This is a genomic window from Sandaracinobacter neustonicus (genome assembly GCF_006385875.1).
GTDB classification, from domain to species: Bacteria; Pseudomonadota; Alphaproteobacteria; order Sphingomonadales; family Sphingomonadaceae; genus Sandaracinobacteroides; species Sandaracinobacteroides neustonicus.
Window position 1 is genome coordinate 42,501 of sequence record NZ_VFSU01000026.1, and the last position, 56,155, is coordinate 98,655.

Genomic DNA, 56,155 nt, shown 5'->3' on the forward strand with positions numbered 1-56,155 from the left:
CTGTGGGTCGTCGCGATCCTGACCTTGCTGGTGCTGTTGGGGGCACTGATCTGGCGGCTGTTCGCGCCGCAGATGATGCAGATGGCCTTTGTGCCCGGCGACAGCTTTGCCGAAAGCGCGCCGCCGCCCGCCCCGGATTATGCGTTGCCCGCCAGCTGGCTGGCGCGGCCGGACCTGCCCGAGAATCCGGCGCTGTGGACTCCGGCAGGGTATTCGGCGGCCCCGAAACCGGCTGCTGCGGTGTTTTTCGTGAGCCCCACGGCCTTTCTGAGCCGCAAGGCGTGGAATGCGCCGCTGGATGATCTGGAAACCAATGATCGGCTGGATCTGTTCGCGCGCAAACAGGCCAGCGCCTTCAACGGCGTGGCTGAGGTGTGGATGCCGCGTTACCGGCAGGCGACCTTCGGCAGTTTCCTGAAGCCGGGGCCGGATTCCGTGCAGGCGCTGGCGCTGGCCTATTCCGATGTGGAGCGGGCGTTCGACGCCTTTCTGGCGGCCCAGCCTGCCGACCGGCCGATCTTCATTGCCGGGCACAGCCAGGGTTCGCTGCATATTCTGCATCTGTTGAAGTCCCGGGCGGCGCAGCTGAAGGGGCGGCTTGTGGCGGTGTATGCGGTGGGCTGGCCAGTGACCTTGCCGGACGATCTGGCTGCGATGGGGCTGCCCGGCTGCACTGCCGCGGAACAGGCCGGATGCGTGTTGAGCTGGCAGACATGGGCGGCCGACGGCGACATTCCGAAAGCGCTGGAGGGCTTTACCGCCATTCCCGATTTGAACGGCAAGCCCATTGGCGCGCGGCCTATGCTGTGCGTGAACCCGCTGACCGGCGGCCATGGCGAGGCCGGGGTGGAGCGCAATGCGGGGATGCTCGCCGGAGACGAGTTGAAGCCTCGCGCTGTGGGCGCGCGTTGCGATGCGCGCGGGCTGCTGCTGATCTCGCCGACGCCGACCGATGCCGGGCCGTTCGTGCTGCCCGGCGGCAATTTCCACGCGTATGATTATGGGCTGTTCTGGGCCAATGTGCGGTCCGACATCGAGGCGCGCCTGTCTGCCCATGCGGCGGAGAAGCTGGGCGGCACGGCGCTGCCTGCGGAGCCGGACGAACCGGCCGACGACGCGGCATGAGCCTGCTGACGACTGACGCGACGGATTTCGCCGCCGCGCTGCCCGCACTTGGCCGCCTGCTGGCGCTGGATATCGGCACGCGCACCATCGGGCTGGCCACCGCAAGCGCGGACTGGCGTTTTGCCACTGCGCGTGAGACGCTGAAGCGCACCAAGCCCTCTGCCGATATGGAGGCGTTGCGCGCGATGGCAGCCAAGGAGGATATTCGCGGGCTGGTGATCGGCCTGCCGCTGAACATGGACGGCAGCGACAGCGAGCGCACGCAATCGGTGCGGGCACAGGCGCGCAATTTGCTGAAGGGGATCGGCCTGCCGATCCTGCTGTGGGATGAGCGTTGGTCTACCGCTGCGGTGGAGCGGGCGCTGATCGCCGCCGACGTCAGCCGGGCGAAGCGCGCCGAACGGGTAGACGCGCTGGCGGCGGCACATATCCTGGATGGCGCGCTCGCGCGGCTTGCCGCGCTGGGAGATGCGGCTTAAGGCCATGGCCTGTGACGAGACCGGCCGAAGCTCACCCTTTTCCCCACCCCCATCTCCTCGCGATCGAGGGGATGCATCCGTGGGAAATCAGCTTCCTTCTGGATGAGGCGGAGCAATGGGCGCAGGCGGGCCGCCGCGCGCGCAAGCATGACGACCGGCTGAAGGGCCTGACCCAGATCAACGCCTTTTTCGAGAACAGCACACGCACGCTGCTGAGTTTCGAGATTGCGGGGAAGCGGCTGGGCGCGGATGTGGTGAACCTCGCCGCCGGGGCGTCCAGCCTGAAAAAGGGCGAGACGCTGCTGGATACCGCGCTGACGCTGAACGCGATGCAGCCCGACGTGATCGTGATCCGCCATGAAAGCTCCGGCGCGGTGGCGCTGATCGCCGAGAAGGTGGACTGCCCGGTGCTGAATGCAGGCGATGGGCGACATGAACATCCGACGCAGGCGCTGCTGGATGCGCTGACGATCCGTCGCCGGAAAGGGCGGCTGGAGGGGCTGACCGTGGCGATCTGCGGCGACATCCTGCACAGCCGGGTGGCGCGATCCAATTTCCACCTTCTGTCTGCCATGGGCGCGGAGGTGCGCGCGGTCGCGCCGCCGACGCTGATGCCCACCGATGTGGAACGGCTTGGCGCGCAGCCCTTCACAGATATGGAAAAGGGGCTGAAGGGCGCGGATGTGGTGATGATGCTGCGCCTGCAGCTGGAGCGGATGGACGGGGCCTATGTGCCTTCCACGCGGGAATATTTCCGCACCTTCGGGCTGACGCGGGAGCGGCTGGCGGCCGCCGGGGACGATGTGCTGGTGCTGCATCCGGGGCCGATGAACCGGGGGGTGGAGATTGAATCGGCGGTGGCCGATGACATCCAGCGCTCCGCCATTTCCGAACAGGTGGAGATGGGGGTGGCGGTGCGCATGGCCTGCCTTGACGTGTTGACGCGCAAGCGCCGGGGGGAATGGCAATGAAGCCGATCCTGATCCGGGGTGCGCGGCTGATCGATCCGGCGGCCGGAACCGAGGCGGCGGGCGATCTGCTGATTGTGGACCGGCAGATCGCGGCCGTTGGCCCCGGCCTTGCCGCGCCCGACGGAGCGGAGATCGTGGAGGCGGCCGGGCTGGTTCTGGCCCCCGGCCTGATCGACGCCGGGGTGTTCCGCACCGATGTGGAAGCCGCCGTGGCGGGAGGCATCACCAGCGTGCTGCTGATGCCGGATCAATCGCCGCCGCTCGATGATCCGGCGCTGATCGAGCGGGCCGAGCGGCTGGGCAAGCCCCGGCTGTGGGTGCGGCCGCTGGCGGCGGCCACGCGCGGGCTGAACGGGCGGGAACTGGCTGAACTTTCGCTGATGAAAGAGGCGGGCGCAGTGGCGGTGGCGACCGGGCGGCAGGCGATTGCCGATGCGCAGGTGATGCTGCGGCTGTTGCGCTATGCCGCCGGGCTGGGGCTGGTAGTGATCGCCCATGCCGAATGCCCGTTCCTGACGGCGGGCGCGGCCGCAACCGACACGGAAACCGCGACGCGGCTGGGTCTGCCCGCGGCTCCTGCAGCTGCCGAGGCGATCCAGATCGCGCGCGACCTGCGGCTGGCGCGGGAAGCGGGCGCGCCGCTGCACATCGCCTGTGTGAGCACGGCGGAAGGGGTTGAACTGATCCGCGCCGCGCGCGCAGAGGGGCAGGATGTGACGGCGGGCACCGCGCCCGCCTATGCGCTGCTGTCTGACACGGCGCTGGCGGGCTATCGCAGCTTTGCCCGGCTGTCGCCGCCGCTGCGCGGCGAGGCGGACCGGCTGGCGGTGCGCGAGGGGCTGGCGGATGGCAGCATTTCCATCCTTGCCTCCCGCCATGATCCGCGCACGCAGGAGGACAAGCGGCTGCCGTTCGCGGATGCTGCGCCCGGTGCCGCCGGGTCTGCCACGCTGTTGGCGCTGGGGCTGAACCTTGTGCACGACGGGCTGATTTCGCTGCCCCGGTTGCTGGCGCTGTTGTCTGCCAATCCGGCCGCGCGCTTCGGGCTGCCCGGTGGCGCGCTGCTGCCCGGCGCACCGGCTGATTTGTTGCTGTTCGATTCCGGCGCGCCGTGGCGCATCGATGCGGACCGGCTGCCGGGCCGGGCCGGAAACACCCCTTTTGACGGCCTGCCGGTGCAGGGCCGCGTTCGCCTGCTGCTGAAGGGAGGCGAGCGCCTCGCATGATCCGACGCCTGTTGTTCCCGTCCGCCATGTTCGTTGCCGCCTTGCTTGGCCCCGTTGCCCTTCATGCGAGTGTCGATTCCGGGATCGCCAAATGGCGCGCCGGGGATTGGGAGGCCGCCGTCGCCGATTGGGTGACGCCCGCCGCGCGCGGGGATGCGGAGGCATTGTTCAACATGGGGCAGGCCTATCGGCTGGGGCGCGGCGTGCCGCAGAATCGGGCAACGGCGTTGGATTACTACCGCCGCGCCGCCGAGAAGGGACATGTCGCGGCGACCGCCAATCTGGGCATTACCCTGTGGCAGGACGGCCGCAAGACCGAGGGGCTGATCCGCCTGCGCGAGGCCGCCGACAAGGGCGATCTGCGCGCATCCTATGTGCTGGGGGTGGCCACTTTCGAGGGCGACACCGCACCGCGCAATCCGGCGCTGGGCTATGCCTATGTGGTGCGCGCGCGCGAAGGCGGGCTGTCGCTCGCCTCCGGGCAGGCGGCGCGCATGGCCACGCGCATGTCGGCCGACGATCGCGCCAGAGGCGACGCCGCTGCACGGGCGCTGGCGGCCGGGCGGCCGGTCGCCGTGGTGCTGGCCGAAATGGCGGTGCCGCCGCCCGCGCCGAGCGTTGAGATCGCCGCCGCGCCGGACAGCGGCGAGGATGCCGCCGAGGAGAGCGCGGCCGACGATGGCGTGCCCGCCAAGGCCCCGCCCGCGAAACCCGCAGCCGCGAAACCGGCCCCGACCCGGCCTGCGCCTGCGAAGGAGGCCCCCGTGAAGGAAGTGGCTGCGAAAGACGCGGCGGCCGAATCGGCCGAGGGCTGGAAGGTGCAGCTGGGGGCCTATGCCAATGAACGGGCCGCGCGCACGGCGTGGGCGACTCTGGTGTCGCAATCGGCAGCGCTGCTGAAGGGCAAGACGCCGATCTATGCGCCGCGCGGCGGGCTGGTGCGGCTGCAGGTGGGGCCGTTCGACGCGCGCGACCCGGCGGCGGACCTGTGCGCGAAGCTGTCGGCAGCGGGGCGGCCCTGTTTCGTCACCAAATAGCGCGACTCGGGATCTGGCCTAAAAAAAGCCGCTGCGCCAGAAGGCGCAGCGGCCAGGGTTCAGGGAGGGAACGCCACGGCCCCGGAGGGCTGGCGGCGTTCATGTCGGCGACAAAAGGGGGATAACGCCGCCGACAAAACCCATTTGGGTGCGTTGAACCCGGAATTCAAGGGTTTTGGTGTGACGAATGCGGCATATCAGCCAAGCCGTTGGCGCAGACGAGCACGCGCGTAAAAATGGCCCGCCCCCGGGACGAGGGCGGGCCGCTTGATTTGTTGGCCGTGTCAGCCGCTCAGGGCTGGCGGAACAGCGATTCGGCGGTGTGTTCGCGCGGCGCGTCTGCTTCGGCACCGTGCGCGTCGCGCTCGGCACGCAGTTCGGCGATGATCGCCTCCCGGTCTGCGCCCAGACGGCCATCTTCCTGCGGCTGCACGCCCGCCTTTTTCGCGGCGGCGGCGACCAGCGCATCCAGTTCGCGCTGCGAGCAGAGGCCCAGCGTAACGGGATCCTTCGGTGTGATGTTGGCGATGTTCCAATGTTCACGCGTGCGGATCGCGGCGATCGTGGTTTTGGTGGTGCCGATCAGCTTGGAAATCTGCGCATCGGTGATTTCCGGGTGGTTGCGGATGATCCAGGCGATGCCGTCCGGCTTGTCCTGCCGCTTCGCCAGCGGGGTATAGCGCGGGCCGGAGGTGCGGCGAATCTGCGCCGGGCCGGGGGAAATCTTCAGCCGGTACGACGAATCGGCATGGCCCTTTTCGATTTCCGCCATCGCCAGTTCGCCGGCGCGGACGGGATCGCGCGGGGTGAGCTTGGACGCCGCCGTTTCATCGGCGATGGCCTGCACTTCCAGCACGTGAATCTGGCAGAAGGCGGCGATCTGCGCGAAGGTGAGGCCGGTGTTTTCCACCAGCCATGTGGCGGTGGCGTGCGGCATCAGCGGCTGCGCCTGCTTCACCGGCTTGGGGCTGTTGGCCATGAAACTCGTCCCTAATATCTGGGGGCGTGGGTAGCGCCCGATAATCAAACGGCCACCCCGCAAGGGATGGCCGACATCACAGCACAGACTAGGGCTGCCGCTGCCCGAGCGCAAGCCCCGCCGCAAAGCGGCGGGCGGGGCTTGCCAGCCTGTGCGCGTTGCGCTCTTGTCCGCGCCCATGAGCCTGGCAGATGCGCAGCCCGCAACCAAAGACGTTTCGGCCACGGCGTTGCATCCGCCGCGCCCGCGCTGCGTGTTGAACATCGGCATCACCGGCCATCGCGCCGACAGGCTGACCCCGGCGCTGGAAGCCGCCGCGACGCGGCGCGCGCACGAGGCGCTGGCGCTGGTGCAGCGGCTGGTGCGCGGCATTCATCTGAAGGGGGCCGGCTGGTTCGCCGGAGACGCGCCGGAGCTGCGGGTGATTTCCGCACTGGCGGAAGGGGCGGACCGGCTGTGCGCGCAGGAGGCGCTGGGGCTGGGATACCGGCTGGATTGCCCGCTGCCCTTCCCGGCCGACATGTATGAGGAGGATTTCACATCCGACGCCTCACGCGCGGCCTATGCCGGGCTGCGCGCGCGGGCGGACCGGATATTGGAACTGCCGGGCGAGCGCGGCTCTGCCGCGGCCGCCTATGCGCTGGCGGGCGGGGCGATCCTAGGCTCTGCCGATGTGCTGCTGGCCATCTGGGATGGCAAGGGCGGCAGCGGCCCCGGCGGCACGGCCGACGTGGTGGCGCATGCGCTTTCGATGGGCAAGCCGGTGATCCATGTGCCGCTGGAGCCGGACTTGCCGCTGAGCCTGTTGTGGCATGGCGAAGGCCCGGCGGGGGGCAGCTGGCGCAGCTCGCTGGAGCCGCCGGCCGAGCCGTTCGACGCAGAGCGGGTGGGTGAGGCGCTGGAAGCGGTGCTGCTGCCGCCGGACGAAGCAGGCGAGCGGCTGGCGCTGGACGCTTTTCTGGCCGAGCGGGAAGCCTTGCTGCTGCGGCGAATCGAATATCCGTTGCTGCTGGCGGTGACAGGGGCGCAGAAGCTGAAATCCTCCGCATGGCGTAAGGAGCCGTATCTGCCTGCTACGCGGCGGGACTGGGCCCGGTTCGACTCCTTCTGGGAAGGCCGCATCGCAACGGCGGGCTATCATCTGCTGGAGCATGGCTATTCCTGGGCGGATCATCTGGCCAACCGCTTCGCGCAATCCTTCCGATCCGGCCATGTGGTGAATTTCGCCTTTTCCGCGCTGGCCGTGGCGCTGGCGCTGTTCGGGTATCTGCTGGGCGGGCATGTGAAAGTGGTGTTCGTGGTGTGCGAACTGCTGCTGATCGCGGCGATCGTCGCCAACACCCGCGTGGGCCATGCGGAAAGCTGGCAGCAGCGCTGGCTGGATTACCGTCAGCTGGCCGAGCGGCTGCGGCCGATGCGGACGCTGCGGCTGCTGGCGGTGGCGCAGCCGCCCGCCGTCAGCGCTTCGTCCCGCACGGGGAACCGGCGCTGGATCGACTGGTATGCGGGCAGCATCTGGCGGCAGCTGGGGATGCCGGGCGGGCGGATCGATCAGGCCGAGCTGGCGCGCATGACGGACCTGCTGCTTCGCGAGGAGATCGAGCCGGAGGTCGCCTATCATCACCGCAATTCGCACCGCATGATCCATGTGAACCATCGGCTGCACCTGTTCGGCTCTTTCTGTTTCCTGATGACGGTGGCGCTGTGCCTTGGCTTCCTGTTTTCCGCCGCCCTGTTGGACGAGGAGACGGTGAAGAAAACCGCGATCTTCTTCACCGTGGCCACCGCGACGCTGCCGGCGTTCGGAACGGCTGCCTATGGCCTGCGCGTGCAGGGCGATTTTGCGGGCAGCGCGGCGCGGTCCGCCGCGACGGCCGATGCGCTGGCGGCGCTCGGCTCTGAACTGGAGCGGCACCCGACGCTGGCCCGCACGGCGGCGATCGGAAATGCAGCGGCGGCGATCATGCTGGTCGATCTGGCGGAATGGCGGCTGACCTATCAGCAGCGGGCGCTGGAGATTCCCGGATAACGCGCCCCTCTTGATTCGCAGGCGCGAAGGGCCATCTGCGCGCACCGGAAGGATCCATGCGATGACGCCGACGGCGGTTCAGGGTTTCGATCAGTTCGCGTCTGCGCGGCTGCCGTCGCGCGATCCGCGCGCGGTGCGGCAGCGGCTGATCCTGCTGGAGCGGGTGTTGGAAGGCGTGATCCGCCTGCCGTTCGGGCGGCAACTGGGGCGGTTGGTCGGGCAGCGCGTGGGGCTGGACGGCTTCATCGGGCTGGTGCCGGTGGCGGGTGACATCCTGTCTGCGGTAATCGGCACCTATCTGGTGTGGGAAGCGCGCAATCTGGGCCTGTCGCGCTGGGCCTGTGCGCGGATGATGGGGCGGGTCGGTGTGGACGCCGCCGTCGGTGCGATCCCCGTGGTGGGGGATGTGCTGGATTTCATCTATCGATCGAACACGCGCAATGTGAAGGCGTTGCTGGCGCATATCGAGCGCGGGCATCCCGGTGCCGGGGTGCGGCTGTAGCGCACACCCCGGCCCGGATTGCTCAGTTGGCGTAGGACGGGTCGATCCGGTCCATCCGGCGGCGCAGCGCCGGCCATGCCAGCATGTTGCCCACCATCTTCAGCCCGGTGGCGCCCTGTTCGCGGGTTTTTTCCGGCGCGCCCTGCGGCGGGTGGTTGAGCAGCTGGACGCCGCCCGACAGGGCGTGAATCTGCGCTTCGCAGGCGCGTTCCAGGAAATAGAGGCGGATGAAGGCTTCCCCCACGGTTTCGCCGACGGCCAGCGTGCCATGGTTGCGCAGGATCATCGCATTTTTCGTGCCCAGATCGGCGACCAGCCGCTCGCGCTCGTCCAGATCGACGGCGACGCCTTCATAATGGTGGTAGGCGATCTCGTCGCGGATCAGCATCGCCGTCTGCGTGAGCGGCATCAGCCCGTCTGACTGGGCGGAGACGGCCTGCCCCATCGGCGTGTGCAGGTGCATCACCGCATGCGCGTCTTCGCGGGCCATGTGCACGGCGGAGTGGATGGTGAAGCCCGCCGGATTGGTGATGTAAGGCGTTTCCATCACCGGGTTGCCATGCACGTCGATCTTGACCAGCGACGAAGCGGTGATTTCATCGAACATCAGATTATAGGGGTTGATGAGGAAATGATGTTCCGGCCCCGGCACCCGCACGGACAAATGGGTGAAGATCAGATCGTCCCAGCCATAATGGTTCACCAGCCGGTAGGCGCAGGCGAGATCGACTCGCCGTTCCCATTCTTCCGGCGAAACCTGCGCGCGAACGTCGCTGGGGGTTTTCAGTTGCGTTGCCAATTGTCGTCTCCCTCTGCGGGCCTGTGCGGCCCGTCTTCCACGCACAGACTTTAGCGCAGTTGGTGGCCGTTGCGCGACCCCCTGTTGCGCGAGCTTCGGGGAGAGTCCAAGGGGGCTGACACCGGCGCGTCATCATCTGTCGTTAGCGACTGGCGCGCGAGGAGACTGAGATGGCGTCACGGGATTTCGATCGGCGGACTTTGATGGCGGGTGCGGCGCTTGCAGGCGCGGGGCTGCTGCTGCCGGGCGCGGTGTTAGCGCAGCGGCGCAAACAGCCCGCCGCGATGCCGCTGGGCGGCTTCACCCATGGTGTGGCCTCCGGCGAGCCATCCGCCACCTCGATGCTGTTCTGGACCCGCTATGAGGGCACGGGCGATCAGCCGGTGCCGCTGGAGGTGGAGATTTCCGCCGATCCGCGCATGGCGCGCGCCAAGGTGATGGGCCATGCGCTGGCCGAGCCTGCGCGCGACTGGACTGCGCGGGTGGAGGTGAAGGGGCTGGCACCGGGCCGGACCTATTATTACCGCTTCATCGGGCCGGGGAAGAATGTGCGATCGGTGATCGGTCGCACGCGGACCTTGCCGGAGGGAACTCCGCAAAGCTTCCGCATGGGCGTGTTTTCCTGTTCCAACCTGCCCTATGGCTTCTTCAACGGCTATGCCCATGCCGTGGCGGCGGACGATATCGACCTGTTCGTCCACCTGGGCGATTACATCTATGAATATCCGCGCGGCACCTACCCCAGCGCGGCCGAGACGGTGGCCGGACGGGTGATCGAGCCGGCCGGAGAGATCATCCGCAAGCAGGATTACTGGGCGCGCTATCGCGGATACCGGCTGGACCCGGATTTGCAGGCGATGCACGCGCATGCCCCCGCCGTGACCATGTGGGACGATCATGAGATCGCCAACGACGCCTGGAAGGGCGGGGCGGAAAATCATCAGCCGAACGAAGGCGACTGGGCCGCGCGGGTGGCCGCCGCCAAGGCCGCCTATCAGGACTGGATGCCCGTTTCCGACGATCTGTGGGGCAAATATGAGATCGGGCGCTGGCGACGCTGTACAAGCTGGAAACGCGCGTGACGGGCCGGGAGAAACCGCTGGACATCGGCGCGGCCATCGCCCGCGGACCGGACACGATGACCGCGCTGAAGCGGCTGCGCGACGAGCAGTGGATGGCGGGCAACCGCCAGCTGCTGGGGGCCGAGCAGGAGCAATGGCTGTTCGGCGAGATGGAGGCGGCGGCCAAGCGCGGCGTGCGCTGGCAGGTGCTGGGGCAGCAGGTGGTGATGGGCAAGATCATGATGCCGCCGGGCGCCTCGCAGCTGGCGGGGCCGAACCCGTCCGGGCAGATCGCGGCCTATCTGGGCGCTGCGGAAATGGCCGCCAAAGTGGGCCTGCCGATGAACATGGATTCTTGGGACGGTTATCCGGCGGCGCGGGCGCGGGTGCTGGGGATGGCGCAGCGCAGCGGTATCGATCTGGTGGTGCTGGCGGGCGACAGCCATAACGCATGGGCCAGCGACCTGATGAACGACGGGCGGCCTGCCGGCGTGGAATTCGCCGGGCAATCGGTGAGTTCGCCGGGCTTCGAACATTATCTGCGCTCCACCCCGCCGTCTCAGGTGGCGGGCGCGCTGGTGGCCGCCAACCCGACGCTTCGCTGGGCCGATACCTCTCAGCGCGGTTATATGCAGGTGGTGATGACGCCTGCGGAGACGGTGTGCGAGTGGCGCTTTACCCAGCCGGTGGCCGTGCGATCGGACAGGCTGGCGCAGGTGCAGCGGGCGCGGGTGGGTGCAGGGCAGCGAAGGTTGCAGATGGGGTAAGGCTGGCGTAGGGGGCGCGGCCATGATCGCCCGTTATTCCCGCCCCGAGATGGTCTCTGTGTGGACCGCCGAAAGCCGCTTCCGGATCTGGTTCGAGATCGAAGCCCATGCCACCAGCGCGCTGGCGAAGCTGGGGGTGGTGCCGCAATCCGCCGCCGACGCGCTGTGGGCGTGGTGGGCGACGAACCCCGCGATCGACGTGGCCGCAATCGACGCCATCGAGGCGGTGACCAAGCATGACGTGATCGCCTTCCTGACCTGGGTGGCCGAGCAAGTGGGCGAGGAAGCCCGCTTCATGCACCAGGGGATGACCAGTTCCGACGTGCTGGACACCTGCCTGTCCGTGCAACTGGTGCGGGCGAGCGACATCCTGCTGGCGGATATGGACGCCTTGCTGGCTGCGCTGAAGACGCGGGCGCTGCAGCATAAATTCACGCCGACCATGGGGCGCAGCCACGGCATCCATGCCGAGCCGGTGACCTTCGGCTTCAAGCTGGCGCAGGCCTATGCCGAATTCGAGCGCTGCCGGGGCCGACTGTTGGCCGCGCGCGAGGAGATCGCCACCTGCGCGATTTCCGGTGCGGTGGGGACGTTTGCGAACATCGATCCGGCGGTTGAAGCCTATGTGGCGGAGAAGCTGGGGCTGAAGCCCGAAACCATCTCCACGCAGGTGATCCCGCGCGACCGGCATGCGATGTATTTCGCGACGCTGGGGGTGATCGCCAGTTCGGTGGAGCGGCTGGCGGTGGAAATCCGCCATTTGCAGCGCACCGAAGTGCTGGAAGCGGAAGAATATTTCGCGCCCGGGCAGAAGGGCAGTTCGGCGATGCCGCACAAGCGAAACCCGGTGCTGACGGAGAATCTGACGGGGCTGGCGCGGCTGGTGCGCTCTGCCGTGACCCCGGCCATGGAGAATGTGGCGCTGTGGCACGAGCGGGACATTTCCCACTCCTCGGTTGAGCGCGGGATCGCGCCGGATGCGACGATTACGCTGGACTTTGCGCTGGCGCGGCTGACGGGCGTGGTGGACAAGCTGCTGATCTATCCGGAGCGGATGCTGAAGAACCTGAACCGGATGGGCGGGCTGATCCATTCGCAAGGCGTGCTGCTGGCGCTGACGCAGGCGGGCGTGAGCCGCGAGGATGCCTATGCCATCGTGCAGCGCAACGCGATGAAGGTGTGGGAATCGGATGGTGCACTGCAACTGCGGGACCTGCTGGGTGCGGACACGGATGTGACAAATTGCCTAAGTGACTCTGAACTCGACTCTCTTTTCGTGCTGGACCACCATTTTGTCCGCATAGACGCCATATTCGACCGGGTGTTTGGTGCCGCTGATTAACGCGGCGGCCCTGTTTATGCTGCATTGCATCTAAATTTTTGGCGCGTGTAAATTTTGCTTACAATCTCCAGATTTGACTTCGGCTAACTTGTTGATTTGATTGATGTCGAAGTTTGGCATGTCGCTTGCATGCTCTGATGGTGGTTATTCGTTTCCAACAGAGGAGCAACGGCATGAACTTCAAGTTTGCACTTCCTGCACTGGCCCTTGCGGCCGCTGCTGGCTTTACCGCACCCGCCAGCGCGGCGGTGCCGATCTATTCGCCCAAGGGCACGGAGAACGCGGACAGCTACATCTTTTCTGCTAAGAAAAGTGGCGAAGTTGGCTTCTACTGGCTGGGCGGCATCTCGGTCGGTTACACCGCTGCGTTCTCCTACAGCGTGAACAGCAGCGCTTTCACCACTGTGTTCGCCAGCAATTTTGCGACGCCGAAGGGCACCTATTTCGATCTCGGGGATTTCGCCGCCGGTGACGTGTTCGTGTTCAAGCTGACGCTGTCGAAGCCGTTTGCCGTTGCCGGCAACACGATCTATTCGGATCCGGCCCTCAACGACGACAATGTGCAGTCCATCTATGTGGATAGCTATGGCGGTGGCGACTTCGGCGTGCCGCTGGGCAGCTACACCTACATCGGCTTCGAAGACATCATGGGCTTCAGTGATCAACTCCGCTCGAGCGATTTCGACTACAACGACGACCAGTTCGCCTTCGTGAACCTGTCGTCCGGCGCTGTGCCCGAGCCCGCGACCTGGGCGCTTCTGATCTCCGGTTTCGGCATGGTCGGCTTTGCGCTGCGTCGCCGCAAGAGCCTGCTGTCGGTCGTTTCGGCCTGATTGCAGCATTGAGCGAATGAATGGGGCGGGGCCGGAAACGGCTCCGCCCTTTTTTGTTGTGGGGCTGCCGGGTGCGCCAGCGGCGGGTGGCTTGCGCAACTTGACTTTTGGCGGGTGGAGCGGCATAGGGCCGCCCGCACTGCACCCGAAACCTGTTTTCGCGTGTCCAAGGATGCACGCCGGTCAGCGAAGGTTCGCCCACCGGCGCGTTTTGCGTTGTGCCCATTCGATTGGGCCGGCGGGGACATTCGCGATGGCCGGAGACGCTGTAACCGGAGACGTCGTGGGTGGAGAAGGGGCAACTGGAGAAGATGACGTCGTGACCCTGAAGGTGACTGTCCTGCTGGAAAGGAGAGGCTGATGTTCGAGAGCCTGTCCGAACGCCTGTCGGGCGTGTTCGACAAGCTGCGTGGGCGCGGCGCGTTGAACGAGCTGGAAGTGCGGGCGGCGATGCGCGAAGTGCGTGTGGCGCTGCTGGAAGCCGATGTCGCGTTGCCGGTGGTGAAGGATTTCGTCGACCGCGCGACAGAGCGCGCGGTTGGCGCGGACGTGCTGAAGTCGGTGACGCCCGGCCAGCAGGTCGTGAAGATCGTGAACGACTGCCTGGTGGACACGCTGGGCGGTGAAAATGCCGATATCGAGCTGAACGTCGCGCCGCCGGCGGTGGTGATGATGGTGGGGCTTCAGGGCTCCGGCAAGACGACGACGACGGCGAAGCTGGCGAAGCTGCTGAAAGACAAGCGGGCGAAGAAAGTGATGATGGCGTCTCTGGACGTCAATCGCCCGGCCGCGCAGGAGCAGCTGAAGGTGCTGGGCGAGCAGGTGGGCGTGGCGACGCTGCCGATCATCGCCGGGCAGCAGCCGGTGGATATCGCGAAGCGGGCGTTGCAGGCGGCGAAGCTGCAGGGCTTCGACGTGCTGATGCTGGATACGGCCGGGCGGCTGCATGTCGATCAGGCGTTGATGGCGGAGATGAAGGCGGTCAGCGAAGCCTCCCAGCCTGCGGAAACGCTGCTGGTTGTCGATGCGCTGACCGGTCAGGATGCCGTGAACGTCGCCGAGAATTTCGGCCGCGAAGTGCCGCTGACCGGCGTGGTGCTGACCCGGATGGACGGCGATGCGCGCGGCGGCGCGGCATTGTCCATGCGCTTCATCACCGGCAAGCCGATCAAGTTCGTCGGCACCGGCGAGAAGATCGACGCGCTGGAGCCGTTCCACCCAGAGCGGGCTGCGGGCCGCATATTGGGGATGGGCGATGTCGTCAGCCTTGTGGAGCGGGCGGCGGAGACGCTGGACGTCGCCGAGGCGGAGGCGATGGCGGCCAAGCTTGCCAAGGGCAAGTTCGACATGACCGACATGCTGGCGCAGTTCCGGCAGATGAAGAAGATGGGCGGGCTGGGCGCGCTGGCGAAGATGCTGCCCGGCATGGCCAAGGCGCAGGAGGCGATGGCCTCTGGCAAGGTGAATGACAAGTCCATCGCGCGGCTGGAGGCGATCATTCTTTCGATGACGCCGAAAGAGCGGGCGAAGCCCGACCTGCTGAACGCGCGGCGCAAGATCCGCATCGCCAATGGCTCCGGCGTGACGGTGCAGGAGGTGAACCGCCTGCTGAAGATGCACGCCGACATGGAAACCGCGATGAAGCGGCTGAAGAAGATGGGCGGGCTGGGCGCGCTGGCCGGAATGTTCGGCGGGGGCGGGATGCCGGGGATGCCCGGAGGCGCTCCGGGCGAGATGCCCGCGCTGCCGCCGGGGATGATGCCCAAGCTGCCCGGCGGGTTCAAATTCAAACGATAACCACTGAAAACATCGAATTAGAGAGCAAGGAAGAAGATTATGGCACTTTCCATTCGTCTGTCGCGCGGTGGCGCGAAGAAGCGCCCGGTGTATCGCATCGTGGTGGCCGACAGCCGCGCCCCGCGCGACGGCCGCTTCATCGAGAAGCTGGGCACCTATAACCCGCTGCTGCCGAAGGATTCGGATGCCCGCGTGACGCTGGACACCGAGCGTGCGAAGCACTGGCTTTCGGTTGGCGCGCAGCCGACCGACCGGGTCGAGCGGTTTCTGGACGCGGCTGGCCTGCTGACCCGCACGGCCAAGAACAACCCGAAGAAGGCCGAGCCGGGCGAAAAGGCCAAGGAACGGCTGGAATTGAAGGCGCAGAAGGAAGCCGAAGCAGCTGAAGCGGCTGCCGCTGCTGCTGCGGCCCCGGCTGAAGAAGCTGTGGCGGAAGATCCTGCCGCTGAAGCCCCTGCCGAAGAAGCTGCGGCCGAAGAAGCGGCTGAGGGCTGAGCCCGATGGGCGCCGGGCGGCCTGTCGTGATGGCGGCCGTCGCCGGCGCGCATGGGATTTCGGGCGAAGTGCGGCTGAAGCTGTTCACGCCCGATGCCGGAAACCTGAAACTGCAATCCCGCTTTGAAGCGGGGGGGCGGGTTCTGACGTTGAAATCCCTGCGGCCCGGGCCGCAGGGAGCCGTCGCGCGCTTTGCCGAAGTGGCGGACCGGACGGCGGCTGAAGCCCTGCGCGGCACCTTGCTGACGGTGCCGCGCGACAGCCTCCCGCCGCTGCCGGACGGCGAATATTACTGGCACGACCTTGTGGGCCTGAAGGTGGTTTCGCCTGCCGGAGAGCCGCTGGGCGAGGTGGTGGCGGTGGAGAATTTCGGCGCCTCCGATTTGCTGGAGGTGCGTCTGGCTGGCGGGCGCAGCGTGCTGGTGCCGCTGATTCCGGCGGCGGTGGCAGAGGTGGCCGACCCGCTGGTGATTGACGCCGGGTGGCTGGAATAGTATATACGTAATGTATATACGGAGACGGCCATGAATGCGCAGTCTGGCATCGGCAAAACCCGCAGCACCAAGGTCTTCAAGAGCGGCAACAGCAAGGCTGTGCGCCTGCCTGCCGATTATCCGCTGGAATTGGGGCAGGAAGTGATCGTGCGCGAGGAGCATGGGCGTTACGTGATCGAGCCAGTGCTGTCTGCCGAGGCGCGGCGTGAGGCGCTGATGGCCACCTTCGGCTCGGTTCCGGGACTGAAGCCGATTCCGCCTGAGGATCGCGAGTTCGAAGAGCGGGAACTGCCCTGGCATCTGCTGGGGATCAAGCTTGACTGAGCTGCCGAAGTTCCTGCTCGATTCCAATATCTGCATCTATTGGCTGGGCGGCGTGCAGTCGGTCTTGGAGCGGGTGATGGCGCGTGCCGATGAGATCGCTGTTTCCAGCATCAGCTATGGCGAGGTGGCCATGGGCCTGATCCCGGGATCGGCGCAGTGGGAGGCGGGGCAGCGGTTCTTCCGGCTGGTGCCCGTGCTTCCCTTTGATCGGGCAGCGGCTGATTCCTATGCGCGGTTACCGTTTCGCCGGGCGCGATTTGATCGGTTGATTGCGGCCCATGCGCTGGCGTTGGGGGCGCGGCTGGTGACGAATGACCGGCGCGGATTTGCCGATGTGCCGGGGCTGGATGTGGAAGAATGGCGGCCATGAGCTGGCGGGCGCAGGTGGTGACGCTGTATCCGGAGATGTTTCCGGGGCCGCTGGGGCATTCGCTGGCGGGGCGGGCGCTGGAAGAAGGGCGGTGGGCGCTTCAGACCCTGCAGTTGCGGGATTTCGCCGAGGGTCGGCATCGCAATGTGGATGACACGCCGTCTGGCGGCGGGCCGGGAATGGTGCTGAGGGTGGATGTGCTGGCGAAGGCCGTGGATGCTGCGCGGGCGGCTTCTCCGCTCGCGCCGGTGCTGGCTTTGACTCCGCGCGGGCCTCGGCTGACGCAGAAGCGGGTGCGCGAACTGGCGGCTGGGCCGGGGGTGACCCTGCTGTGCGGGCGATTCGAGGGGTTCGATGAGCGGATCTTCGCCGGGCGCGGCGTGGAACCCGTTGCTTTGGGGGACTTTATCCTTTCCGGCGGGGAGGTGGCGGCGATCGCCTTGCTGGACGCTTGTGTTCGGCTGCTGAACGGCGTAATGGGCGCGGCTTCCAGCGGAGACGAGGAAAGCTTCGAAAGCGGCCTTCTGGAATATCCGCACTACACCCGACCCGCCGTGTGGGAGGGGCATGGAATACCCGAGGTTCTGACCTCTGGTGACCATGGGAAGATCGAGGCCTGGCGCAAGCGGAAGGCCATCGAGGACACGAGGCTATGGCGGCCTGACCTGCTGACGGACGAGTCCTGAGAAGGACCGGCCCGATGCATCCGCCCTCTGGCGACATCAACCGGCCCACGCATAAGGGCATGGGGCGACGAAGGCGACACTTCGGACGCACCCGATGGAGAGACGAATGAACCTGCTTCAGACGATCGAAGCCGAAAATATCGCCAAGCTGAAGGCAGCCCGTGGCGTTCCCGAATTCCGCGCCGGCGACACGCTGCGCGTCGGCGTGAAGGTGAAGGAAGGCGAGCGCACCCGCGTGCAGCAGTTCGAAGGCGTGTGCATCGCGCGTTCCAACAAGGGCATGGGCTCCAGCTTCACCGTTCGCAAGATCAGCTTCGGCGAAGGCGTGGAACGGGTGTTCCCGCTCTATTCGCCGATCATCGAGACCATCGAAGTGGTTCGTCGCGGCGCGGTGCGTCGGGCGAAGCTCTATTATCTGCGTGGCCGCAGCGGCAAGTCCGCTCGGATCGCCGAGCGCCGCGATGCGCGCCCGGTTGCCGAGAAGGCCGAAGCGTAAGTGATGGCAGCCGGCGCGGCCATCGCGCCGGCTTCAGGTGTGATCGAGGCAGGCGTGCACCGGTTTCCGTTGCGCGTCTACTTCGAGGACACAGACCTTTCCGGCATCGTTTATCATGCCAATTACCTGCGCTTCATGGAACGGGCGCGCAGCGATTTGCTGCGCGTGGTGGGCATTGACCAGCGCGCGGCGTTTGAAAGCGGCGAGGGCGTTTATGCCGTGGCCGATGTGCAGCTGAAATATCTGCGCCCTGCAAAGCTGGACGATGATCTGCTGATCGAGACGCGTTGCCTGTCTTTGGGCGGGGCGAGTGTTGGCATGGGGCAGCGCATCCTACGGGGCCGCGAATTGCTGGTGGATGCCAGCGTGCGCGCCGGTTTCCTGACGCCTGCCGGACGGCCGCGGCGGCAGCCTGCCAGCTGGATGGACGCTTTTGCCCGGCTTCTGCCTGCGGACTCTTGAGCGGACCCGTTCATTTCCCGTAAAGCACCGGAACCTATTTCCGGGGTGACACGAAACACCCCCGGCCGGAGAATGACTTGGACCAGCTGATGGTGAAAACGGCGGAGACGATGTCTCCGTGGGCGCTGTTCATGCAGGCCGATCTCGTCGTGAAGGCGGTGATGATCGGGCTTCTGCTGGCTTCGATCTGGTCGTGGGCGATCATATTCGAACGGTCGCGCAGGCTGCGGCAGATCGACAAGGAAGCGGCCGGATTCGAGGAGCGCTTCTGGAAGGCGAAGACGCTGGACGAACTGCAGGCGACCAAGGGCAGCCACCCGACCGCCGACCTGTTCCGCGCCGGAATGGACGAGTGGCAGGCGAGCGTAGAAGGCCGCGCCAATGTGGACCGCGAGGGCGTGCGCGCGCGGCTGCACACGGTGATGGCGGCCTCTATCGACCGCAGCGTGTCCGACTTGTCTGACCGGTTGAGTGTGCTGGCGACCATTGGCTCCGTGGCACCCTTCGTGGGGCTGTTCGGCACGGTGTGGGGCATCATGCGGGCGTTCATCGCCATCGGCGCGACGCAGAACACCAGCCTTGCCGTGGTGGCACCGGGGATCGCGGAGGCGCTGTTCGCCACCGCCATCGGCCTGTTCGCAGCCATTCCGGCGGTGATCGGCTACAACCGGCTGCTGCACCGGATCAACCGGATGGAAGACCGGTTGCAGGGCTTTTCCTCTGCCTTTCATGCGCTGATGTCGCGTGAACTGGATGGGATTCATTAAGTGGCAATGGGCGTTAGCGGAGGCCGTAGGGGCCGTCGCCGCCAGCCCATGGCGGAGATCAACGTCACGCCCATGGTGGATGTGATGCTGGTGCTGCTGATCATCTTCATGGTGGCTGCGCCGCTGCTGGTGACGGGTGTGGCGGTGGACCTGCCCAAGACGGCGGCGAAGGCGCTGCCGAGTGACAATCAGCCGATTTCCATCACCATCGATGCGCGCGGGCAGCGCTCCATCGGCGACGAGGTGATGAGCGATGCGGCGTTCGCGGCGCGGCTGGCGGCCTTGCAAGAGGCGCGCGGGACGGATGCGCGCGTGGTGATCAGGGCGGATGCCGCGCTGCCCTATGGGCAGGTGGCGGCCTTGCTGGCGGATGTGACGGGCAGCGGCTTCACCCGCGTGGCGCTGGTGAACCAGCCGCGCAGTTCCGACGAGCCTGCCGGATGACGGAGGGGCGTGCCCTTCTGATCGCGGCGCTGCTGCATGTGGGGCTGTTGCTCGCGCTGTCTCTGGGGGTGGCGCACAGCATGCGGATGACGGCCGAGCCGGATGTGACGCCGGTGGAATTTGTCGACATTGCCGATATGGCGCAGGTGACGACCCCGCCCAAGCCCTCGATGGAAGCCGCGCCGCAGGACCCGGAGCCGCTGGCCGCGCCGGAACCGATGCCCGAAGCGCCGCCAGCGCCGAAGGTGCCGACGCCTCCGGTGCCGCAGCCAACGAAGGTGGCGAATGACACCGCCGCGCAGGATGCCATCGCTGAGGCAGTGGCGGCCGCGCAGCCGAAAAAGCAGCCGCCGGTGAAGGCCCCGGTGAAGCCGGTGGCGGGGCAATCCGCGCAACTGGTGGACAAATCGAAGCCAAATGCCGCGAAGCCGCGCGAGACGAGCGACCTTGCCAAGACCATCGAGGATGCGCTGCCGAAGCAATCGCGGCTGTCGCCCATTCAGGCGGCGACGCTGGAGCAGGCGATCCGCGCGCAGATCGCGCCGTGCTGGAACCCGCCCATCGGCGGCTCTGACGTGGCCGATATGACGGCGGTGCTGCGCATCCGGCTGAACAAGGACGGCAGCGTGGCGGCACCTCCCGAATTTGTGAGCCAGACCGGCGCGACCGCCGGGAACCAGGCCTATGCCCGCGCGTTTGTGGAGACGGCACGGCGCGCCGTGCTGCGTTGCGCCCCGCTGGAGCTGCCGGCGGACCTTTATTCCTATTGGCGGGAATTTGAGCTTAATTTCGATCCGAGGCTGATGACATGATGCTGCGTTTCCTGATCCTGTTGATGCTGGCCGCCCCGGCTGCCGCGCAGTTGCGCATCGACATCACCAGCGGCGTGGCCGCCCCCATGCCGGTCGCCGTTCCGGCCTTTGCGACCGGCGCTTCGGTGGACACGCCCGCCGGGAGCACGACGGAACTGGGGCGACAGGTGGCCGGGATCATCAGCAGCAACCTGTCTGGCACAGGGCTGTTCAAGCCGATTGATCCGGCTGCTTTTCCGGCTCCGGGCATGGCGGATGTGGAAGCGCCGCAGTTCGGGGCCTTCCGCACAGCGGCCGCGCAGGCGCTGGTGACGGGGTTCGTGACGGCGAACGCCAATGGCACGCTGACAGTGGGTTGCCAGTTGTATGACGTGTTTTCCGAAGAGCGGCTGGTGGCGCAGGGCTTCACCGTGACTCCGGCGGGCTGGCGGCGGGCGGCGCACAAATGTTCCGACCTCGTCTATTCACGGCTGACGGGGGAGAGCGGCTATTTCGACAGCCGCATCGTCTATGTGGCGGAAAGCGGGCCGCGCACGAAGCGGGTGAAGCGCCTCGCGGTGATGGATCAGGACGGGGCGAACCATCGCTTCCTCACATCCGGCCAGTCCCTCGTGCTGATGCCGCGCTTTTCGCCGGTGAACGAGACGCTGAGCTATATGAGCTTTGCCAACGACCGGCCGCGCGTGTGGATCTACAACATGTCCACCGGGCAGCAGCAGGCGGTGGGCGAGTTCGACAGCATGAGCTTCGCCGGGCGCTTCTCCCCGGACGGGCGGACCTTGGTGTTCAGCGTGACCAAGGCGGGCAATGCCGACATCTATGCCTATGATATCGCCAGCCGGACCACGCGGCGACTGACCAACGGCAACAGCATCGACACCTCGCCCAGCTTCTCCCCCGATGGCCGCAAAATCGTGTTCGAAAGTGATCGGGGCGGGGCGCAGCAACTATATGTGATGAACGCCGATGGTTCGGGGGCGCAGCGCATCAGCTTTGGCGACGGGCGCGCCGGTTCGCCGGTGTGGAGCCCGCGCGGCGACCTGATCGCCTTCACCCGCATGCAGGGGGGCAAATTCCGCATCGCCGTGATCCGCCCGGACGGATCGGGCGAGCGGCTGCTGACCGACAGCTGGCAGGATGAAGGCCCCAGCTGGAGCCCGAACGGCCGGGTGATCCTGTTCAGCCGCACCGAGCGCAACGGGCGCTCCAGTTTGCGTTCCATCGACCTGACCGGCCGCAACGACCGGCGCATTCCAACCCCGCTTGAAGCCAGCGACCCCGCATGGGGGCCGCTGTTGAAGTGATGGCCAACTGAGCCTCCCCGCATTAAGGAGACCCTGATGACCCAGAAGATTCTGACTTTCGCCCTGATCGCCGGTGCTGTCGCGCTGGCGGGCTGCAAGAGCAACCGCGACGTGCTGCCGCCCGAAGCCTGGCAGCCCGCGCCCGCGCAGCCGCAGGGGCCTGCCCCTATCGATCAGGCGGGCACTGTGCCGCCGCCGGAAAATGTCGGCTCCACCGCGCTGCCCGGCAGCCAGGCGGCGCTGATCGAAGCGGCCGGTTCGGACACCATCCTGTTCGGCTTCGACAGCTATGGGCTGGATGAACGCTCCCGGCAGATTCTGGGGGCGCAGGCCGAATGGCTGGCGCGCAACCCGCAGGTGCGGGCCAGCATCGAAGGCCATGCCGATGAACGCGGCACGCGCGAATATAACCTTGCGCTGGGCGAGCGCCGGGCCAATGCGGCGAAGAATTTCCTTGCCGCCCAGGGTGTGGGTGCTGACCGCATGTCCATCATCAGCTATGGCAAGGAACGGCCTGCGGTGGATGGGTCCAACGAAGAGGCATGGGCCCAGAACCGCCGGGCCGTGACCGTGGTGGTATCCGGAGGACGCTGATGTCCCATCGCCCGTGGAGAGACATTGTTCGCCGCAAGTCGCGGCAGATCATGGTGGGCAATGTCCCCATCGGGGGCGACGCGCCCATCGCGGTGCAGACCATGACGAACACGCCTACGGAGGATGCGGCGGCGACCATCGCGCAGATTCGCCGCTGCGAAGAGGTGGGGGCGGACCTGATCCGGGTGAGCTGCCCCACCGTGGAAGCGACGGCGGCGATGCCAGCAATCGTGCGGGGCGTGAAGATCCCGATCATCGCCGACATCCATTTCCACTATAAGCGGGCGCTGGAAGCGGCCGATGCGGGGGCGGCCTGCCTGCGCATCAACCCCGGCAACATCGGCTCGCCCGAGCGGGTGAAGGAAGTGGTGCGGGCGGCGAAGGCCAATGGCTGCGCGATCCGCATCGGCGTGAACGCGGGCAGCCTTGAGCGGCACCTGCTGGAAAAATATGGCGAGCCTTGCCCGGAAGCGCTGGTGGAAAGCGCATTCGAGCATGCGAAGATGCTGGAGGATGCCGACTTCCACAATTTCAAGGTGGCGGTGAAGGCCAGCGACGTGTTTCTGGCGGTGGCGGCCTATAATGAACTGGCCGCGCGATCCGATTATCCGCTGCACCTTGGCATCACCGAGGCGGGCGGGCTGATCGGCGGAACGGTGAAATCCTCCATCGGGCTGGGCATGCTGCTGTGGGGCGGCGTGGGCGATACGCTGCGGGTTTCGCTGTCTGCGGAGCCGGAAGAGGAAGTGAAGGTTGGCTATCACATCCTGAAATCGCTGGGCATAAGGGCGCGCGGCGTGAAGATCGTGAGCTGCCCGAGCTGCGCGCGGCAGGGCTTCGACGTGATCCGCACGGTGGAGACGCTGGAAAAGCGGCTGGCGCATATCACCACCGAACTGAGCCTGTCGGTGCTGGGGTGCGTGGTGAACGGGCCGGGCGAGGCGCGGGAAACCGACATCGGCCTGACCGGCGGCGGCAACGGCAAGCATATGGTCTATCTGAGCGGCGTGACCGACCATCATGTGGCGGACGATTCCATCGTCGATCATATCGTGAAGTTGGTTGAGGCGAAGGCCGCCGAGATCGAGGCTGCGAAGCTGGCGGCTGAAACTGCGCAGGCGGCGGCATGACGCTGGACATCCGGGCGGCGACGCCTGACGATGCCGCCGACGTGCTGGCGCTGGTGACGGCGCTCGCGGTTTACGAGAATGAAGCGGACAAGGTGAAGATGACGGTGGCGGGCGCGCGTGCGGCGCTGGAGGCCGGGCATCTGAACGCGCTGCTGGGCTTTGTGGACGGCAAGGCGCAGGCGATGGCGCTGTATTTCTTCAACTTCTCCAGCTGGACGGGGAAGCGCGGCCTGTTTCTGGAAGATCTGTTCGTGGCGCCGGACCTGCGCAAGCAGGGCGTGGGGCTGGAACTGCTGACACGGCTGGCGCGCATGGCCGTGGCGCAAGGCTGCGGGCGGATGGAGTGGAACGTGCTGGACTGGAACAATAGCGCCAAGGGCTTCTACGAGATGCTGGGCGCGCGCCACGCAGTCGGCTGGGAAATCTGGCGGCTGGAAGGCGACGCGCTGGCGCGGCTGGGTTCCGGAGCCTGACCTTGAGCGCGAACTGATGGGCTGGCTGTTGCTGCTGGCCGCCGGGCTGTTCGAGGTGGGCTTCACCACCTGCATGCGGATGTCCGACGGGTTCCGCCATATCGGCTGGACCTCCGGCTTCCTTGCCAGCGCAACCTTGAGTTTCATCCTGCTGGAACGGGCGCAGCGGAGCATTCCGCTGGGCACAGCCTATGCCGTGTGGGTGGGAATCGGTGCAGCGGGGACGGCACTGGTGGGCATGTGGCTGTTCCGCGAGCCGGTGGAGACGATGCGGCTGATCCTGCTGGCCGTGCTGGTGGGCGCGATCATCGGGCTGAAGCTGGTCTCCCCGGTCTGATCAGCGGGCGGTAAGGGCCTTCAGCCGCTCCACCGTGGGGGCGAACAGCAGTTCCGGGTCCGCAGCGGCGCGGGCGGACAGCTCCTGTATCGAAAGCTCCCACCAGCGGCTGGCCTCCAGCGCCTCGATCACGTCCGGCTGGAAGCGCATGCGCTTCACGGCGGCGGGCATGCCCGCCGCAATGGCATAGCGCGGCACATCCTTGGTGACGACCGCCCCGGCCGCGATCACCGCGCCGCGGCCGATGAAGCGGCAGCCCGGCAGGATGGTGACATTGTGGCTGACCCACACATCATCCTCCACCACCAGCGGCGGCACCGGCGGCAGCGGCCGGGCGTTGGCCGTGTGCCGCTTGTCATACAGGAAGGGGTGGGTGGAGAGCGCGCCGAGCGGGTGATCGGCTTCCACCACGCGCACCGATTTTGCGAACGAGCAGTAACGGCCGATGCGGATGGGCGGCGGGAAGCGCCAGCGATCGAAGCAGCCATAGCTGTAAAGCCCGATCTCGGTGTCATAATGGCGCTTGAAATAGGCGCGGAGCGCAGCGCTTTGATACTCGTTGCTTTTGTGCAGGCGGAGCATGGCCCGGTCTGCAAGGTTGCGCAGGATGCCCATTCGCCGCTCCTCAGTGCCCGGGCGGCTTGATGGGCGGGGGCGGTTGGACTGTCAAGGATCGGGGAATACGGATGGGGGCGGGACCGAGCTTGTGACCCGACACCATCGGAACGGCGCACCCGCACGTCGGGCACCAAGCCGTCCCAAAGCCCGCCTTTCCCAGACGACGGCCCTGCCGAATCTGGCTAACCTATTGAAAAATGGTGAACGCGCCAGGGCTCGAACCTGGGACCCGCTGATTCTGAGGCGTATTGCTTCACGTCTGGTCACGCAAGTTCGGGCGCCCGGGACCCCTTTGATACCCCAGCGGAAGACGGTCATTTTTCTGGGCATCAGAGTGAAGAAGGATTCTTCCGCGAGCAGCACAGGCTCGAGCGGTTAGCAATGTCGTATCGCAGCGGGTGATCGAAGTCAGGATAAATCCCGCTCGCTCGGGCAGGCTTCTCTCGTGAAGACCGATGATCGATAGAAAGGTGTTTTATAAATCAATTATCGGGCATATCATGATCGATAGAAAGGTGACTAATCGATCATGCGTTGGAACTGGCAAAGGCCGGAATGGCCAGATTTCCAATATGACGCCACCCGTTTGCGCCCGGCAGAAGCTTCGTTTCTCAAGGGTGCTGGCATCGTCGTCGGAACCCTGCATCATCTCGACGGGGATACCCGGCGAGCCTTCACCATCGAGATCATTTCACAGGAAACGGTCGATACTTCCGCGATTGAAGGTGAAGTGCTCGACCGCGCCAGTGTGCAATCGTCCGTTGCCAAACAATTCGGCCTTGCTACCCCGCAGCGTCGCGCCAATGCGGCAGAGACCGGAGCCGTTGAGCTTATGGTCGATCTGTACCGGAGTTACGCGCAACCGCTGACGGATCGCCAGTTATTCGATTGGCACAGGATGCTGATGCATGGTCGAAGGGACATCAAGGACATCGGGGCATATCGCACCCATGCCTATCCGATGCAGATCGTGTCCGGTCCGCTCCATGCGCCGAACGTCCATTATGAAGCGCCCCCGTCAAATCAGGTGCCTGATGAAATGCGGGCGTTTGTCCAATGGTTCAACGATAGCGCACCGAACGGGCCTATGCCGCTTGCCGCGATTACACGGGCGGCAATCGCGCACCTATGGTTTGAATCGATCCATCCGTTCGAGGACGGCAACGGACGTATCGGCCGTGCAATCGCTGAAAAGGCGCTCGCACAGGCGCTGGATGCGCCGACGCTGACGGCGCTTGCCGAGGCCATCCATCGTCACCGCAAAGCCCATTACGCCGAGCTTCACCGCGCGAGTGAGACCAGCGAGATCGACGCATGGTTGGGCTGGTTCGCGGACATTGTGCTTGAAGCGCAGGCGCGAACGATCACGCGCATCCGTTTCCTCATCGAGAAAACCCGCACGTTCGACCGGCTCAACGGCAAGATCAATGCGAGGCAGGAGAAGGCGCTCCTGCGCATGTTCGCTGAGGGGCCAGATGGCTTCGACGGCGGACTCAGCGCCCACAACTATCAGGCGATCACCGATGCATCATCGGCCACGACGACCCGCGATCTTGCCGAGCTGGTCGACCTCAAGGCGCTCAAACGCACCGGCGAACGGCGTTACGCCCGATATTATCTCAATGTAGACATCGAATAGGAAACTTGCGGCATCATTCGATTTCGAGAGACGCAAAACGCCAGAAGCCGAACGCATCGACGAAAGTTTGATCGGCGCTTGACCGCGTGAGGACCGCAAGCAACGTGCAATGTTCGAGAAGCTGAAGGAGGCCTATGGGAAGGCCCGCTACTCAAAGCATTACCGCATCAGCGAAGAGGAACTGATCTGCTCGGAACGGCTCGCGGAACTGGAAAATGCTGCTCGCGCGGCTGGCCAGCGATGGATCATTGGCCCCCTGTGGAAGGGCCGTTCTTCGGCATAATTTGCTGTCCTGCATTCAGCGGCTCGCATTTCTCCTCGCCGCGCGCCGCGTCTGCGGCTGCGAAGCGCTCGTCCGTGGGGGCCAGCCTGCGGATCAGGGCGACGCCGCGTACGCTGGGGCTTTCCACCGTTGCGAACGGCTTCAATCCGGCGGGCACCGCCTGCCCCTTGCTGTGCAGGATCACCTCCGCACCTTCGCGCGGCATCTGCCGGTCGTTCAGCGTGTAATAATTGTCTGTCGCGGCATCGAACAGCGAAAGCGACATATAATCGGACCATGGCTTCACCACTATGCGCACCGGCCCTTTCGAAAGGTCATAAACGCAGGAGGAATAAGCGAGATCGGGGGACGGGCGCACGATCACGCGGGTCTTTTCCGTCATTGGCGGGGCGTGGAGCCACTGGTTGGTGGCGGTGTCGTCGCGCGACAGCCGCTTGATCGCGCCCGACATCACGATGCGCGGATAGGCGAACACGGCGGCCAGATGCACCGCCACGGCCGTCAGCGCGAAAAGGCCGACCCATCTCCACCAGCTTTTTTTCGCGGCCGTGCTCATGCCTTCTCTCCTTCGCAGCTGACGCGTTCGATCACCGGAAGCCTGACGTTGCGCATGTCCGATGCCGCCTTCTCGCTGGGGTTGTAGAGCCGGACGGACAGGGAAAAGGCGTCGGCGTTGCGGGAGCTGATCCAGTCTTCTGCGCCATCCTGTGTGGGGGCGATCCGCGCCGACCAGCTGCCGTCTGGCGCGGTTTGGATCGAGGTGGCGTCGATGGAGGGGTGATTGTCGCCGTTCTGCGCCAGGAAATTGTCCGGCGCATAAAGGGTGACGGCCCACCAGCGCGCGGGCAGCGCGCCGCCGCTGATGCGATAGGTGCAGCGGCCGTCATAGGGGCGGCCCGCGCTGTCTTTCATGGTGGTGAAATAGATGGTCTCGTTGCGGTTCAGCCCCAGCAGGCCGATCCGCGCCACCAGCGCCCGCGTATAGGGGTCCGCCTCCGTGGAGCCGACGGCGCTGCTGCCAAACCACTGGCCGTTGTCCACGCGGCCGATCATGGCGCCGTTGCGGATCATCAGCAGCGCCGATCCCACGCCGACGACGATGCCCAGCACCACCGCGCTGGCTCGAAAAAGGATGCGCCTTGCCATTGTCATTTCTCCGTTGCGGGCTGCGTCAGCATCCCGTGTCGCGTGAAGAAGCTCCAGATCACCGCCGCGCCGTCGATGTCGCGGCTGACGGGGCCGATCAGGCGGGCGGCCATCTTCGCCCGGGGGCCATCCGCTGGCATGGGCATGCCGGGCAGCGCATGGCCGCCACCCTCCACCACGAACCGCGTCACCTCCGTGCCCGGCTTGCAGCCCGCGAACTGCTCCTGCCGCACGCGGGTGCCATCTGCCGGGTTGGCGTCTGGCAGGCGGGTGACGGCGGGCTTTGCCGTGCAGCCGTTGAAGCGTGCCCACCAGTTGAGCGTTTCGTCTGACGATATCACAGAGCCGCGGTCACCGGGTGCCATCGCCGCCACCCGTCCGCCTGCGAACGGCATCAGCGGGTCGGCATCGCCGTTGATCATCAGGATCGGCATCGGCCGCGATGGCTTGCAGCTCTGCGTCATGCCGACCGCGAAGTTGGCGATGAAGGGCGCAACGGCGGCAAAGGTGCCGGCGGCTTCGCAGGCCAGTCGCAGCGTCATCATCCCGCCGTTCGAACCGCCTGTCACATAGACCCGCGCGGGATCGGCGATGCCTTCCGCAACGAGCGCCGCGACAAGGGCGGTGAGGAAGCCGACATCATCGACGACCCCGCCCTGCCGTTCGGTGAGATACGCGCCGCTGCGGCCGTCCGCCCAACCCTCGCCGCGCCCGTCGGGATGCACCGTCACCACGCCATCGCGGGCGGCCAGTTTCTGGAAGCCCAGCCGGAAGGTCGTCGCGCCGTCCGCCGTGCCGCCGCCGTGCAGCACCAGCAGCAGCGGCGCAGGGTGGGCCACGCCGGGCGGCCGCACCAGCGTGTAGCTGCGTTCCAACCCGTCGTGCCGGATCGTCCGGCGCTCGGCACCGGCCGGTGCCTGCGCCTGAGGCCGGACCTCAGGCTGCGGGGGAGGAGACTGGGCACCGGCCGGGCCGGCTGCCAGCGCAACCGGCACCAGCAGCAGGGAAAATACGGACTTCAGGTTCATCGGCTGGTCCCTCAGAAGCTCAGCGTCGTGCGCAGCATCCAGGTCCTCGGCTGGTTGGATTGCGTGCCGAAGGTCTGGTTCAGCGGGCTGATATTGTAGTAGCTGTTGTTCAGCACATTCTTGCCGATCAGCACCACGGACCAGCCAGCCGCGCGCAGCCCCAGATTGGTGTCCACCAGCACGACATCGTCGTATGGGATGGTGTTGCCGGGGTCTTCATAGCCACCAAGTTCGGCGCGGACGGAGCCGTTTGCGAACAGCCGCAGGCCATCCGCCACCTCGTGCGAGTAACCCAGCGTGGCGCTTCCCGTCAGGTCCCGCAGCCGCCCCAGCCGCTTGCCCTTCAGATCGCGGGTGGACAGCGTGGTGGCGGGGTTGCTGTTGCTGTTCTGATAGACATAGCCTTCCTTATACTCGCCGCCCGCCAATGCGCCGTTGAAGGCATAGAGGATGCGCCCACGCGAGCCGGCGGCCAGCGTGCCGCTCCACTCGGCCTCGATGCCATACTGCACCGAGTTGCCCGCATTGCGCACCGCGCCCACGTTGCGGACGGAGTTGGCCGCGCAGCCCGGCCGGGCCACGGTGCCGCAGCCGACGAACACCGAATAGTTGACGAAGGTGTCGGATTTCCAATTGTGGTAGGCGCTCACCTCGAAGCGACCCAGCCCCTCGATGCGCCCTTTCACGCCCGCCTCGACCGAGGTGACATATTCCGGCTCGAACACCGGCGGCAGGGCGACATCGGAAACGCCGTCGCCCGGCTCGCCCGGATCGTTGTTGAAGCCGCCGCCGCGATAGCCGGTGGCGAGGCGGGCGAAGATGGAACCGCTATCCGTGAAGTAAGAGACGGAGACGCCCGGCGTGAACACGCGGAAGGTGCGTTCACGGTCGATGGTTAGCGTCACCTGCTCGTTCACCGGGGTCGCCGGATTGTCGAGCCGACGGACTTCCACGCTGTCGAAGCGCTTGCGGTCGATCGTGTAGCGGAAATCGCCGGACAGTTCGAAGCGGTCGGCGATCGGCCATGTCAGCGCGCCATAGGCCGCCCACGACAGGTCGTCGATCTCGGAATTGACCCGACGATAGACGGCGCGCGCCGTCGCCTGTGCAACCGGCAGGGTGCAGACGCCGCCCAGGCATCCCGGCGGCAAAGTGGTGGGAACGATGGGAATCAGCGCGGTGGCGAAGTCGCTGTCCACCTTGTTATATTCGCCGCCGATCACCCAGCGCAGTCCGTCGCCGGTCGATTGCAGGCGAAGGTCCTGCACGAAGCGCTCGAAGGTTTCCGAACCGGTGCCGGTGGCCGTCAGCGCCCGCTGCACGGCGGTGCTGGCGTTGAAATCGGCGTCTGTCAGGCTGGTGGCGTCGCGGCGGCGATAGCCGGTCATGGAAATCAGCTCCACGCCGCCAAACTGCCATTTCGAGTTCAGCATGGTGGAGAAGGTGTTGCGCGTCAGCCTCGGGTCGAGATCGAGCGCCTTCTCGAAACGGTCCACATAGAAGCCCGTCGGCCCGGGATTGTTGATCGGCGGATCGTTCACCGGCAGCGTATATTCGAACACCTGCGGCGCGGGCGCATCCTCCGCGCCATATTCCACCAGCCCGCTCAGCGACCAGTTCGGCGTCGGATCGTAAACCGCGCTCAGCCGCGCGCCTCCGGAGCTGGAATAATCCAGCTTGTTGCCGGTGACGGTGGAACGATACCAGCCGCCCTGCTGCAGATTGTAGAAGCCGCCGAGGCGCAGGCCCAGTTCGCCGATCTTCACATTGGTGATGCCTTCCACGCCGATCCGGTCCTGAGAACCGACATCGAAGCGCAGCCGCCCCTGCGGGCCTTCGCCGGGCCGCGCCGAAATGATGTTGATCGCGCCGCCGATGGCGTTGCGGCCGAAGTAGGAGCCCTGCGGCCCGCGCAGCACTTCCACGCGGCTAACATCGAAGAAGTCCAGCCCCACGAAGTTCCGCCCGCCCACATTGCCGCCGGCGATGAACATGCCGTCGCGATAGAGGCCCGCGCCGGGTTCGATGTTGTTCTGGCGGGTCGCGCCTTCGCCGCGAATGATCATTTCGTCGTTCATGCCGGTGCCGTTGTCCAGAACCTGCACGCCGGGGATCAGGTGGGAGAGGTCCTTGCCGGTCTCCACTCCACGATCCTCCAGCGTTTCAGAACGGATCACGTCGCCGGCAGACGGCAGCCGCTCAAGGCTCTCCGTCCGCCTGCGCCCTGTAACGATGATGTCTTCTACATCTGCGCCAGCCGTTGCGCCCCCGGTGGCCGGTGCGGCCTGATCGGCGGCGATCGCCGGCGTTGCAGTCATGGCAGCGACGATGGCCGAAGCGGCCACGCCCACGCGGAATCCGGTCATATATCCTCCTCGCAGGCGCTCTCCCGACGCCTTCCGCAAGGATGATTATCCGCAATATGTCGTCACAACAAGTATAAAGTGTAGACACTTTTAAAGATTAGGATCGGCGCTTCCGCTTGCCCCGGAAATCCGTCGGAGCCGGTTTCGGCATCAGGGCCGCCAGTTCGACGCCCCGCCGCACACCATCCTCATGAACCCGGCGCGCCGCCCTGAAACTCTCCTCAGGGTGGCCTGCGACGATCAGTTCCACCAGCGTCCCGAAGGCGCGCGCCTCGATTGCCCGCATGTCCTGCGTGGCGAAGCTCAAATGGCCATAAACGATGCCCGCGCCGAAGGTCATTTCCCGCTGCATCTCGGCCAGCCGTTCGGAGCCGCAGGCGCGCAGCACGGTTTCGGCCAGATCGAAAGTCCCCTGCTGGAAGCGGCGCGGCGAGCAGGCGGGATCGGCCGCCATCTCCGTCAGCCGCTTCGCATGGCGGCCAAGATCGGCGGCCACCTCTGCGGTGATTCGGCGCGCTGCCCGCTCGCACGAAAGCGCGAACAGCAGGCCGCGAATCTCCAGCAGTTCCTGAATCTCGTCGTCGCCGGGCGCGATCACGAACGCGCCCTTGCGCGGCAGGATGCGCACCAGATTGAGCGATTCCAGCAGCCGCAGCGCCTCGCGCACCGGCCCGCGCGACACGCCGAAACGCTCGGCGATCTCGATCGTGCCCAGATGATGGCCGGGCGGATAGGCACCGGACTGGATGTCGCGCCGGATCACGTCGGCGATCTCCGGTGGGGATTTCGCCGATCCTGCCACTGGCTGGTCTGCGCGTTCGGCGGGCATGGGGGATCCAGTCATCTCTGTGCCGGGTTCAGCGGCTCTGCTCCTTCAGGAGCCGAAGCCGAGGATTTTTGCAACGGCTTCGGGCGCGGAATCGAAGCCGCGCTCCGCGCCGCCGGATGCCGCTTCGGCTATGGCGCGCATTGCCGACTCGGGCGTCGGTTCCGCCACCCGCACCCCGTCATTCTCCACGATCCGCGCGCGCGCCAGATGGTTGCCGCCCACTTCCAGCACCAGCCCGCTGTGGCTGCACGGCTCTGCCACCAGCGCCAGCGCCACTTCCGCCACCCAGTGCAGCCCCATGCGCTGCTGCAGTTCGGGGGGAAAGGCGGCATCGGCCAGCCGGGTGGCGGCCAGCGGCGCGATGCTGTTCACGAGGATGTTGCGGCTGCGCCCTTCCAGCTTCAGCGCGTTCTGCAGGCCGATCAGCCCCAGCTTCGCCGCGTCGTAATTGGCTTGCCCGTGCATGCCATAAAGGCCCGAGGTGGAGGTGGTGAACAGGATGCGCCCATAGCCCTGCGCATAGAGATGCGGCCAGACGGCGTGAGTGATGTGTGCGGCGGCGCGCAGATGCACGTCGATCACCGAATCCAGATCTTCCAGCGTCATGCTGCGGAAGCTGCGGTCGCGCAGGAAGCCGGCGTTGTTGATCAGGATATCGATCCGCCCGAACGCCTCCAGCGCCCGCTCCACCAGCGCCGCGGGCATGCCGGGTGCCGTGATGGAGCCCGGAATGGCAATCGCTTCGCCGGCCTTCGCCCGGATTGCCTGCACGGTTTCCTGTGCGGGGCTGTCCTCGCCTTCATCCAGATCGTTCACCACCACGCGCGCGCCGCGCCAGGCCAGAAGCTCGGCATAGGCGCGGCCAAGCCCCCGCCCGGCGCCGGTGACGAGGGCGACACGGCCGCCGAACGGCTTCTCCATGGTCAGGCCGCCTCCAGCAGGGTGACAGAGGTGATCGCCTCGTCGAAACCCATCACCCCGCCGCCATTCTGCGCCAGCGCGATCCGTGGGTCCGGCACCTGCCGTGGCCCGGCTTCGCCGCGCAGCTGGCTCGTCAGTTCATGGATCATCGCCAGCCCCGTCGCCGCGACAGGGTGCCCGCGCGAGACGAGGCCGCCGCTGGGGTTGATCGGCAGGCGGCCGTGGAGCCCGGTTTCCCCCGCTTCGGCCAGCGGCCCGGCCGCGCCCTTGGCGCACAGGCCCAGCGATTCCGGAATATGGATTTCCCCGAAGGATGTCGCGTCATGCAGTTCCACAACGCCGATATCCCGTGCGGATAGCCCGGCTTGCGCGAAGGCGCGCTGCGCCGCCCGTTCCAGGCAGCCGGGTTCGTCCGGCCGCCGGTAGCTTCCGCCTTCCAGCACGCTGGCGCGGATGCGTACCGCGCGCTCCCGCACGCGCCGGTCCAGCCCGCGCAGCATGTCGGCCGATACCAGCAGCGCGGCGCTCGCCCCGTCGCCGATAGGGGCGCACATGGCGCGCGTCAGCGGGCCGGACACGGGCCGGTCCGCCAGCACCTCGTCCGGCGTCAGTTTGAACCGGTATTGGGCGTTGGGGTTCAGCGCCCCCAGCCCATGCGCCTTGGAAGCCGCCGCCGCCAGCTGCCACGCCGTGCTGCCATGGTGGCGCATGTGCCAGATGGCCTGCATCGCATAGGTGTCCATGAAGGGGCTGCGGCCCGGCCCGATCTCGAACGGCACGCCCAGATCGCGGCCCACCGCCTTGTAATAATCGATCCAGTTCCGAGGCTCCAGCATGTCGGCCCCGGCCATGAAACCACCCAGCGCCTTCGCCTTTGCGGCATCGTCCGCCGGGGCCGGATCGAACAGCTTTTCCAGCCCCATCGCCAGCACGCAACGCGACTGGCCGGAGAGAATATCCTTCCACGCCCCGTTCAGCGCCGTGGAGGACGAGGCGCAGGCGTTTTCCACATTCACAACCGGTGTGCCGATGCGCAGGCGGCCGTCGGCAAACGCGTCCGAGAGCGACACCTGCCCCCGGATGCTGCCCTGTCCCACGGCCCCCATCGCCGAATTGGCGAACCAGATGCTGTCGATCATATTCCCATCGGCAAAGCCCGCATCGGCCAGCACGCCTTCCAGCGCTTCATTAGCGAGTGCCTTGAACGACATATCCGGCCGCTTGCCGAAGGCAGTCATATGGCTTCCGATCAGATAGACTGGCCCCACGCACCTCTCCTCAACCTCAATATAACAAAAAGTGTCTACACATTTGATGGAAATGCCGCCACTATTATTCGTGAAACGCGATCCAACGCTGACAAAAGGGGAGATTCATGGGGAGCCCGGCTTGATCGGTTCAACTTTCAACGCGCTGCCGGAAATTCTGGCCGCGCACGGCCGCCACCGGCCGGAACGTCCGGCGCTGCAGCAGGGCGGCATCTGCTGGACATGGGGCGAGTTCGCCGCGCGCATCGATTCGGTCGCCGCCCTGCTGGCCGAACGCGGCGTGCAGCCCGGCGATCGGGTGGCGCTGCTGTCCGGCAACCGCATGGACGCCTATGCGGTGGCCTTCGGGGCGCTGCGCGCTGGCGCGGTGATCGCGCCGCTGTCGCCCATGCTCTCCCCGCCGCAACTCGCCGCCGTGCTGGCGGATTGCGCGGCGGCGCTGTTGTTCGTCGATCCGCTGCTGCTGCCGTTGGCCGAGGCGGCCGGCGCTGCCGGGATCATCCCGCTGCCGCTGGATCTGCCCACAGCACCCGCCGGATTCACACCGCCACTGTCGGGCGGCACAGACCCGGCGACGCTCATCTATTCTTCCGGCACCACCGGCGAGCCGAAGGGCATCCTGCACGATCATCGCGCGCGTATGGATCAGGCGGCTGGTCTGGCCGCCGAATTCCGCATTGATGATCGCGCGCGCACCCTGCTGGCAACACCGCTGCACACCAACGGCACCTGGATGATGGCGCTGCCCACGCTCGCCTCGGGCGGGTGCTGTCTGCTGATGGAGCGCTTCACGCCCGATGCCGCGGCCGCGCTGCTGGCCGATGAAGCTGCCACGCACATGTTCGCGGTGCCCACCATGCTGCAGGCGATGCTGCAACCGCTGGGTGCCGCAACAGCCGGGTTCCCCGCGATGGAAATGGTCGTCAGCGCCGGGTCCGCCCTCTCTCTGGCGCTGAAAGCGCGGCTGTCGCCGCTGCTGGGCGGAAAACTCGCCGAACTGTATGGGCTGACCGAAGGCGTTGCCACCATCCTGAAGCCGCACGACATGGCAACCCATGCCGACAGCGTCGGCCGCCCCGGCTGCGGGGTGGAGATCGAGATCGTCGGCGAAGATGGCCAACTGCTGCCGCCGGGCGAAACCGGCGAGATCGTCGGCCGCTCCGCCGGGCTGATGCGGGGCTATTATGGCCGACCGGAGGCGACGCAGGCGATCCTCTGGCACGATGCGCGCGGGCGGGCCTTCCTGCGCACCGGTGACATGGGTCATTTCGATTCCACAGGTTTCCTGCACATCGTCGACCGCAAGAAAGACATGATCATTTCCGGCGGCCTCAATATCTTCAGCGCCGATCTCGAAGAGGTGGTGCGCGGCCATGCAAGCGTGGCGGAAGTGGCGGTGATCGGCCTAGCCGATGCGAAATGGGGGGAAACCCCCGTCGCCGTGGTGGTGCCCGCCAGGGCGGAGGCTTCGGCGGAGGCGATTGCCGCTTTCGCCAATGCCACCCTTGCAAAGCATCAGCGGTTGTCGCGGGTGATTCTGCGCGCCGAACCGCTGCCGCGCAACCTGCTGGGCAAGGTGCTGAAACGGCAATTGCGGGAGGAATATGGTGGCTGAAACGATCCTGTTGCCGCGCCGCACGCTGCTGGGCGGGGCCGCCGCGCTGCTCGCAAGCCCGGCGCTGGCGATTCCGCGCAACCGCGACCCGCTGGATGGCGTATCGGCCGCCAGCGAATCGGTGCAGATGAGCCTTGCCAGTCTGGATGGATCGCACCAGCTGGTGGCGCGGCTGTGCCGCTATCCCGGCGCGAACCGGGCTTGGCTGTGGGTGCAACTACTCACGCCCGATGGCTTCTTCGCCTGCTACGATCATCATCTGCCCACCGGGCCGGAAAAGACCCGGCTGGAGGCGAAGGATGTGCTCTATGCCGTGGGCGGAATGACGGCACGGCGCACGGGCGAGCGGCTGAAGCCGACATCCTGCCACGCCGACGTGCGCGCGCGTCTCGCCGCAACCGGCGCTCCGCGCGAGGGCGAGGGGCATATCCCCTTCCACGCGAAGCTCAGCCTGAACCCCACGCGCCGCTATGCCGGCCTGCTTCCGGGGCGCAGCGAATTGTTCGGGCTGGGCGAGATGGATATCGAGCTGAACGGCCGCCGCTTCCGGGGGCCTGCCACCGGCCAGTTCCACGAACAGCCGCAGGAAACCCCGCGCTTCAACCAGCCCTATTCCTACGCCAGCCTGTGGGGACCAGACAGCAGCATCACCGCCATCGCCGGGGCGTCCGGCGGGGGCGGCTATCGCGCGACCGACAGCGGCTCCACGGATTTCCGCGGCGCGCGCTTCACCGAAACCGGCGACAGTCGCACCCTGACACTGGGCGCGCCGGGCGCTTCGCTGGAGGTAACGGCCGAGGTGCGCGCGCGCCAGCAGATCCCCATCTTCTCCGGCCTGTGGCGCGGCCAGTTCGTCGAGGCGAAGGCGGGGGGCGAAACGCTTTACGGCGTGTTCGTGGATTTCGACATGCCGAGCGCCCCCGCCGCGCAGACATAGCTGCGCCCGAACACGCTGCCCAGAAACACACGCCCCGAAGGCAGCATGGAGGCCACCGGCACGGCGGGAGCCTCCACGCCGTCGCTGACCACAAGCGTGGTGACGGCCCCGGTTTCCGGCGAAATCCGCGCGAGAGACCAAGGCGACACGGCGCTCTTGCCCGCCGCATGCTGCGCGAATTCCCGCAGCCGGTCGTGACGCGCCAGCAGCAGGTTGCCGTCCGCCTGCCGGGTGAGATTGTCAGGCCCCTCGCCGCTGTCGAGCGTCTGCGCCAGATGCACCCGGCCCGATCCGATATCGCCCTGCAACAGCAGCACCTGCCCCTTGATAGAATCGCTGACGGCAAGCGTCTCCGCGCCGCTCCGCTCCACGGAGTTGGCGAAGGCAAAGCCGCCCAGAACCTCGCGCGTCGCCTGCCCGTCGTGGAACAGCAGCGATCCATCGCCCCGCTTCAGCAGATAGGTCAGCAGTTCCCGCGCCGCACCATGGGCGGCACGGCTTTCGTTGGTGGCGTAAAAGGCATAGGCGGAAACCGGCAGCACATCGTTCAGGCGCTGGAATCCGGGCAGGGAGACAGAGCGCCTGTGCAGCAGCCGCCCGCCCGACCATTGGAAAACCTCCACCGTGGACGACGCACCATCCCAGCCGTCGGGATGGTTCACCGCCATCACCCACAGCCCGTCCGCCGTTTCCACCGTCCCGATTCCATGCGGGTGGAAACGCGCCGGAACCCCGCCGGTCAGGTCGTCGCTGAGCGCCACGCCAGCCGCGCCGTCGGTCAGCAGCCGCAGCGATCCCCGCCCCCCGCCCCGTCGATCATCGAAGGAGACGATCAGCCCGCCCGGCGCGGCGGCTGCATCTTCCCCGCCGCTGAAGTCCGGCGATCCGTCGCCAAGCGGCTGGCAGGCAGCGAGGTTTGCGGCCGGGCCGGAAGGCGGCTGCGCGGAACAGCCCGCCAGCAGCGCCAACAGCAGGGCAGGCCCCACCCTTCGAACCAGCGGCGCATGTAGATAAGGCATCGCTCCGCCCCTTCTCATATCGATACTTTCCCGTATCATGAGATATCCAATCGCACAGATCAACCAGCCGGCGTTGACCGGCGGCGGGAAAGATCGGAGAGCTTGGCTTTTCGAAGGAGCCGAATGTGAAGAGCCCGGCGAAGACGCGCCCGCAGCCAAGGCAGCTTGCCCGCGCCCGCCGCCGGGACCGCATCCTGCGAGTGGCGGCGGAGATGCTCGTGAAGGGCGGCTTGCGCCAGACCACGATGGAGGAAATCGCGCGCGGCCTGTCCACTTCGAAGATGGCGCTCTACCGCCATTTCCAGACGAAGGACGAACTGATCGAAGCGGTGCTGCAACGGGTGGTGGATCGCTTCACCACGACGGAGCAACTGGCATGGCCCGGCATGCGCGCCGCCATGCAGCGGGCATTGGCGAGCGCACGGGAAGATCCGGACGCCTTTCTGCTGCTGTTCCGCGTGGCGGCGCACGATCCGGCGCTGTCGCACTATGCCGCCGATGTGCGTCGCCTGCTGGGCGACGTAACGCGCGAACGCCTGATGGCAGGGCGGCATCCGCTCAGCTCGGACCCGGCCCTGCTGGAGGCGCTGGTGGACGGAACGGTCGCCTTTCTGGTGGAGGCGACCGCCTTCCGGATCGAGCAGGGCGACCCGGCCCGCGACAGCGACTGGATTCGCTGGGTCAGCGATGCTGCCTCGCGGATGATCGGACTGCCGACACCCGGAGATTGAGCGGTGATGCCGCCTTGGCGGTATTTGCGCGAGGCCGCGCATGAGTATATCAAATCGATACCAGTCAGTATCAAGACTGTTTGGGGAGAGAGCTCATGAAACAGCATTTCAAGAGAGAATCTGTCCATCCCGCGCGGGCCTTCGCTGCGCCCGCCCTGCTGGCGCTGGGCCTGCTATTGGCCTGTCTGAACGCGCTTCCGGCCCATGCCGGCACCCTGTCGAGTGGCAGCCTGTCGGTCATGTGATGCTGACCGCGGGGCATTGAGCTAGGCGAGAACGGCAAACCCGGGTTCGGCCCGAAAATGCGCGACTGGAATCGCACGGAGCTGCTGCAACTGTGGCGCGAGCACTGGGCAGAGCATGTGAACACCCGGCTGGCCGAGCTCGATATCGATGCACGGATCGATCACCGCAGTCTGGAAGCACAGGGTATCCTGCGCATTCGGGATGCCGGTCAGAAGGAACTGCCGCACCAGGTGCAGGCGTTCCGGAAAGCGGGGCAGGAGCTGGATGCGATCCAGAAGTGCCATGTGGCATTCGCTTTCTGTGTTTGATCGCCAGTGGAAGATTGTCTGCAGGAGGTCGCTTCCACCGTCGCCCAACTTCTGAATTGACGGCAGCCACTGGACGAACAGAATCAGGCTTGGATGTCCGCAAAGCTGGCGGGAATGGAACCAACCACATTCTCTGGAAATACTTCATCAGAGTTCAAGAGACAGACAATCCATCGCACTCCTTTTTTTGATCGGACAAAATGTCGTCAACGGCAAATTATTGCTGATCTGCGAATATGAAGCGGGCGGCCAGCGGAATTGCAGCAAACGGCACCGACAGATGATCCGCTTTGGCGTGGAAATCATATCTGACCTTCAGATTGGTCACTTCACCCAGAATGTCGGCCATCTCTTTCGCGTTGCCAACCATGGCGCCGTCCTGCAGCATCTTTTGCCGTTCCTCTTGCCCCGGTGCCGCCTTGGCATCTGGGCTGAGCCGGGCTTCCCATTCGCCGACGCTGATTAGAAGCCGTTTCGCAGCCGTCGGCGGCGAGCGCAGAAACTGCTGCCGTTCTTCAAGGATCGCGCGATCTGCCCACCAGATCGAAGGGCTTGAAGCGCCATATCCGAAAAAGCTTTCAGGATGGCGGAACAACGTGTGGAGGACAAAAAGCCCGCCCAGCGAATGGCCGAACAGCATTCGGCGCGCGGGGTCGATACGGACGTCCGTCGAAACCTGAGGTAGCAATTCGCGCATCAGGAAGGCGTGGAAGGCGTCCGCCCCGCCACCTGTTGGCTTCGCTGCATCCGGCGATTTCAGCGGAGCAGGCGTATAATCGAAAGTTCTGGCGCTTCCGAACAGCCCACCGCCCGCCTGATCGATGCCGACGACGACGGCCTCCGGCATGCTTGTCCATGCTGGCACGAAAGCCTGTGTCCGAACGGCGGAAACCATGGTTTCGAAATAGGCGTTTCCATCCAGAACGAGGATTAGCGGCCAACCCTGAATCGGCGCTTCTCCGGCGGGGATGTCGATGAAGGCGGTGTAGTTCAGGTCGTTGTGAACGAGGCTGATCCGCCGCCGCAAAGGAAGCGGGGCCGCCGCGGCCAAAGCCGGTGCCTGAAGACCGAGCGCCATGCCCCACAACAATTCCCGACGTCGCATCAGTCCGTCCTGCAGCCTTTGGAGAGCCGATTTGAGACCGACTGCGGCCCTTTGGGCAAGCCTTTGATGACCTGATCCGGCCTTCCCGATCCGATTGCGGCCCGAAGTGCGAAGCCCGTCGTCCGCCCTGCCAAGCCGTCCGACCCTGCCGACCGCATTGTCCGGCAGGAACGAGCACGACCGCGTGATGCAAGGAACCCGAACATGGCCGAATCGAATCAGCCCAGCCGCCACTCGCTGCGACAGCCCTATCTTCTGTTCGTGGGAGATGTGGACCTTCTGGCGGCGGCGAAAACCGCCAGCGGCTTGCTGCAATGGCGGCCTGACGCCTGTGCCGGACAACTGCGCCTGCCGGGCGGTGTCGATCTGGGGCTGCCTGACATGTCGCCTGAAACTGCGGCGGCGGCGGGCGTCGGAACGATGGTGATCGGTGCGGTCAATCCCGGCGGCGTCATTCCGCCCCAATGGATTCCCGCGATCCTTGAGGCTCTGGAAGCAGGGCTGGATGTGGCCGCCGGTTTGCACCAGCGGCTGAACGACATGCCCGAGATTGCACAGACCGCACGGCGTCTGGGCCGGCAACTCCATGATGTTCGCCATGCCGACCGGAGTTTTCCGACCGGCACGGGCGCGCGGCGGCCCGGAAAGCGCGTGCTGACGGTTGGCACGGATTGTGTGGTTGGCAAGAAATATGCGGCGCTCGCCATCGAACAGGCGATGACGGCGCGGGGGCTGTCCGCCGATTTCCGGGCGACGGGGCAGACCGGGGTGCTGATCGCAGGCGGCGGCGTGGCGATCGATGCCGTCGTTTCGGACTTCGTGGCGGGCGCGGCCGAATGGCTGTCTCCGGCGGCGGCCGACGATCATTGGGACGTGATCGAGGGGCAGGGTTCGCTGTTCCATCCGGCCTATGCCGGGGTGACGCTGGGCCTGATGCACGGCAGCCAGCCGGATGCGTTGGTGATCTGCCATGAGCCTGTTCGTGACCGGCTGCTGAGCGTCGACTATCCGGTTCAGCCGCTGGATCGCTTCATCGAGGCCAATCTGGCGATGGCCCGGCTGACCAGCCCCGATGTCGTCGCTGCGGGCATCTGCCTGAATGGCGGCCGGATGAGCGATGTGGAGATCGCGGAGGCGATCCTGCGGGTGGAGGGCGAAACGGGGCTGCCCTGCTGCGATCCCATCCGCCACGGCGCGGGCCGGATCGTGGACAATCTGCTGCGCCTCGTTCCATGAACGCCGATCCGGCGACATCGGCCGCATCGCTGCGCGTGACGGGCTACACGGTCGAGCGCGAATGCTGGGCCTATCGCACGCCGCTGGTGCATGCCCGTGGCACCGATCGAATAGCGGAACTGATCGTCGTGACGTTGCAGGGGGCGCATCAGGCGGGGAGAGGCGAATCCTGCCCGATTCCGCATCATGGGGAATCGGTCGAGGGGGTGCGGGCGCAGGTCAATGCCATCTGCCAGGCGCTGGTGGACGGAGCGGACTGGGGCGAATTGCACGACCGGCTGCCGGCGGGGGCCGCGCGCAATGCGGTGGATTGCGCGATCTGGGATCTGCGGGCGCGAACGGCGGGGGTGCCGGTTTCGACGCTGATGGGCCTGCCCGCGCCGAACCCGGTTTCGACCGTCTATACCATCGGCCTTGCCGCGCCGGACGAGATGGCGCGCGCTGCCGCAGCAGCGGCGGCGCTCCACGATGTGGTGAAGATCAAACTGGGGGATGGTGGGGATGATCTCGCCCGGCTGCGTGCGATCCGTGCCATGGGGCCCGGAACCCGCCTGATCGCCGATGCGAACGAGGGCTGGACGGCTTCGCAACTGGTTTCCGCGCTGCCGGAACTGGCGGCTCTGGGGGTGGAGATGCTGGAGCAGCCGCTGCCCGCCGGCAGGGATCTGGCGCTGGCCTCGATCGATCGCATCATCCCGATCGGGGCCGATGAATCCTGCCATGTCGAAGCCGATCTGCCGGGGCTTGTCGGGCGCTATGACCTTGTGAACATCAAGCTGGACAAGAGCGGGGGGCTGACGGAGGCGATGCGCCTGCAGGCGCGGGCCGAAGCGCTGGGGTTCGCGACGATGGTCGGCTGCATGTGTGGCACGTCGCTGGGGATGGCACCGGCGCTGCTGGTGGCGCAGCGCTGCCGCTATGTCGATCTGGATGCGCCGCTGCTGCTTGGGCTGGATCGCACGCCATCGCTGGGTTGGCAGGGCCAGCGGCTGAGCCCGGTGCGGGCCTTGTGGGGCGGATGAGACGTAATGCGCTGCCGGTTCCAACGCCAGCGCTGATTTGCGAAGCCGCCGGCCTGCTATGCAAAGATTTTGCCGCCACATCGGGGAGGGTATGCCAACCGCAATAACAGGAAAAGGGGAATGGCCATGATGGGTCGATACATGTTCGGAATTGCTGCCCTGTTGTCGTCTGTGAGCGCCAGCGCCGTTCGTGCCGAAGTCGCGAGCGACGGGCCGGAGGCTGAAACCATCATCGTCACCGGAAACCGGGCGGTGAACACCGGCACCAAGACGGACACGCCCCTGATCGAGACGCCGCAGTCCATCTCCATTGTCACGCAGGAGCAATTGTCCATCCGCAACGTGCAGGGCGTGGAGGAGGCCCTGCGCTACACCTCCGGCGTCGTGGTCGATCAGCAGGGCTATGATCCGCGCTATGAGCAGACCAGCATTCGTGGCTTCGCCTCCACCTCGTTCGGCGATTTCCGCGACGGCATGAAGCAGGTGACGTCGAACGGCTCCTATTACCGCACCGAGGTCTATGGGCTTCAGGCCATCGAAATCTTCAAGGGGCCAAGCTCGGTCCTCTATGGCCAGAACGCGCCGGGCGGGCTCGTCAACTTCATCACCAAGCGGCCGACCGACAGCTTCTTCGCCGAGGCGCAGATCGATTATGGCAGCTTCGACCGCTTCGTGGGCCGCGCCGATATCGGCGGTGCCGCGACCGACAATCTCAGCCTGCGCTTCACCGCGCTCGCACGCAGCAGCAAGACCCAGATTCAGGATGCGCCGGATGATCGCATCTATGTCGCGCCCGCCGCGACCATCCGGATCGGCGAAAACACCGACATCACCATTCTGGGCCATTATCTCTATGACAACACCATGGCCACGCCCTGGTATGTCACGGTGGACGGCCAGCCGACCGACGTGCCGATCCGCGACCCAAGCTGGGATTTCTTCCATCAGAACCAGTATCAGATCGGCTATCTCGCCGAGCATCGCTTCAGCGACAAGCTGCGGTTCCGGCAGAACCTGCGCTACGGCCGGATCGACCTGCTGGAGAAATACCAGTTCATCGCCGCGACCGATACGGAATCGCAGGTGGTGATCCGGGGGCGCGGCAAGCTGGACGAGACGTCCGACGGCTTTACGCTGGACAACCAGCTGATGTTCGAGCTGGGCACCGGCAAGCTGGAGCACAAGATTCTGATCGGCGCGGATTACAGTTCGTCGCGCTATGACTGGCAGGCCGATCTGGTGATCGTGGACAATATCCTGCCTTACACGAACCCCGATTATAACCGCAGCTACGAAGACCCGCCGCTCTACGCCACCAGCAGCCAGACGCAGAAACAACTGGGCGTCTATCTGCAGGACCAGATCAAGCTGGATGCGCTGACGGCGACCATCGGGTTGCGCTATGATGATGCCAAATCCGACACCATCACCCTGATCTATCCCGGCGCCTATCCGCTCGATCCGCCCGAGACCCGCGACAAGGCGACCACATGGCGGGCGGCATTGTCCTACAAGTTCGATATCGGCCTGCTGCCCTATCTCTCTTACTCGACCTCGTTTCAGCTGACCCCGGGGATCGATTATTTCGGCAATGCCTTCCAGCCTTCGCGCGGCAAGCAGTTCGAACTGGGCGCGAAATATGAGCTTCGGGCCTTTCCGGGCTTCGTCACGCTGGCGTGGTTCGATCTCAGGCAGACCAATGTGCTGACCACCGACGCCGACCATATCGGCTTCCAGATCCAGACGGGGGCGGTGAAGACGCACGGCCTTGAACTGGAGGCGAACCTGAAACCGGCGGACAGGCTGAACCTGATCCTCGCCTACACCTATCTGGACACGAAGATCGAGAGCAACGACGCGACGAACGGCAAGGAGTTGCTGCTTCAGCCCCGGCACACGCTGTCTGCCTTCGCGGATTACAGCCTGCCGTTCGGCCTCGGCTTCGGCGGCGGCCTGCGCTACCTTGGCGACAGCTGGGCCGATGAACTGAACAGCATCCGCAACGACAGCCGCCTGTTCGTGGATGCCCAGCTGCACTACAGTTGGGGCAAATGGCGCATCGGCGTGAACGCAACCAACCTGTTCGACAAGACCAGCTACAATTGCAGCTATGGGGCCTGCGCCCGCCTGCCCCAACGCACCGTTCTCGCCAGCGTGAAGGTGCGGCTGTGAGGTATGCGGTGGCTGGCGCGCTGGCGTTGCTGGCCTCACCGGCAACGGCGGAACCGCTGGCCCGCATCACCGTCACCGACGGCGGCATCCCGCATGTGCGCGCCGCCACCAGCTACGGGATGGGCTATGGCAGCGGCTATGCGACGGCGCTGACCGACGCATGTGGCGCGGCGGAGGCCTTCCTGACCTATGGCGGGCGGCGGTCGTCCGTTCTGGGGGCCGATGGCGAAACCGCGCTGCATATCCCGGTGCCGTCCAGCGTGCCGAACAGCCTGAATGACTTCAACATCGCCTTTTCCATCGGCCCGGCCGAACTGGCCCGGGCAAGGAAAGGCCTGTCGGCGGACCTGCGGCAGGTGATCGACGGCTATGTGGCGGGTTACAATCGTCGTCTGGCGGAAGCCCCGCCCGCCAGCTGCCGGGACAGCGCCGTGGCCATCACGGTGGACGATGTGCTGCGCCGCTCGCTGGCCTATGGCATGACATTGGGCACGCGCTTCTTCCTGCGCCAGCTTCATGCCGCTGCCCCGCCCGGGCCGGGCGAGGTGGCGGCGGCGGAACCGGCGCTTGCCCCGCAGCCGCTGCCAAGCGTGGGCAGCAACGGGTTGGCGTTCGGCCGCGAAGTGACAGCCGGCGGCGGGTTGCTGCTCGCCAATCCGCACTATGTCTGGCGGGGGCCGGAACGCTTCATCCAGATGCACCTGAGCGGGCCGGGCTATGACGTCATCGGTGCGATGATGCTGGGCTCTCCGCTGGTCTCGATCGGAGCCAATCCGTCCCTCGGCTGGACCTACACCGTCGCCGCGGGTGCGAAAGGGCTGCTGTACCGGCTGTCGCTCGACCCGAAGGACCCGACGCGCTACCTCGTCGACGGTGTGTCGAAGCCGATGCAGCGGCAGATCGTCACCATCGATGCGCGCGGCGCGGACGGCAAAGCCGGGCGGCTGAGCCATGCCTTCTGGACGAGCGAATTCGGCCCAATCGTGGAAGGCCCCGGACTGCCATGGTCGCGCCGCGAAGCCTTCGCGCTGTTCGATCCCAACGTCGCGAACGCAGGCAGTTTGCAGCTGTCCCTCGACAGCGGGCGGGCGCGGAGCGTGCGGGAATTGCAGGCGCTGCTGGCAGGCATGGGCCTGCCGTTCCTGAACGCCATTGCGGCCGATGCCGGCGGAGAGGTGCTCTATGCCAACAACAGCCCGACCCCTGCCATTGGAAGCAACAGCTTCGGGGTCTGCCTTGTTACCGGCATTCCGGCCAACGCCTATCCGCTGACGGTGGTGATCGACGGTGCGAAGTCCGTCTGCCGCCCGCAGGCCGTTGCGGAAGCCGCATGGCCGGGAATCCTGCCAGCAAAGGCGATGCCGGCCATGGTCCGCCGCGATTATGTCGCCAATTCCAATGATTCCCACTGGCTGGCCAATCCGTAAGCGCCGCTCACGGGCTTCTCGCCGCTGATCGGGCCGGAAGGCACGCCGCAGAGCGCCCGCACCCGCGTGGGTGTCGCGCAGATTCGCGAACGGCTGGCGACGGACAGCCGGATCGACCGCGACGCCGTGAAGGCGATGCTGTTCGCGGATCGCAACGGCATGGCGGACCTGCTGCGCGACGATCTCGTGGCGCGGTGCCGGGCAACGCCGCTGGTGGCGGGTGCGGACGGCAAGCCCGTCGATCTGGCAAAAGCCTGCACGATATTGGCCGCATGGGACGGGCGGGATCACAGCAGCAGCGTCGGCGCCTTCCTGTTCCGCCGCTGGCTGGAACGGCTGAGCTTCGCGCCGTCTTTCTGGCGCGTGCCGTTCGACCCGGCGCAGCCGCTGGCCACCCCGCGCGGGATCGCCGTCACCGATACGGAGGCGCTGCCCGCACTCGCCGCAACCGTCGCCGCGATCACGGCCGAGGGGCTGGCAATCGACGCGCCGCTGGGCGCGGTGCAATATGTCGAGCGCGGCGGTGAACGCATCGCGGTTCCCGGCGGCCCGACGCCCTTCACCTATAATGTGATGGACATGAGCGCGGTGCCGGGCCGGGGCTATGTCGATCCGGTGTTGTCGGGCGCGACTTATGTGGCGGTGATCGGCTTCGAAGGCGGGCAGATGCGGGCCGACGCGATTCTGGCCAGCGGCCAGAGCAGCGATCCGGCGTCGCCGCTGCATATCGATGGCGTGCGGCGCTTTTCCACCGGCAACTGGCGACGTCTTCCGTTCACGCCTGCGGAAGTTGAGGCGCAGGCGGTGGGACCGGCTATCGAGCTTAACCGCTGACGGCCGATCGCCACTGACGGCGGACGGCATCCGGCCAGCGCGCGGGCCAGCCGGATGCCTGCTCCAGTTCGGCGGCCAGCAGCAGCAGCCGATGATCCTCGCCGTGCGCCGCCGCGAACATCGAGCCGATCGGCACATCGCCGCACGACAGCGGCAGTGAAATTGCCGGGATGCCCGACAGATTGTGCAGCGGCGTATAGGCGCAATAGGCGAACATGAAGCTGCGCAGGTCCTCGAAGGGACGGGTGGGGGCGAGGTCGCCCACGGGCGGTGGCGGATCGCGCACGACGGGGGACAGGATGAGATCGTATCGGGCGAACAGCTCGTTCAGCAATGGCGGCAGGAGGCCGATGGTGGAAAAGGCGGCTTCCAGCCGCTCTGCGGACAGCGTGTCGCGCCAGCGCGCCAGCCCTTGCGTCCATGGCTCCACGAGCGCGCCCAGCGGTGATCCCTTGCCGATCAACTGCGCCATATCGGTGAGTTCCCCGCCCAGATAGGCCCACAGAGTCTGAAATGCTTCGGCCGCAGCGGCAAGGCCCGCCGGATAACGGGCTTCGACCACCTCATGCCCCAGTTCGGCGCAGAGCCGCGCAGTCCGCAGGATTTCCGCCGCGACGAGCGGGTGCGGCTCCTGCCCCTCCACGCTGCGCAGGATCAACGCGATGCGTTGCCGTGGCAGGTGGCCCGGTGGTGTGTGTCTCGCGGCGTTCCCGACGTGGAAGCCTGCCGCAACGTCGCGCACCGTGCGGCCCAGAAGGATGTCCACCGCCAGCAGATCGTCCAGCAAATGCGGCGCGCGCGCGCGGATCTGCACGCCGCGCGACGGCTTCAGCCCGACAAGCCCGCAATTTGCCGCCGGGATGCGGATCGATCCGCCCCCGTCGCTGGCATGGGCAACAGGCACGATGCCCGCCGCCACTGCCGCCGCCGCGCCGCCGCTGGAGCCGCCGACCGACAGCCCGGCGTTCCACGGATTGCGGGTGACGCCCCCCAGCAGCGGCTCCGTCGAACAGAGCAGGGCGAACTCCGGCATCGTTGATTTGCCGAGCGGAATCAGCCCGGCCGCATCATAGGCGTCGGTCAGCGGATAGCTGCGTGACACCAGTTCCCGCGAGCGCACCCTTGCACCGGCCACCGAAGGCATTCCCGGATAATCCAGCGAATCCTTGATGAGATACGGCACGCCGGACAGGGGACCGGAGGGGGGCATAATGGCATGCCGCGCCGCACGCCGCCTGCCGATCTCGAAGGCCTGCCAGCTGATCGCGTTGATCGCAGGCTCCATCGCCTCCGCGCGCAGGATCGCGCCGTCCAGAAGCTCCTCTGCGCTTAGCTCTCCGGCGGCAACAAGCTCCGCCTGTGCCGTCGCATCCAGTTTCGCGATCTCCCAGGCGGTGTCATGGTCAATCGGCATCGTTCAGGCTCCCGCTCGTCATCGATCACCGGAATGGGCCGCGCGCTGCGCACGCGCCTTGCAGATCGGCCTGCAGCCTTGTCGGAAAGGGCGCGGTTGCGGCTTCTGGTCCGGGCGGCGAAGTGGTCGGGCCGAAATGCAAAGCGCAGGCCCGGCCGATGTGCGCCAATGCGGTGTGACGCAATGATGACAGGCGGATGCGACGGATGACGAACCAGGCCAGTGCAGCAGTCGCGATCAGCCGGCTGGGGCAGGCGCGCTATCGCAAGCCCATCGGTGAAATTCGCGCCGAGGCGTCTCAGCAGGGGTTGAAGCGGCATCTGACGGCCCGGCAGATCATGCTGATCGGGGTGGGTGGAATCATCGGGGCCGGCGTGTTCGTGATGACGGGCAACGCCGCCGCCAGTTTCGCCGGGCCGGCCGTCATCCTCTCCTACGTGATCGCCGGGATTGCCTGCGGTCTCACGGCGCTTTGCTATGCGGAACTGGCCTCCATCATCCCGGCTTCCGGATCGAGCTATACCTATTGCTATGCCTCGCTGGGCGAGGGGGCGGCGTGGATGCTCGCCTGGATCCTGCTGTTCGATTACAGCCTCGCCGGGGCGCTGGTGGGCGTCGGCTTCGCGGGCTATCTCACCAGCCTGCTGGCGGATTTCGGGCTGTTCGTGCCCGCCGTGCTCGCCGCGCCGCTGGTGCAGACCCTGCCGGGCACCGGTTCCACAGGTCTTTTCATGGCGGGCAGTGTCAACCTTGTCGCGGCCACCGCCATCATGATCGCCGCGCTGGCGCTGAGCCGGGGGATCGAGACTTCGGCTTCGATCAACGCCGCGTTCGTGGCCATCAAGCTGTCCGTGCTGCTGATCTTCGTCGTCGCCGGCCTCCACGCCATAGATCCCGGCAACTGGCGGCCGTTCATCCCCCCGCACGAGGGCGGATTCGCCTTTGGCTGGCCGGGCGTGATCCGGGCGGCCTCTATCCTGTTCTACGCCTATCTGGGGTTCGAAACGATCTCCACAACAGCCTCGGAGGCGCGCGATCCGCAACGCGACATGCCGCTGGGTATCCTTGGCGCACTGGCGATCTGCACCCTGATATATGTGGTGGTCGCGGCTGTGCTGGTGGGTGTCGCCCCTTACCGGGAACTGGGTGTCGCCGATCCCATCGCCCGCGCGCTGGATCGGATGGACATGCCGCTGATCGCCCGGCTGGTGAAGGTGGGCGCGGTCACCGGGCTTGCCTCCGTGCTTCTGGTGAACGCCTATGGCCAGTCGCGCATCTGCTTCGCCATGTCGCGCGATGGGCTGCTGCCGGGCGTATTCGGCCGGCTGAACGCGCAGCGGGCCAGCCCCGTTGCCGGCGTGATGCTTCTGGGTGGCATTTCGGCCCTGCTGGCGGCCTTGCTGCCGATCCAGATCCTGGGGGATCTGATCAGCGTGGGGACGGGATTTGCCTTCTCGGTCGTCTGTGTCGCGCTGATGTGGCTGCGTTCGGTGGAACCCGATCTGCCACGCCCGTTCAGGGTTCCGCTGGGCGGCTTCCGCATCGGGCGGGTGTGGATCGGCATCGTGCCGACCGCGGCGCTGCTGATGTGCTGGGCGATGATCCTGCCGGTGCTGATCGACATCCTCTCGCAGGCGGGTGCGGGCCATGTCCTGCCTGCGATGATTCTGGGATGCTGGCTGCTTGCGGGCATCCTTTTCTATCTGGCCTTCGGTCTGCGGCGCTCCCGCCGGGTGCAGACGCGGCAGGCCGATGAAACGGACATTGCCCGGCCGGAGGCCGGGTGAAATACTCCGCCCATGACTCACTCATCCCCCCCAGCCGCCTGTCCCGCAGTTCGCCGGACTTCCGACAATGCCCGGATGTCCGACATGCTGGCCGCCGCGCGCCAGCAGGAGGGCTGGGAGGGCGACGTGCGGACGGATGACGGCTGGCGGCGGCCGCTGAACTTCTGCGACGGCTTCCGGCATGATTATGATGCCGATGTGGCGACCGGCGGCTGGGAGTTCATCGTGTTACGGCCGGGCCTGTCCATCGCCATCGTGGACTATACCGTGAACCGGGTGACGGTGCGGCGGCACCGCCCGGGCGACAATCTGGTGTTGTCGGCAGTGGTTTCCGGGCACAGCCTGATCGATGGCGACGGGCTGGAGGGGCGGCTGGCCCATGGCTATTGCACGCTTTACGGCCTGCGCGACGGTGACGAGTTCCAGACCTGCTACACGCCTGACCAGCCGCTGAAATATGTGAGCGTTTTCGTCGAGCGGGCGATGTTCGCCGAGGTGACGGGCCTGAAGCCGGACGATCTGGGAGGCGACCTGCGCGATTTCCTTGAGGCGCGACGCCCGCTTCTGCCGCACACGGTGCCGCTGTCCGGCGCGGCCAGCCTTGTCGCGGCCGAGATCGCCGACAACCGGATGGAAGGCCCGTTCCGGGGTGCTTTTCTCGCGGCCAAAGCGGTCGAGCTGGCCTGCCACATCCTCTATGTCCGCGCGCACAGCCTGGCAGACAGCATGGAGGCGCCGGCCTTTACCCGCGCCGATTTCGACCGTCTGCGCCGCGCCAAGGCGCTGCTCGAGCATCGGCTGGACGAGCCTCTGAACATCCACCAGCTGGCCCGCAAGGCGGGGCTGACCCGCCAGAAGCTGCAACTCGGCTTTCGTCTGCTGTATGGCGACACGGTGGCGCGGGTGCGCGACAAGGCCCGGATGGCGCGGGCGCTGGAACTGGTGCGCGCGTCGGACCTGTCGATGATCCAGATCGCGCTCGAAACGGGCTATGAGCATCCGGCCAGCTTCACGCGCGCCTTCAAGGCGGCGTTCGGCCATGCCCCGCTCACCATGCGGCAACTGGCGCGTGAAGGCGTCTCGTTCAACGCCATCGCCGCCCGCCCGGCGAACTGCTAGATTCATGCGAGTGGGCCGCAGATGAACGCTCGGGCGCGGCTGATCGCCGCTCTGGCTGGTCTGGCGGCAAGCATTCTGGTCAGCGGCCCTGCGAGGGCGCAGACCTGCGCACCTCCCGGCTCTTTGTCGGCGGCGGATTCTCAGGCGATCGACCGGCTGGTTCGTGACGCCATGCGCGAGCATCAGGTTCCGGGCGTGACGCTTGCGATCGTCCGCGACGGTCGCATCATCGCCCTGAAGGGATATGGCGATGCCGACATCGCCAGCGGTCATCCCGTCGATCCGCGCCGAACCCTGTTCCGGATCGGGTCGGTCACCAAGCTATTCACCTATACGGCCGCCCTGCAGCAAGTGGAGCAGGGGCGCCTCGCGCTCGATACGGATATCAACCGCTATCTGCCGCCGCCCGGCCTTCGCGTTCCGGCGGGGCCGCCGGTGACGGCGCAAACGATCATGGGCCATCGCGCCGGCTTCGAAACCGCCGGGCTGGGGTATGATTTCTTCGGAGACACCGCGCGCGTGCCGACGCTGCGCACGTTCGTGGCCCGTCACCAGCCGGCCATCGTCCGCCAACCGGGGGACGCGACAGCCTATTCCGATTTCGGCCCGACCGCGCTGGGGCTTGCCGTGGAAACGGTGTCTGGTGAGCCCTATGCCGCTTATGTCACGCGGCATATCCTGTCGCCGCTGGGAATGGCCTCCACCACATTGGCCGAACCGGTTGCGGCCAGCCTGCCCGCGCCGCACGGGCGGATGGTGCCCGAACTCGCGGCGCGGACAGCGACGGCCTATGCGTCGGGTAGCCCCGCTGCCGCGCCGCTTCCGGTGGAGCATATCTTTCCGGCGGCGGCTCCGGCCGGATCGGCATGGTCCACCGCGGCGGACATGGCCTGTTTCGCGCTTGCCTGGCTGAACGACGGCGCACTCGGCGAAGCGCGGCTGCTCTCGCCCGAAACGGTGAAGGCGATGCGCCGACGCAACTGGAATGACCGCCTGGGCGCGACGGATTTCGCCCATGGCTGGTTCCAGCGCGACCTCGGCGAAGCGAAAGCCTATCAGCACACCGGCGGAATGCTGGGCTTTACCGCCAATTTGCTGATCGTGCCGGAGCGTAACATCGGCCTGTTCATCGCGGGCAATTCCAACTCGGCATGGCCCCTGACGCTGCGTCTGCCCGACCGGATTCTGACCCGGCTGGACCCGGCCCTCACGTGGAAGCCGGCCCCGGCACGGCCCGCGCCCGGAGAACTGGCTGATTATGCGGGGCTGTTTCTCGCGAATACCCGTTCCTTCACCCGCCTTGAAGGCCTGCTCGCGCTCGCCGACGAAGCGCGGGTCGAGGCGGCAGGCCCGGATGCATTGTGGATCAGCCTTCCCGGCGGCGCGCCGGAGCGCTGGACGCGGATCGGCCGGGATTTGTTCGAAAGCCCCCCCTATGGTGATCGCATCCGTTTCGTGCGGGATGCACAAGGGGATGTGGTGCGCTTCTATCACCCCATGGGGCATCGCGGGTTCGACCGCATTCCTTTTTGGCGCAGCGCCCTGTTGCTGTGGTTGTCGCTCGCGCTGACCATGGGCTTGGGGGCGGTGCTGCTGGGATCGATCCTTGCCCTCAGATGGCAACATGAGCGACGTGCCCTGAAGCTGACGGCGGCAGCGACCGCGATCATCGGCATAACCCTGCCAGCCATCGGCGTTGCAGCCGCCAGGGCGCTGGAGGATCCGGCGCTCGCCTTTCACTGGCCTCCGCCCGCGCTGCGGCTTCTTGTCGGTTGGGGGTATGCGGCCGCGTTGGCGGCCATCGCGTTGTTCGCCATGCTGCCGGCAGTGCGACCGGCGTCCGGGCTGCTTGCACCCCGGCGCACCGGTCTGCTGTCCGCACTGAGCCTTGGCGCGTCGGTGATCCTTCTGTGGCTGCACAATCTGTTCGCCCCGGCGATGCAGTAAAGGGAAATCGCGATGGGAAGTTACGGGCCGGATTCGTTCGGGCGGTTTGACGATTCGGATGTGCGGGCGCTGATCGCTGACTATCCTCTGGCGTGGCTGATCTCGCCCGGCTCGGGCGAGGCGAGCCTGCTGCCGCTGGTTCCGGTTTGGCGGGAAGATGGCAGCATGGCCGAACTGATCGGGCATATGGCGCGTTCGAACCCCCTGCATGCCGCGCTGCAACAGGATTCCCAGGCGCTCATGCTGTTTCAGGGGCCGCAGGCCTATGTGTCGCCGGAACAGGTGGGGCGGCGCGACTGGGCGCCGACATGGATCTATGCCCAGTTGCGGATCGAGGCGCGGATCGATTTCGAACCGGGCGGGACGGCAGCAGCGCTGGATGTGCTGATCGATACCGTTGAGGCAGGTCGTGCCCGGCCATGGTCCGCAGCGGAACTTGGCGCGCGCTATGAAACTATGCTGGGCGCAATCATCGGCTTCCGCGCGCGCGTGGGCGATCTATCCGGGCGGTTCAAGCTGGGGCAGGACGAACGATCCGAAGACCTCGACGCCATAATGAACACCATCGCGGACCCGGACTTGCTGCGCTGGATCCGCCGCATGAACCGGCACAGGCTGCCATGACCCGACCTGTGCTGCTGATCGGCTGCGGGCGCATGGGCAGCGCAATGGCAAGCGCATGGGTCAGGGTGCGTCCGGTCATTGTCCATGACCCCGGCGCAGCGCTGCCAGCGGAGGTAACGCCGCTGGATCGCATCGATCCGGACCTGATACCCGATGATGTCATCGTCGTCCTCGCGGTGAAGCCGCAATCGTTCGGCGAGCTGGCATTGCAGCTTGTGCCGCTGGCCCGCCGAGGCGCGCTGTTCGTCTCGATCATGGCCGGGCACAGCCTCGCAGGGATCGGGGATGCGCTTGGCACGTCACGGCTGGTGCGGGCCATGCCCAACCTTCCGGCGACAATCCGAGCGGGGGTAACGGTGGCCGTCGCAACGGCGCAGGTCGATCCCGACAGGCGGCAATTGGTCTCGTCCCTGTTCCGCGCGCTGGGTTCGTTCCACTGGGTCAATAATGAGGACTGGCTGGACGCGGTGACCGGCATATCCGGTAGCGGCCCGGCCTATTTCTTCCGTTTTGCGGAGGCGCTGGCGCGTGCCGGAGAGGCGGCTGGCCTTCCCCCTGATCTCGCAATGACACTGGCCCGGGAAACGTTCACCGGCTCAGCTTTGCTTGCCGCCCATGACCAGAGATCCCTTGCCGATCTGAGAGAAGACGTCACGAGCCCAGGGGGAACAACAGCGGCCGGTCTTGCCAGAATGGATCATGAACATGCCATCGACGAACTTGTGACTGATATGGTCGCTGCAGCAACCGCGCGGTCACGTTCGTTGAGAACATGAACGCATGGCGAAGTCTGAATTGAGACGCCCGACGGTTCGGCGAAAATGTCTGATTTCGAGCGAGAACGGCTGACGTTTCAATCCTCCGGATGCTCGCGGCGGGCGTTGTCGAGGGTGCGATCGTGTGCCTGCTGTTGCTTCTCTGTCAGTAATTTTTCGGCCTTTGTCCGGCCATGCTTCAGGCGGTTCGCCTCTGCCTGACGTTCAGCTTCGGCGCGCTTCCGGGCCTTGCGGGCCTGCCGCAGGTTGATGATGTCACCCATATTTCAAGCATATCGTCCGGGTGCCAGTCAGGCCAGTGCAGGGCTTCAGTGGAAATCCCGCGAGTTCGGCAGCACACGCACGTTGCGCGGGTGGCGGGCGCGGTCTGGCGGGGTGGGGTTGGCGTGCGATTCCTCCAGTTGGCCCAGCATGTGGGTCAGATCCTCCACCCGGTCTGTCATCAGGTGGATCACGCCTTCGGGGCTGCGCTGGAGGACGCCTTCGGCCCGCATCAGCCGGGCTGACATCACCGGGCGGCGCATGCGTTCGAATGTTCGCGCCCAGATCAGAAGGTTCATGACGCCTGTCTCATCCTCCAGCGTGACGAAGATGGCGTTGCCCTTGCCGGGGCGCTGGCGGATCAGCACCACGCCAGCCACCTGCACCCGGCGGCCGGGTTCTGCGCTGGCGGCTTCCGCGCTGGAGAGGATGCCGCGCACCCGCAACTCGTCGCGCAGGAAGCTCATCGGGTGGCGGCGCAGCGACAGGCGGATCATCTGGTAATCGGCCACCACCTCCTCGCTTTCGGGCATGGCGGGCAGCGCCATATCTGCTTCTTCCCCCAGTTCGCGGGCGCTGGCGGCGGCGAACAGCGGCAGTTCGCCGGTGGGGGTGCGGCGGGTCTGCCAAAGGGCTTCGCGGCGCGGCAGGGCGAGCGACTGGAAGGCGTCGGCATCGGCCAGCAGGTGCAGCGCGCGCGATGGCAGATGCGCCCTGCGGGCCAGTTCCTCGATGCCGGTGAAGTCGCCGTGCTGGCGCTCGCCTGCAAGCGCGTCCGCCCACTCCTCGCGGAAGCCATCGATCTGGCAGAACCCCAGCCGCAGCGCAGGCGCGCCATTGGCATCCCGTTCAAGGCTGTTGTCCCATTCGCTGGCGTTCACATCCATATGCCGCACCTCCACCCCATGTTCGCGCGCATCGCGGACGATCTGCGCAGGCGCGTAAAACCCCATCGGCTGACTGTTCAGCAGGGCGCAGGCGAACACGGCGGGCTGGTGGCATTTGATCCACGCCGAGACATAGACCAGCTTCGCAAAGGCCAGCGCGTGGCTTTCCGGGAAGCCATAGCTGCCGAAGCCCTTGATCTGGTCGTAGCAACGCTGCGCGAACGCCCGCTCATAGCCGCGCGCCACCATGCCTTCGATCATCTTTGGCTCGAACTCGTGGATCGTGCCGACATTGCGGAACGTGGCCATCGCCTTGCGCAACTGGTTCGCCTCTCCGGGCGTGAAGCCCGCAGCGACGATGGCGAGCTTCATCGCCTGCTCCTGAAACAGCGGCACGCCGAACGTCTTGCCCAGCAGGCCTTTCAGTTCGTTCGGATCGTGCGGCGGGCCGGGCG

55 protein-coding genes and 3 pseudogenes (2 of these 58 only partly in view) are annotated in these 56,155 nt (G+C 66.3%); 43 read left to right on the forward strand and 15 right to left on the reverse strand.

Annotated features, from left to right (window positions below; all coding sequences use genetic code 11):
• The 5 genes in view from FJQ54_RS10615 to FJQ54_RS10635 are tightly spaced (at most 11 nt apart) and all read left to right on the forward strand, a layout consistent with a single transcriptional unit that may run on beyond the window.
• Positions 1-1,125 carry the 3' portion of a DUF3089 domain-containing protein gene (locus FJQ54_RS10615; protein WP_140928390.1) on the forward strand. Its footprint begins 15 nt before the window's first position, so 1,125 of the gene's 1,140 nt are visible here — the last part of the coding sequence; its start codon lies beyond the left edge, outside the window; the stop codon is at positions 1,123-1,125.
• A 2-nt stretch (positions 1,126-1,127) separates the two neighbouring features.
• Complete coding sequence (gene ruvX, locus FJQ54_RS10620) at positions 1,128-1,604, forward strand: Holliday junction resolvase RuvX (RefSeq protein WP_408006022.1); 477 nt, start codon at positions 1,128-1,130, stop codon at positions 1,602-1,604.
• Between the two features lie 11 nt (positions 1,605-1,615).
• Entirely contained in the window at positions 1,616-2,575 is a 960-nt protein-coding gene (locus tag FJQ54_RS10625; protein WP_268920574.1) for an aspartate carbamoyltransferase catalytic subunit, read from the forward strand.
• On the forward strand, positions 2,572-3,801 hold the full coding sequence (locus FJQ54_RS10630; protein ID WP_408006023.1) for a dihydroorotase: 1,230 nt from the start codon (positions 2,572-2,574) through the stop codon (positions 3,799-3,801). Before FJQ54_RS10625 ends, FJQ54_RS10630 begins: the two co-directional genes overlap by 4 nt.
• Positions 3,798-4,838: an SPOR domain-containing protein gene (locus FJQ54_RS10635; protein WP_140928394.1), complete on the forward strand. Its 1,041-nt coding sequence runs from the start codon at positions 3,798-3,800 to the stop codon at positions 4,836-4,838. The genes FJQ54_RS10630 and FJQ54_RS10635 overlap by 4 nt, the downstream gene beginning before the upstream one ends.
• Before the next feature lie 292 nt (positions 4,839-5,130).
• On the opposite strand, the gene FJQ54_RS10640 is transcribed toward FJQ54_RS10635, so the two are convergent.
• Positions 5,131-5,775, reverse strand: coding sequence for a DUF1013 domain-containing protein (locus FJQ54_RS10640; RefSeq protein WP_140928550.1), 645 nt, complete (start codon positions 5,773-5,775; stop codon positions 5,131-5,133).
• 220 nt (positions 5,776-5,995) lie between these two features.
• Between FJQ54_RS10640 and FJQ54_RS10645 the strand changes: the two genes are divergently transcribed.
• Together FJQ54_RS10645 and FJQ54_RS10650 are read left to right on the forward strand one after the other, a co-directional pair.
• A complete protein-coding gene (locus FJQ54_RS10645) occupies positions 5,996-7,846 on the forward strand; it encodes a DUF4231 domain-containing protein (protein WP_140928395.1) in 1,851 nt (616 codons plus the stop codon).
• Positions 7,847-7,907: 61 nt separating this feature from the next.
• On the forward strand, positions 7,908-8,348 hold the full coding sequence (locus FJQ54_RS10650; protein WP_140928396.1) for a DUF4112 domain-containing protein: 441 nt from the start codon (positions 7,908-7,910) through the stop codon (positions 8,346-8,348).
• Positions 8,349-8,370: 22 nt separating this feature from the next.
• Here FJQ54_RS10650 and FJQ54_RS10655 read toward each other — a convergent pair whose 3' ends face one another.
• Positions 8,371-9,147 carry a class II aldolase/adducin family protein gene (locus tag FJQ54_RS10655; protein ID WP_140928397.1) on the reverse strand — a complete coding sequence of 259 codons (777 nt, stop codon included), beginning with the start codon at positions 9,145-9,147 and terminating at the stop codon, positions 8,371-8,373.
• Between the two features lie 170 nt (positions 9,148-9,317).
• Here FJQ54_RS10655 and FJQ54_RS17960 point away from each other — a divergent pair, with 170 nt between their 5' ends.
• From FJQ54_RS17960 to FJQ54_RS10750, 20 genes are all read left to right on the forward strand, one after another.
• Positions 9,318-10,229, forward strand: a complete 912-nt coding sequence (locus FJQ54_RS17960) for an alkaline phosphatase D family protein (RefSeq protein ID WP_268920575.1) — start codon at positions 9,318-9,320, stop codon at positions 10,227-10,229.
• A complete protein-coding gene (locus FJQ54_RS17965) occupies positions 10,226-10,975 on the forward strand; it encodes an alkaline phosphatase D family protein (protein ID WP_268920576.1) in 750 nt (249 codons plus the stop codon). Before FJQ54_RS17960 ends, FJQ54_RS17965 begins: the two co-directional genes overlap by 4 nt.
• Before the next feature lie 22 nt (positions 10,976-10,997).
• Positions 10,998-12,317: an adenylosuccinate lyase gene (purB, locus tag FJQ54_RS10665; protein ID WP_140928398.1), complete on the forward strand. Its 1,320-nt coding sequence runs from the start codon at positions 10,998-11,000 to the stop codon at positions 12,315-12,317.
• Positions 12,318-12,490: 173 nt separating this feature from the next.
• Entirely contained in the window at positions 12,491-13,150 is a 660-nt protein-coding gene (locus FJQ54_RS10670) for a PEPxxWA-CTERM sorting domain-containing protein (RefSeq protein ID WP_181160100.1), read from the forward strand.
• Between the two features lie 360 nt (positions 13,151-13,510).
• Entirely contained in the window at positions 13,511-14,947 is a 1,437-nt protein-coding gene (gene ffh / locus FJQ54_RS10675) for a signal recognition particle protein (protein WP_140928400.1), read from the forward strand.
• 39 nt (positions 14,948-14,986) lie between these two features.
• Entirely contained in the window at positions 14,987-15,442 is a 456-nt protein-coding gene (rpsP, locus tag FJQ54_RS10680) for a 30S ribosomal protein S16 (protein ID WP_140928401.1), read from the forward strand.
• Positions 15,443-15,447: 5 nt separating this feature from the next.
• Positions 15,448-15,936 carry a ribosome maturation factor RimM gene (rimM, locus tag FJQ54_RS10685; RefSeq protein ID WP_140928402.1) on the forward strand — a complete coding sequence of 163 codons (489 nt, stop codon included), beginning with the start codon at positions 15,448-15,450 and terminating at the stop codon, positions 15,934-15,936.
• Positions 15,937-15,966: 30 nt separating this feature from the next.
• The gene (locus FJQ54_RS10690) at positions 15,967-16,260 is read left to right on the forward strand and encodes an AbrB/MazE/SpoVT family DNA-binding domain-containing protein (RefSeq protein ID WP_140928403.1); all 294 of its coding nucleotides are present in this window, start codon (positions 15,967-15,969) and stop codon (positions 16,258-16,260) included.
• On the forward strand, positions 16,253-16,630 hold the full coding sequence (locus FJQ54_RS10695) for a type II toxin-antitoxin system VapC family toxin (RefSeq protein WP_140928404.1): 378 nt from the start codon (positions 16,253-16,255) through the stop codon (positions 16,628-16,630). The genes FJQ54_RS10690 and FJQ54_RS10695 overlap by 8 nt, the downstream gene beginning before the upstream one ends.
• On the forward strand, positions 16,627-17,316 hold the full coding sequence (trmD, locus tag FJQ54_RS10700) for a tRNA (guanosine(37)-N1)-methyltransferase TrmD (protein WP_140928551.1): 690 nt from the start codon (positions 16,627-16,629) through the stop codon (positions 17,314-17,316). Before FJQ54_RS10695 ends, trmD begins: the two co-directional genes overlap by 4 nt.
• Before the next feature lie 106 nt (positions 17,317-17,422).
• On the forward strand, positions 17,423-17,812 hold the full coding sequence (gene rplS / locus FJQ54_RS10705) for a 50S ribosomal protein L19 (RefSeq protein ID WP_140928405.1): 390 nt from the start codon (positions 17,423-17,425) through the stop codon (positions 17,810-17,812).
• 3 nt (positions 17,813-17,815) lie between these two features.
• Entirely contained in the window at positions 17,816-18,274 is a 459-nt protein-coding gene (locus FJQ54_RS10710) for a YbgC/FadM family acyl-CoA thioesterase (protein WP_140928406.1), read from the forward strand.
• A gap of 89 nt (positions 18,275-18,363) precedes the next feature.
• Positions 18,364-19,041 carry a protein TolQ gene (tolQ, locus tag FJQ54_RS10715; protein WP_140928552.1) on the forward strand — a complete coding sequence of 226 codons (678 nt, stop codon included), beginning with the start codon at positions 18,364-18,366 and terminating at the stop codon, positions 19,039-19,041.
• Positions 19,042-19,089: 48 nt separating this feature from the next.
• A complete protein-coding gene (locus FJQ54_RS10720) occupies positions 19,090-19,485 on the forward strand; it encodes an ExbD/TolR family protein (protein ID WP_140928407.1) in 396 nt (131 codons plus the stop codon).
• Positions 19,482-20,297, forward strand: coding sequence for an energy transducer TonB (locus FJQ54_RS10725; RefSeq protein ID WP_140928408.1), 816 nt, complete (start codon positions 19,482-19,484; stop codon positions 20,295-20,297). The genes FJQ54_RS10720 and FJQ54_RS10725 overlap by 4 nt, the downstream gene beginning before the upstream one ends.
• Entirely contained in the window at positions 20,294-21,601 is a 1,308-nt protein-coding gene (tolB, locus tag FJQ54_RS10730; RefSeq protein ID WP_140928409.1) for a Tol-Pal system beta propeller repeat protein TolB, read from the forward strand. Before FJQ54_RS10725 ends, tolB begins: the two co-directional genes overlap by 4 nt.
• Positions 21,602-21,637: 36 nt before the next feature.
• Positions 21,638-22,195 (forward strand): peptidoglycan-associated lipoprotein Pal, encoded by a 558-nt coding sequence (gene pal / locus FJQ54_RS10735; protein ID WP_140928410.1) that lies wholly within the window; start codon positions 21,638-21,640, stop codon positions 22,193-22,195.
• On the forward strand, positions 22,195-23,325 hold the full coding sequence (gene ispG / locus FJQ54_RS10740) for a flavodoxin-dependent (E)-4-hydroxy-3-methylbut-2-enyl-diphosphate synthase (RefSeq protein ID WP_140928411.1): 1,131 nt from the start codon (positions 22,195-22,197) through the stop codon (positions 23,323-23,325). The genes pal and ispG overlap by 1 nt, the downstream gene beginning before the upstream one ends.
• Positions 23,322-23,798, forward strand: coding sequence for a GNAT family N-acetyltransferase (locus FJQ54_RS10745; RefSeq protein WP_140928412.1), 477 nt, complete (start codon positions 23,322-23,324; stop codon positions 23,796-23,798). Before ispG ends, FJQ54_RS10745 begins: the two co-directional genes overlap by 4 nt.
• 16 nt (positions 23,799-23,814) lie before the next feature.
• Positions 23,815-24,135: a DMT family transporter gene (locus tag FJQ54_RS10750; protein WP_140928413.1), complete on the forward strand. Its 321-nt coding sequence runs from the start codon at positions 23,815-23,817 to the stop codon at positions 24,133-24,135.
• On the opposite strand, the gene FJQ54_RS10755 is transcribed toward FJQ54_RS10750, so the two are convergent.
• Positions 24,136-24,750 (reverse strand): CatB-related O-acetyltransferase, encoded by a 615-nt coding sequence (locus FJQ54_RS10755; protein WP_140928414.1) that lies wholly within the window; start codon positions 24,748-24,750, stop codon positions 24,136-24,138.
• A 532-nt stretch (positions 24,751-25,282) separates the two neighbouring features.
• On the opposite strand from FJQ54_RS10755, the gene FJQ54_RS10760 reads away from it, so the two are divergent.
• Both FJQ54_RS10760 and FJQ54_RS10765 read left to right on the forward strand, forming a co-directional pair.
• Positions 25,283-26,392: a Fic family protein gene (locus FJQ54_RS10760; protein WP_140928415.1), complete on the forward strand. Its 1,110-nt coding sequence runs from the start codon at positions 25,283-25,285 to the stop codon at positions 26,390-26,392.
• A 43-nt stretch (positions 26,393-26,435) separates the two neighbouring features.
• Positions 26,436-26,675, forward strand: a pseudogene (locus FJQ54_RS10765) (hypothetical protein); the annotation flags it as partial.
• Here the strand turns inward: FJQ54_RS10765 and FJQ54_RS10770 are convergent.
• From FJQ54_RS10770 to FJQ54_RS10800, 7 genes are all read right to left on the reverse strand, one after another.
• Positions 26,638-27,231, reverse strand: coding sequence for a DUF1254 domain-containing protein (locus FJQ54_RS10770; RefSeq protein WP_140928416.1), 594 nt, complete (start codon positions 27,229-27,231; stop codon positions 26,638-26,640). The pseudogene FJQ54_RS10765 and the gene FJQ54_RS10770 overlap by 38 nt on opposite strands.
• Positions 27,228-27,821 (reverse strand): DUF1214 domain-containing protein, encoded by a 594-nt coding sequence (locus tag FJQ54_RS10775; RefSeq protein WP_181160101.1) that lies wholly within the window; start codon positions 27,819-27,821, stop codon positions 27,228-27,230. Before FJQ54_RS10775 ends, FJQ54_RS10770 begins: the two co-directional genes overlap by 4 nt.
• Positions 27,822-27,823: 2 nt before the next feature.
• Positions 27,824-28,849: an alpha/beta hydrolase family esterase gene (locus FJQ54_RS10780; protein WP_140928418.1), complete on the reverse strand. Its 1,026-nt coding sequence runs from the start codon at positions 28,847-28,849 to the stop codon at positions 27,824-27,826.
• An 11-nt stretch (positions 28,850-28,860) separates the two neighbouring features.
• A complete protein-coding gene (locus tag FJQ54_RS10785; RefSeq protein WP_140928419.1) occupies positions 28,861-31,215 on the reverse strand; it encodes a TonB-dependent receptor in 2,355 nt (784 codons plus the stop codon).
• Between the two features lie 97 nt (positions 31,216-31,312).
• Positions 31,313-32,044 (reverse strand): GntR family transcriptional regulator, encoded by a 732-nt coding sequence (locus tag FJQ54_RS10790; RefSeq protein WP_207790408.1) that lies wholly within the window; start codon positions 32,042-32,044, stop codon positions 31,313-31,315.
• A 45-nt stretch (positions 32,045-32,089) separates the two neighbouring features.
• Positions 32,090-32,965 (reverse strand): SDR family NAD(P)-dependent oxidoreductase, encoded by an 876-nt coding sequence (locus tag FJQ54_RS10795; protein WP_140928421.1) that lies wholly within the window; start codon positions 32,963-32,965, stop codon positions 32,090-32,092.
• Positions 32,966-32,967: 2 nt separating this feature from the next.
• On the reverse strand, positions 32,968-34,233 hold the full coding sequence (locus FJQ54_RS10800; protein WP_140928422.1) for a thiolase family protein: 1,266 nt from the start codon (positions 34,231-34,233) through the stop codon (positions 32,968-32,970).
• Between the two features lie 121 nt (positions 34,234-34,354).
• Between FJQ54_RS10800 and FJQ54_RS10805 the strand changes: the two genes are divergently transcribed.
• Positions 34,355-35,848 (forward strand): class I adenylate-forming enzyme family protein, encoded by a 1,494-nt coding sequence (locus FJQ54_RS10805; protein ID WP_181160102.1) that lies wholly within the window; start codon positions 34,355-34,357, stop codon positions 35,846-35,848.
• Positions 35,838-36,785, forward strand: a complete 948-nt coding sequence (locus FJQ54_RS10810; protein ID WP_140928424.1) for a hypothetical protein — start codon at positions 35,838-35,840, stop codon at positions 36,783-36,785. Before FJQ54_RS10805 ends, FJQ54_RS10810 begins: the two co-directional genes overlap by 11 nt.
• On the opposite strand, the gene FJQ54_RS10815 is transcribed toward FJQ54_RS10810, so the two are convergent.
• Positions 36,731-37,804 carry an SMP-30/gluconolactonase/LRE family protein gene (locus tag FJQ54_RS10815; protein WP_140928425.1) on the reverse strand — a complete coding sequence of 358 codons (1,074 nt, stop codon included), beginning with the start codon at positions 37,802-37,804 and terminating at the stop codon, positions 36,731-36,733. The two genes, FJQ54_RS10810 and FJQ54_RS10815, sit on opposite strands and share 55 nt — an antisense overlap.
• Positions 37,805-37,929: 125 nt before the next feature.
• Here FJQ54_RS10815 and FJQ54_RS10820 point away from each other — a divergent pair, with 125 nt between their 5' ends.
• The 3 genes and pseudogenes from FJQ54_RS10820 to FJQ54_RS10825 form a co-directional block, all read left to right on the forward strand.
• On the forward strand, positions 37,930-38,535 hold the full coding sequence (locus FJQ54_RS10820; protein WP_140928426.1) for a TetR/AcrR family transcriptional regulator: 606 nt from the start codon (positions 37,930-37,932) through the stop codon (positions 38,533-38,535).
• A 95-nt stretch (positions 38,536-38,630) separates the two neighbouring features.
• A complete protein-coding gene (locus FJQ54_RS17505) occupies positions 38,631-38,780 on the forward strand; it encodes a hypothetical protein (RefSeq protein ID WP_181160103.1) in 150 nt (49 codons plus the stop codon).
• 33 nt (positions 38,781-38,813) lie between these two features.
• Positions 38,814-38,969: pseudogene (locus FJQ54_RS10825) on the forward strand (MobA/MobL family protein); the annotation flags it as partial.
• Between the two features lie 337 nt (positions 38,970-39,306).
• On the opposite strand, the gene FJQ54_RS10830 reads toward FJQ54_RS10825, so the two are convergent.
• A complete protein-coding gene (locus tag FJQ54_RS10830) occupies positions 39,307-40,194 on the reverse strand; it encodes an alpha/beta hydrolase (RefSeq protein WP_140928427.1) in 888 nt (295 codons plus the stop codon).
• Between the two features lie 204 nt (positions 40,195-40,398).
• Between FJQ54_RS10830 and FJQ54_RS10835 the strand changes: the two genes are divergently transcribed.
• The 4 genes and pseudogenes from FJQ54_RS10835 (at position 40,399) to FJQ54_RS17810 (ending at position 46,885) form a co-directional block, all read left to right on the forward strand.
• Complete coding sequence (locus FJQ54_RS10835; RefSeq protein ID WP_140928428.1) at positions 40,399-41,430, forward strand: DUF1611 domain-containing protein; 1,032 nt, start codon at positions 40,399-40,401, stop codon at positions 41,428-41,430.
• Positions 41,427-42,452, forward strand: coding sequence for a dipeptide epimerase (locus FJQ54_RS10840; protein ID WP_140928429.1), 1,026 nt, complete (start codon positions 41,427-41,429; stop codon positions 42,450-42,452). Before FJQ54_RS10835 ends, FJQ54_RS10840 begins: the two co-directional genes overlap by 4 nt.
• Before the next feature lie 126 nt (positions 42,453-42,578).
• Complete coding sequence (locus FJQ54_RS10845) at positions 42,579-44,624, forward strand: TonB-dependent siderophore receptor (protein WP_181160104.1); 2,046 nt, start codon at positions 42,579-42,581, stop codon at positions 44,622-44,624.
• 8 nt (positions 44,625-44,632) lie between these two features.
• A pseudogene (locus tag FJQ54_RS17810) lies at positions 44,633-46,885 on the forward strand (penicillin acylase family protein).
• Here FJQ54_RS17810 and FJQ54_RS10860 read toward each other — a convergent pair.
• Positions 46,875-48,299 (reverse strand): amidase family protein, encoded by a 1,425-nt coding sequence (locus FJQ54_RS10860; RefSeq protein ID WP_140928433.1) that lies wholly within the window; start codon positions 48,297-48,299, stop codon positions 46,875-46,877. The pseudogene FJQ54_RS17810 and the gene FJQ54_RS10860 overlap by 11 nt on opposite strands.
• Positions 48,300-48,505: 206 nt before the next feature.
• On the opposite strand from FJQ54_RS10860, the gene FJQ54_RS10865 reads away from it, so the two are divergent.
• The 5 genes from FJQ54_RS10865 (at position 48,506) to proC (ending at position 54,552) form a co-directional block, all read left to right on the forward strand.
• Positions 48,506-50,086, forward strand: a complete 1,581-nt coding sequence (locus FJQ54_RS10865; RefSeq protein ID WP_140928434.1) for an amino acid permease — start codon at positions 48,506-48,508, stop codon at positions 50,084-50,086.
• 75 nt (positions 50,087-50,161) lie between these two features.
• The gene (locus FJQ54_RS10870; protein ID WP_181160107.1) at positions 50,162-51,205 is read left to right on the forward strand and encodes a helix-turn-helix domain-containing protein; all 1,044 of its coding nucleotides are present in this window, start codon (positions 50,162-50,164) and stop codon (positions 51,203-51,205) included.
• 21 nt (positions 51,206-51,226) lie between these two features.
• Entirely contained in the window at positions 51,227-53,152 is a 1,926-nt protein-coding gene (locus FJQ54_RS10875) for a serine hydrolase domain-containing protein (RefSeq protein ID WP_140928436.1), read from the forward strand.
• 12 nt (positions 53,153-53,164) lie between these two features.
• Positions 53,165-53,776: an FMN-binding negative transcriptional regulator gene (locus FJQ54_RS10880; protein WP_140928437.1), complete on the forward strand. Its 612-nt coding sequence runs from the start codon at positions 53,165-53,167 to the stop codon at positions 53,774-53,776.
• A gap of 8 nt (positions 53,777-53,784) precedes the next feature.
• Positions 53,785-54,552, forward strand: a complete 768-nt coding sequence (gene proC, locus FJQ54_RS10885; protein ID WP_207790409.1) for a pyrroline-5-carboxylate reductase — start codon at positions 53,785-53,787, stop codon at positions 54,550-54,552.
• A 77-nt stretch (positions 54,553-54,629) separates the two neighbouring features.
• Here proC and FJQ54_RS10890 read toward each other — a convergent pair whose 3' ends face one another.
• Positions 54,630-54,815 carry a DUF4169 family protein gene (locus FJQ54_RS10890; protein WP_140928439.1) on the reverse strand — a complete coding sequence of 62 codons (186 nt, stop codon included), beginning with the start codon at positions 54,813-54,815 and terminating at the stop codon, positions 54,630-54,632.
• Between the two features lie 45 nt (positions 54,816-54,860).
• Positions 54,861-56,155: the end of an error-prone DNA polymerase gene (locus FJQ54_RS10895; RefSeq protein ID WP_140928440.1), read on the reverse strand. It continues 1,927 nt past the right edge of the window; 1,295 of the gene's 3,222 nt are visible here — the last part of the coding sequence; its start codon lies off the right edge, out of view — the gene reads right to left on this strand; its stop codon occupies positions 54,861-54,863.

Coding starts and splice junctions, on each gene's coding strand:
- FJQ54_RS10880 (WP_140928437.1), top strand. CDS start 53,165: ATGGGAAGTTACGGGCCGGATTCGTTCGGGCGGTTTGACGATTCGGAT.
- FJQ54_RS10645 (WP_140928395.1), top strand. CDS start 5,996: ATGAGCCTGGCAGATGCGCAGCCCGCAACCAAAGACGTTTCGGCCACG.
- tolB (WP_140928409.1), top strand. CDS start 20,294: ATGATGCTGCGTTTCCTGATCCTGTTGATGCTGGCCGCCCCGGCTGCC.
- FJQ54_RS10840 (WP_140928429.1), top strand. CDS start 41,427: ATGAACGCCGATCCGGCGACATCGGCCGCATCGCTGCGCGTGACGGGC.
- FJQ54_RS10755 (WP_140928414.1), bottom strand. CDS start 24,750: ATGGGCATCCTGCGCAACCTTGCAGACCGGGCCATGCTCCGCCTGCAC.
- trmD (WP_140928551.1), top strand. CDS start 16,627: ATGAGCTGGCGGGCGCAGGTGGTGACGCTGTATCCGGAGATGTTTCCG.
- FJQ54_RS10630 (WP_408006023.1), top strand. CDS start 2,572: ATGAAGCCGATCCTGATCCGGGGTGCGCGGCTGATCGATCCGGCGGCC.
- FJQ54_RS10750 (WP_140928413.1), top strand. CDS start 23,815: ATGGGCTGGCTGTTGCTGCTGGCCGCCGGGCTGTTCGAGGTGGGCTTC.
- ispG (WP_140928411.1), top strand. CDS start 22,195: ATGTCCCATCGCCCGTGGAGAGACATTGTTCGCCGCAAGTCGCGGCAG.
- rpsP (WP_140928401.1), top strand. CDS start 14,987: ATGGCACTTTCCATTCGTCTGTCGCGCGGTGGCGCGAAGAAGCGCCCG.
- ffh (WP_140928400.1), top strand. CDS start 13,511: ATGTTCGAGAGCCTGTCCGAACGCCTGTCGGGCGTGTTCGACAAGCTG.
- FJQ54_RS10725 (WP_140928408.1), top strand. CDS start 19,482: ATGACGGAGGGGCGTGCCCTTCTGATCGCGGCGCTGCTGCATGTGGGG.
- FJQ54_RS10770 (WP_140928416.1), bottom strand. CDS start 27,231: ATGAGCACGGCCGCGAAAAAAAGCTGGTGGAGATGGGTCGGCCTTTTC.
- FJQ54_RS10845 (WP_181160104.1), top strand. CDS start 42,579: ATGATGGGTCGATACATGTTCGGAATTGCTGCCCTGTTGTCGTCTGTG.
- FJQ54_RS10870 (WP_181160107.1), top strand. CDS start 50,162: ATGTCCGACATGCTGGCCGCCGCGCGCCAGCAGGAGGGCTGGGAGGGC.
- pal (WP_140928410.1), top strand. CDS start 21,638: ATGACCCAGAAGATTCTGACTTTCGCCCTGATCGCCGGTGCTGTCGCG.
- FJQ54_RS10760 (WP_140928415.1), top strand. CDS start 25,283: ATGCGTTGGAACTGGCAAAGGCCGGAATGGCCAGATTTCCAATATGAC.
- FJQ54_RS10875 (WP_140928436.1), top strand. CDS start 51,227: ATGAACGCTCGGGCGCGGCTGATCGCCGCTCTGGCTGGTCTGGCGGCA.
- FJQ54_RS10775 (WP_181160101.1), bottom strand. CDS start 27,821: ATGGCAAGGCGCATCCTTTTTCGAGCCAGCGCGGTGGTGCTGGGCATC.
- FJQ54_RS10690 (WP_140928403.1), top strand. CDS start 15,967: ATGAATGCGCAGTCTGGCATCGGCAAAACCCGCAGCACCAAGGTCTTC.
- FJQ54_RS17960 (WP_268920575.1), top strand. CDS start 9,318: ATGGCGTCACGGGATTTCGATCGGCGGACTTTGATGGCGGGTGCGGCG.
- FJQ54_RS10835 (WP_140928428.1), top strand. CDS start 40,399: ATGGCCGAATCGAATCAGCCCAGCCGCCACTCGCTGCGACAGCCCTAT.
- FJQ54_RS10720 (WP_140928407.1), top strand. CDS start 19,090: ATGGCGGAGATCAACGTCACGCCCATGGTGGATGTGATGCTGGTGCTG.
- FJQ54_RS10795 (WP_140928421.1), bottom strand. CDS start 32,965: ATGGAGAAGCCGTTCGGCGGCCGTGTCGCCCTCGTCACCGGCGCCGGG.
- FJQ54_RS10635 (WP_140928394.1), top strand. CDS start 3,798: ATGATCCGACGCCTGTTGTTCCCGTCCGCCATGTTCGTTGCCGCCTTG.
- FJQ54_RS10865 (WP_140928434.1), top strand. CDS start 48,506: ATGACGAACCAGGCCAGTGCAGCAGTCGCGATCAGCCGGCTGGGGCAG.
- FJQ54_RS10790 (WP_207790408.1), bottom strand. CDS start 32,044: ATGCCCGCCGAACGCGCAGACCAGCCAGTGGCAGGATCGGCGAAATCC.
- rplS (WP_140928405.1), top strand. CDS start 17,423: ATGAACCTGCTTCAGACGATCGAAGCCGAAAATATCGCCAAGCTGAAG.
- FJQ54_RS10815 (WP_140928425.1), bottom strand. CDS start 37,804: ATGCCTTATCTACATGCGCCGCTGGTTCGAAGGGTGGGGCCTGCCCTG.
- FJQ54_RS10890 (WP_140928439.1), bottom strand. CDS start 54,815: ATGGGTGACATCATCAACCTGCGGCAGGCCCGCAAGGCCCGGAAGCGC.
- tolQ (WP_140928552.1), top strand. CDS start 18,364: ATGGTGAAAACGGCGGAGACGATGTCTCCGTGGGCGCTGTTCATGCAG.
- FJQ54_RS10670 (WP_181160100.1), top strand. CDS start 12,491: ATGAACTTCAAGTTTGCACTTCCTGCACTGGCCCTTGCGGCCGCTGCT.
- FJQ54_RS10780 (WP_140928418.1), bottom strand. CDS start 28,849: ATGAACCTGAAGTCCGTATTTTCCCTGCTGCTGGTGCCGGTTGCGCTG.
- FJQ54_RS10650 (WP_140928396.1), top strand. CDS start 7,908: ATGACGCCGACGGCGGTTCAGGGTTTCGATCAGTTCGCGTCTGCGCGG.
- FJQ54_RS10785 (WP_140928419.1), bottom strand. CDS start 31,215: ATGACCGGATTCCGCGTGGGCGTGGCCGCTTCGGCCATCGTCGCTGCC.
- purB (WP_140928398.1), top strand. CDS start 10,998: ATGATCGCCCGTTATTCCCGCCCCGAGATGGTCTCTGTGTGGACCGCC.
- FJQ54_RS10745 (WP_140928412.1), top strand. CDS start 23,322: ATGACGCTGGACATCCGGGCGGCGACGCCTGACGATGCCGCCGACGTG.
- FJQ54_RS10710 (WP_140928406.1), top strand. CDS start 17,816: ATGGCAGCCGGCGCGGCCATCGCGCCGGCTTCAGGTGTGATCGAGGCA.
- FJQ54_RS10860 (WP_140928433.1), bottom strand. CDS start 48,299: ATGCCGATTGACCATGACACCGCCTGGGAGATCGCGAAACTGGATGCG.
- FJQ54_RS10640 (WP_140928550.1), bottom strand. CDS start 5,775: ATGCCGCACGCCACCGCCACATGGCTGGTGGAAAACACCGGCCTCACC.
- FJQ54_RS10830 (WP_140928427.1), bottom strand. CDS start 40,194: ATGCGACGTCGGGAATTGTTGTGGGGCATGGCGCTCGGTCTTCAGGCA.
- rimM (WP_140928402.1), top strand. CDS start 15,448: ATGGGCGCCGGGCGGCCTGTCGTGATGGCGGCCGTCGCCGGCGCGCAT.
- FJQ54_RS10810 (WP_140928424.1), top strand. CDS start 35,838: ATGGTGGCTGAAACGATCCTGTTGCCGCGCCGCACGCTGCTGGGCGGG.
- FJQ54_RS17505 (WP_181160103.1), top strand. CDS start 38,631: ATGAAACAGCATTTCAAGAGAGAATCTGTCCATCCCGCGCGGGCCTTC.